Raw genomic sequence first — 57,671 nt, 5'->3', positions numbered from 1 at the left:
GCGCCTTGGCGACACGCTGCTTGTTGTCGGCCCCTGGAAAGCGGTGCGGCAGCTGCAAAGCCAGCCAAAGGATTTCCTGGTACTGAGCTTGCCTGCCGAGATCGACCAAGTGGCACCAGCCCGTACCCGGGCACCCTATGCCCTGATCAGCCTGGCGGTGATGGTCGGGCTGATGGTCAGCGGCGTGGTACCCAATGTGATCGCCGCGTTGATCGGCTGCCTGCTGATGGGGGCCGGGCGCTGCATCGACATGAACAGCGCCTACCGCGCCGTTCACTGGCCAAGCCTGATATTGATCGTCGGCATGCTGCCCTTCGCCCAGGCGCTGCAGCAGACCGGGGGTATCGACCTGGCAGTGGGCGGGCTGGTCAGCCTGCTGGGCGGCGCCGGGCCGATCGCCATGCTCGCCTGCCTGTTCACGGTCACAGCGGTGATCGGCCTGTTCATCTCCAACACCGCCACCGCCGTGCTGATGGCGCCCGTTGCCATCAGCACGGCAACACAGCTGGGCCTCTCGCCCTATCCGTTCGCCATGACTGTGGCCTTGGCGGCATCCGCGGCGTTCATGACCCCGGTTTCCTCACCGGTGAATACCTTGGTGCTCGGCCCGGGCCAGTACCGCTTTGCCGACTTCGTCAAGGTGGGCGTGCCCTTCACAGTGCTGGTGATGCTGGTGACGGTACTGATGGTGCCATGGTTCCACGGTTTATGACGCCAGAGGATATTGGCCATTATCCTGCGCGATCTCGGCAGATTGACATTGAGTGGCCTGCGCAAACAAACTGGGGTGTTATTGCCCCAGGTGCCCACAGCCGTTGTCCTGGATTTCGTCTCCGCTTGTCGGTCGAGCCTATGGTTTTTCCAGCCCAGTCGCGCTTGTTGCCCTATTTCGCCGTGTTCGGCCTGACCTTCGCCCTGACCCTGGGCGGCATCCTGGCACGGCCAATCGAATCCTTGTCCCTGTTCTGGCCCGTCAATGCAGTGCTGGCCGGTGTGCTGTTGCGCTACCCGCGCCACGCCACCCCGGTGAGTTTCACCCTGGCCTGGCTGGCCATGATCGCCGCCGACCTGGCATGCGGCAGCGCCTGGCGCTCGGCGCTGTGGCTCAACCTGTGCAACCTGAGCGTAGTGGTGACGGTGTGGCTCTTGCTGTCACGCTTACCGCGCCTGCACCGGCGCATGCGCAGCCCGCAGGGAGTGCTCAGCGTATTCGGTGCCTGCGCGGCCGGTGCCATGGTGGCGGCTTGCATGGCCTGCGTGGTGGCTGCCCCGTGGTTCGAGCAATCGCTGCGCACCACCTGGCTGGCGTGGTTCAGCGAGCAGTTCTCGACCGCAGTGCTGGTGCTGCCGGTGCTGCTGACGGCGCCATCGGCGCGCGCGCTGGTCCGCAGTGGAGCCCAGGCCGTAAGCCTGCCCCCCTTGCTGGTGCTGCTGGCCTCGCTGGTCTTCAGTATCGCCTTCGGCGGGCCGGGGGCCATTGCCTTCCCGATCGCAGCACTGCTGTGGTGCGCGTGGACCTACTCACCGTTTCTGGTTTCATTGCTGACACTGACTACCGGCAGTACGCTGATCGTTGCGGTGGCGCAGAACCTGATGCATTTCAGCGTGCCGCAAAGCGAGCTTGGGGTCACCACATTGATGTCGGCCCGCCTGGGCATCGCCATGCTGGTGCTCGGGCCGCTGGTGGTTTCTTGCGTCAGCCAGGCCAACCGTAGCCTGCTGGCGCGCCTGGCGCATCAGGCCACCATCGATCACCTGACCGGAGCACTGACCCGCAGCGCCTTCACCCGCCGCGCCAATGCCCTGCTCGACAGCCGCCAGCAACATGCCCAGGCATTGCCGCTGACCTTGATGATGCTCGACATCGACCATTTCAAGTCGATCAACGATCGCCATGGCCACGCCGTAGGCGACCAGGTGCTGCGCCAGTTCGCCCACACCCTGCAAGACCAGTTGCATGAAGGCGAGCTGCTGGCGCGCATGGGCGGTGAAGAGTTTGTAATCCTGCTGCCGGGCCTCGCGCCAGACCGGGCCAACTTCACCGCTGAGCGCTTGCGCAGAGCGGTCCAGGACCTACACCTGGCGCAGGGCGACGAGCGCCTGCAGATCACCGTCAGCATCGGCCTGGACGGCTGCGCCGGGCACGAGCCGGCGCCAGGTCTGGACGAGCTGTTGGCCCGTGCGGACCAGGCGCTGTACCGCGCCAAGGCCCACGGCCGCAACCGTGTCGAACTGGCAAAGGCACAGGGCGCCGGGTAATTTGACTCACCCCATCAGCAAGTCCCAGGACAGCTTGGCGATCAGCACACACAGCAAGACCAGGAACAGCCCGCGCACAAAGCCTGCGCCCTTGCGCACGGCCAGCCAGGTCCCGGTCAGCGCGCCAAGCACGTTGCATGCAGCCATGGGCAAGGCAATGGCGTACAGCACATTGCCCGATGGCACGAAGAACACCAGCGCCGCGAGGTTGGTGGCGATGTTGACCACTTTGGCTGAAGCCGAGGCGTGCAGGAAGTCCAACGCGAAAAAGCGAATGAACAGGAAGATCAGGAAGCTGCCGGTACCTGGCCCGAACAGGCCGTCATAGAAGCCGATGGCGCCGCCGATCAGTACCGCCAGGCATTGCTCCTTGCGGCCGATCTTCGCCGGCGCGTGCAAGGTGCCGAAATCCTTCTTGCAAAAGGTGTAGATCGCCATCAGCACGATCAGCACCAGCACTGCCGGGCGCATCACGCTGGACGGCACCAGCGACACCGTGGCCGCCCCTGCAAACGACATGATGAACGCACTGAGCGCCGCCGGCACGATCAACCCCCAGTCCAGGGTGACCTTGCGAATGAACGAGCGCGCCGCGAAAGCCGTGCCGCACACCGATGCCAGTTTGTTGCTGCCAAGCAAGGCCGCAGGTTGCGCCGTGGGCAATACGTTGAACAGCGCCGGGATCTGAATGAGCCCACCACCTCCTACCGCAGCATCGATCAGGCCGGCGGCAAAAGCGAACAGGGAGAGTACGGCGATATCCATCATGGCGCGGTTCCAGGCAGTGAAAGCAGACCGCAAGGCTAATCAAATCGGCGCGCCTGTGTTGAAATGCCATATTGCAAAAACTGCAACCAGGAGACCTTCATGGCATTGAACATGCTGCGCGAAATCCAGGCCTTCGTCAGCGTCGCGCACAAACGCAGCTTCGTCGCCGCCGCCCGCGCCCTGGGCCGCTCGCCCAGCGCCGTGACGCGGGCAGTACAGGCTTTGGAAGACAACAGCGGGTGCAAGCTGCTCAACCGCAATGCCAATGCGGTGACCCTCACCGAAGCTGGCGAGCGGTTACTGCCCCATGCCGAACGCTTGCTCGATGTGCAACGTGATGCCGCCGATGAATTGGCCGCACTCAGTGGCAGCGCACAGGGCTGGATCCGCTTCGGCGTGCCGCAATTGCTTGGCGAACATGTGCTGCCCGGTGTGCTGGCGGCGTTTTCCCGCCGCCACCCACAGGTAACGCTGGACGTCCACTACCGTGACGAGGCGCTTGACCCTTTGCTGGGCAAGCTCGATTTCGTGGTCCGCGGTGCGTTTCCACAATCAAGCGAGCTGATCGGTTACCCACTGTGGCGCTACCAGCGCCATCTGTACGCCAGCCCGGACTACCTGGCGCGCCATGGCATGCCCAAGCGGCCAGAGGACTTGGCTGACCATTCGCTGATCCTGCATACCGCCCCGCGCATTCTCAAGGCCTGGCACTTTTGCCAAGGTGACCGAATCACCAGCCTGCGCCCCCATCCAAGGCTGCGACTGAGCTCAGGCGATGCGGTCTACCACAGTACACTGGCCGGTGCCGGCATTGCCCGCCTGGCCGACTGGGTGGGCGAGGCACAAGTCAGTGCCGGCCGGCTGGTGCGTGTTTGCGCAGATTACCGGCTGACATCCAGTACCGGCCAAGACCCGCAAATGCACGCTGTATATCCTGCCGGCGAGTTGCCAGCGCGGGTCCGTGAGCTGCTGCTGGCCCTGCGCCAGGCGGGCAATGGGGGCAACCGGCAGGCTCGCTGACATCTGTTCAAATTCTGCTCAATTCAACAGAAGCCGCAAACGGCTTGGCTTACAGCATTTTATCCACAGACCTACCCACGTTTTTTGTGGACAGATTTCCCCGCGTAAAGAAGGACTTATCGCACGCGCAGTAGTGCTGCATTCGCCGCCTTGACCAGCTCGATCCACTCAACCGCACTGATCACGCCTGATTGCTCAAGCGCATCGGCACTGCGCAACGCCTGGTCGTATTCACTTTCTTCGAGAATGCCTGCGGTCAGGAAGCGGCTACGCCACTCCAGCAGCGCTGAAGGGTCCTTCTTGCATTCCATCTATATGTCGACTCCAAGGTAAAAGGCCGGCCCACTGCCGCGACTCATTATGACGCGAGCGGGAGAGTACACGAGGCCTTTTCACTTGAGAACGACTTGCAGCTACCGCCAGTCTAACGGTATACCAAGGACCATTGCCGCAACGGCACGACGCTGGCCCCCTGGCAAAAGAGGGGGGCCGGAGGGGGAAGTCGTCAGCCTGGGGGGATGGTGCCCAGTAGGCCTACCAAAAGGGTGAGCAGAAGAAAACCACCCAGAAATAGCGCGAGCTTGCCCATCAGAACCTCTTCAATGTGATAGCAGGGATGAAAAGCATTATCGGCGCAGCGCTGATACGGATACAGATTCAGGTTTGATGAAAAAAGGCGTATCAGATGCGAACGGCCACGCACCCAGCCAAGCGTGCTCATCATGTGGCAGTGGTCGTGGGAGGTCACAAGAGCGCGTTTGACTTGTCGACACCGGCATACAATTGCAACTTTAAGTTTCAGTGCATAGCTGGCCAGCCTGCCAGCAGCATGATGCCTCTTTCAACGGTCAGGTCATCACAGGCTCAGCAATTACGGGCATCAGACGCAAGCCTGATCTACACGAATAGAAACAGCCTCTAAGTTAATTTGTAGGAAGTTTTCCCCCTTACTGTAGGCCGCATCTTGGTGCCAAGTACCTGCTGTATGAAACCTCAGTTTCCGCAGCAATATCGAACTGCTAGGGTCCATTTTTCCTACAACGGCACGGAAGCCTTCAGCATGAGGGAAACATGGACCAGTTCAATACTTCTGGCCTGGGCCTGCAAAAATGCCTGCTCGCATTACGCAAAGAGCGGGATCTTCTGAAAGCACAGGGCAAAGATGAGGAGGCGCAACGGCTTACGCGAAAAATTGCGGGGATGGAGGCTACGCTGGCAGGGATGCCCCTGGAGATGAAGCCGCCGACGCTGCAGTAGCACGCCCTTCCCTGTGCCGATGTTCGCTCGTCAACCACTGCGGGCTGAATATCGATTTGGGGCCGCTTTGCGGCCCATCGCCGGCAAGCCAGCTCCCACAGGCACAGTGCAGACCTCAAGAACTGCATGGTATCTGTGTGGCCGGCTTGCCGGCGATTGGCTGCGTAGCAGCCCTGATAACGCTAACTGACAGGCATTACCCCTAGCGCTGCCTGCATCCAGAAATGCACTGCAATCGATCCTGATTATTAATTTGTGGCGTGTGCGGATCCTGCCTACCGTGTGTCATCACTCAGCCTGGGAAAAAGGCCCGACCATGAATGACCGCGAGTTCATCAATGCCATCGACGCCGATGGCCTGCCCCTGCACATTGCCGTAAAGAACGGGCGCATCACCCATATCGGCCCGCAGCGCGCCAGTGAGCCGGCCCGCGAAACCATCGACCTTGAAGGGCTGCTGGCGTTGCCTGGGTTCGTCGATGGCCACATTCACCTGGACAAGAGTTTCGTCGGCGACCGTTGGCGCCCGCACCAGAGCGTGGCCTCCCTGCGTGAACGGCTGGCGGTGGAAAAGCGCGAGCTCGCCAACGCCCCGCCTATTGTCGAACGCGCCGATGCCCTGATTCGTCAGGCCGCCGCCTTCGGCACCCTGGCCATGCGCTGCCATGTGGATGTGGACGCCACCACCGGCCTTGCCAATCTGCGCGCCATCCTCGAAGCCCGCGAGAAGTGGAAAGACCTGATCGACATCGAGCTGGTGGCTTTCCCCCAGGCCGGCGTGGTGACCTGCCCCGGCACTGCCGAAGTAATGGAGGCTGCCGTACGCGAAGGTGTGCAGGTGGTGGGCGGTATCGACCCGACCACCTTGGACGGTGACGCCGAAGCGCAGCTGGACATTGTTTTCGGCATCGCCGACCGGCACGGGGTGAAGGTAGATATCCACCTGCACGAGCCAGGTGACATCTGCATAGCCCAGCTCGAACGCATCGCCGCGCGGACCCAGGCACTGGGCATGCAAGGTTTGGTGGCGGTGAGCCATGCCTATGGCCTGGGTGATGTTGTCGACAGCGTGGTGGACCGCACTGCCGAAGTGCTGGCCGGTGCAGACGTGTCGATCATGACCAACGCCCCGGGCGAGCACGCTTTCCCGCCCGTGCTGCGCCTGCGCGCAGGCGGTGTGCGAGTGTTCACCGGCAACGACAACATCCAGGACGCCTGGTGGCCCTACGGCAATGGCGACATGCTGCAACGGGCCATGTTGGTCAGCTATCGCTCGGGCTTCAACACTGACGAGGAACTGCGGGTAGCGCTGCACATGGCGACCGAAGCCAGTGCCGGGGTGATGGGTAAAAAGGACTATGGGCTGAAGGTAGGCAACGAAGCGAGTTTTGTGCTGTTCAAAGCCCCGAACGCTGCCGCTGCGGTGGCGGCAGCGCTGCATGAACGGGTGATCGTGCGCCACGGCGCGTTCTGGGGCGGGCCTGCGCAGTTGCAACTCGAGGCGTCGCAGTTTGCTGCAGAACTTCGCCGCAGGTGATGTAGGTGATCCCAGGACTAGAACTCCACCTTGCCCCGACCCGCCTTGACATTGCTCCGCCTGGCTTTGCCTTCCAGGCGGCGGGTCTTCGAACCGAGGGTAGGCTTGGTGGGGCGGCGTTTCTTTTCGGTCTTGCCGGCTGTGGTGATCAACTCGGCAAGACGCGCCAGTGCGTCAGCACGGTTCTGCTCCTGGGTGCGGTACTGCTGGCCCTTGATGATCAATACGCCCTCGCCGGTGATGCGACTGTCGCGTAGCGCCAGCAGCCGCTCTTTATAGAACTCGGGCAACGATGAGGCAGGGATGTCGAAGCGCAGGTGCACGGCGCTGGACACCTTGTTGACATTCTGCCCACCCGCGCCCTGCGCGCGGATGTATGTCAGTTCGATTTCGGCATCCGGTAGATGCACGTTATTGGAGATGGTCAGCATGACATGGCCCTTGTAATTGCGCCCATTATCACAGGGTTCTCCGTTCTCCCATAGAAAACCCCGGTTTCTGGATAGGTGTCGGCCGTGCCGGCTTTCCGGCGATGTGGCCCATACTGATTACAGAGCATTGGATTGCTGCCCGCCATAGGCTGACATAGACCGATCAAAACACCCACATCTTGAGCGCTGGAAACACCAGGAAATCAGATTTTCCCTCGTCCTTGTAGCCCATTTCCCAAACATACTCGCACTGCGCTTTTTTCCGTCGCGGCCACTGTAGCTGCGCTCCAGTCTCGGCATGTCGTTGCTCATCAACGATACAGCTTTGACAGGCTGTGACGGTAAATCCCACAGACAGTCTCAGTTTTATGGTGGCTGTGCGTGTGGGCACGCTTGCGTGCGCCGGAGTTTTTCGTGATTTTACCGCCGGTCTGTCAACCCACGTACAGCTGCCCCCCCCCCCGCGACGCAGATGCCCTCAGGAGAAGCGTGAAGATCTCCCGCAGCGTGCGAACCGCTTCGAGGCGCCTCAACCTAAGTAAGTGGTTGTTGAAGAACAGCGGCTTGCCCTTAGCCTTACGCTTCTTGTTCAGCAGACTCGGGGCAGCGATGTCAGCAATGCGCACATTGGCGCAGTTCAGCATTACATCGCCTTGCAGGTACGCCATCACGCAGCCTCTCTTCCCCGAAACGAACGCCCTACGGCCTCCAGCTCGCCACATGCATCTCCCTGAGGTACCAATCGAATGTCCACCCGACGATTTTCTGCGCGACCATTCACGGTGTCGTTGCTGCTGACCGGTTGACTGGCCGCGACACCTTGGACAGCAAAGCAACTGTCCGGGATATCGCCCATACGCTGCATCCAGTCGCGAACAGCGGAAGCGCGGGCACGAGAAAGATCGAGATTCTTGGCTGCATCGCCTCGCGCATCCGCATGCCCGGAGATAACGATCAACCAGCCAGGCTGGGCCTTGATTCCAACCAGTGCATTGACCAGCAGCTTGGTTGAACCCGGCTTGAGTTCGGCACTGCCAGGATCGAACAGGTTCAAGCTGTCGAGTTGGATTGGATCGGACGTAGGGGGTTCTTTGGCTTGCCTGGATGACCACTCTTGCCAACCTAACCACCCCAAGCATGCAATAGTGACCATCAGCAGCAGCAACCACGGCAACACGACACGCTTCTGCGCCGGAGGCTCGACTACAAATGTGTAGGTCGAAGGGGCAGAAACGGCAGCAGCCATTTGAGGCGTGATGGATGGCTCAGCAATCGTCGCCCAGGATTGCAGAGGAAGCGGCATCGCCGCCACCCGGCCTCCTGGCATACGCTGCAGGAGGCTGGCCAGTTGGTTTCGGAAGACCTGCAGCGCAACCAAAGGTGCATGGCCAAGGCGTTCCAAGCGGTGCTCCAGGCGGTTCAACTCGACAATCAGTTCGCTCAACCCCGCCGAACTCGACCTGCCCCACGCCACCATGCGAACCAAGGGATGCAACTGAGTAAACAGCCATGCAATGAGATCGATGCGAGCTGACGCCTGCACTGGCCATAAGCGCGGCCACTCATCGCTCAGTGTAGCGAGCAGCGCCACACCCTCGGTCAAGCCCGTCACACCCGTGCGGTAGCTACGCGCCAGTACGAACGCCACCGCCGTCTGCAGCTCAATCCCGTTCAGCTCGAAGAGTCGCAAAGACAACCCCTCAACTTTTGCCCAGTCCACATCGGGACAGGCGGGGTGCGTGAGCTTGGCCAGCTCACCGTGCAACACCTTGAACTCATCGAAGTTGCCTGGATCCCCACCCAAGCGAACACGCATCCCAAAAAGTGCCGTCATCTGGCCCCCTGTCAGTTCCATTGCACGGGAAGGTAGCCTTCCTGCTTGAGGTGACGCACCACAACCCTGCCTTCGGCGCCGAGTGTGGTCCCAAAGGACGCCCTGCCGCCGCCCTTGATGACCACGTCAAGGGCATAGTCAAGATGGCCAGGGCGAGACTGAGGTATCAGCTGAACGCTCACCTGCGCCAGCCGGGGCTCATAGCGGCGCAACGTGCGGGCGATGTCGTTCATCAAGCCATGTGCTGAAGCCGGTAGCCCTTGCAGCACTGTGCCCATGTCCGGCAAGCCATAGTCGGGCAGATGCGAGAGTGATCCTGCACGGCTGTTGAGAATGCGCTGAATGTTGTCCAGCACCGAGAGGGTCAGCTGGTCATCTTCATTCACCTGGTCCAGCGCTAGCTCACCGCAAAAGTTCCGCAACAGGATTTCGTAAAGAGAAGGACTGGTTTCAGGCATGCAGTCAGCCCTCCACGCGCTGTCGGAGCGTCAATCGGTTATCACCCAGTTCGAGTACTCTGGCCTGATCCGGTTCGAGCTCGTCCCGCTGCAAGACAACGCGCCACGTATTTTCGATAACGTCTGGACTTCGGAACAGCGCAACCACAGCAACATACCGAGCGTCGCCTTGTAGAGGTGTACTCAGCTGCGCCGCCTCGCCGGGCTTTATCACCACCACGCGCTCATCGAGCAGATCATCGCGAAGCACTCGCTCACCTTGACTTACCAGTTCGTCATAGGTGGCGTTCTCCAACGCCTTGCTGTCCTTCAACTGGTAGACCCGCACCAGCACCGGCACCGACAATCCGCTCATCTCTTCGACATCGGTATTTATCGCTGACCGGCCGTTGAGATCCAGATGCAGCGTCTTTACTTGCTTGTAGAAGATCGCTTGGGCAGTAGACGCCGTACCGTCTGCAACCTTTTGTGCAAGGCCACACCCACTCAGTACTGCAACAAGTGTCGATGCCGTGAAGCATTTAAAAACGGTACGCCACATGCTGTACCTCCTTCCTGCAAGGGTTCGGCTGCAGACCTTGATATCGGCCCAGGTTAATCGTGATCGTGTCGTCTTGAGCCGAGGCGAGTACGCCCTCTGCCCGTTTCAACACAGCGGTCATGCCAAGCATCGACCGAGTGCGTCCTAGTACAGGAGCCGGCACCATCTCACGTGGAATTGAGAGCTGCAGCAGCGCTGTACAACGCCACCCCAGATACACTTCAAGCAACACGCGCAGATCGGCAATCAGCCGGCCACCAGGAAGCCACTCACGCGCTTCATCCTGGTCCTCGGTATACAGCCGCAGGCGCAGCTGGCTGTTCGCGTCGTGCCCGACAGCGCCCAACGGCATGCCCTGGCCCAAAGTCACCGGACGCTCTGGTGCAAGGCTGGCGGGCTGCTCAAGCACAACACTCTGCGGCCAATGCCCGGTCACGTGCGTATCCGTGTGTGGCGCCAGCAACTTCACCAACGCACCAATCCCCTCCACGTTGCGCGTGGGAAGACGCATGACGCTAAGCAGGGCCAGAAAACGTGACATCGGTGTGGCGATACGCTCTGCCGTACCGGGAATGCCCAACCCGATCAAGCCCAATAAACACTGTGAAGTGGCATCGCGCCCACCCGGTTCGAACGTTGCCGGGTAGGAGTACTTGCGCCAGATCCGATAGAACTGGGTGAATATTCGATGGTTGAAGATATCGAGGAAGTGCTCCACCGCCTCATGGCCTTCGCGTCGCAGGGCGATATCGTCCAGATAGGCCGTGGGCAAAGGAGAGTTGACGCCATACAAACCCAGCAGCCGGGTTCGCACTGTCAGCGGTCGGTGTGGAGCAGACTCGTCGATTTCAATGGCCTTCAACTCGCCTGCTGGAAATCCCATTCCAGGATCTGGCCGGAACCTGATTAGGTCATCGCCGGGATGTGCAGTGCTGCCCAACGGTGGTTGTTCAGCCAACACCTGCTCCAGCACCTGGCAGAAGCGGTAGACGTTAGCCGTCGACACCTGTTCAGCCAACACATGCACAATGCCCTCGGCCTTCAACCGGGAATACGCTGACTGTGATGTTCGCTCCATCGCAGGCACCTCCCCGTCGGCTGCAAAATCATCGTCAGTTGAGTGCACAAATGAATGTCCGCATACAGAGCGAAGAACCGGCTGAGCATTTCACCAAACAGGCAGATATCCCCCTCGCCTGAAAAGCCATTGCTATCGACCGTCACTTCGATATCCACACCTCGCAGCAAGAAGCCTTTTTCAAATCGCTGAATCAAGTGATGCTTGACGTCAACAATGGCCTCCAAGCGGCGGCGGTTCGTTTCGTTACCCGTCCACTCGTACAAGGCCAACGTGCCACGCAGTACTTCTGCACTGTTGAGCATCGGTAGAAAATTCGACCCCAGATGACTGAGCACGCGCCAGTGAAAACGATCGCGATTCGGCGGGTAGCACGGTAGGGTCGGCGCGGTCAGGTTGCGGACTCGCAAGCCTGCCTGTGTGGACTGCGCCGCAGCGTCGAGCAACGTACTGCGCAATGCTTTTCGCGGCAGCTGGCCATTGGTACCGGTCAGGCGCAACGACAGGCTTTTGCGATTGAGCAATACATCCTTGTCAAAGCCCTCCCCGCCAAGAATCAGCCAAGTGTCATGAAGACCATTGGCGCCGCGTCTCAGGCGGGTATGAAAATAGCGCTCGGGGGCCTCATCGCGAAGCATCCCCCCTTTGTGACGAAAGCTGCTGAACGGCACGTAATCCTGACGAACGCTGTCTTTCGCTCCAGAAACCTTGTCTACCGAGTAGATCTCTGTATGACCGTCCTGCAAGCGCATTGGGCGAAGCAAGTATTCATTCTGCAACGGGTCCAAGATGAGTGGATCGGCCTCTAGTGCAAATAAGTTGATCACGGGGACCGCGTGCAAACGAATGTGCTCTTGCGTCGGCGTAAACGTATGCGACCAGGGCTCACTGAGTACTACTTCAAGCTCGAACCACGGCGCGTGCGCAGGCAGCACGAGCGATTCCAGGCCGCAGAGCGTCACGAACATGAACTTCTCGCGGAACGTAAAGTACTCCAGCAACAACTGATAACCGCTGAAGGCGCTGTCGCCTTTAGGCCAAAGGCGATCATCGTCCGCAAACCCCTTTGGCTTGAATTGCCCCGCAAATGCCTTGCGCTGCGCCGCGCCTGGCAAGCGCACATGCAGCGCCTGCACGTTCAATGTCAGCGCCTGGTGCAACCCACTGGCAAGCGCCGCGTCGGCATTCAGATACAAGGGAATGTACGCAAGATCGAGTTGATCCCAGTCGGCCAGTGCTCCACGCGCGAAGCGTAGGCGTAGAACTGCACGTCCATCGGGCTCATGGTCAAGTCGCACGGTTTCCAGATTGAGCGGCCGTAGCGTCAAATCCTGCGTGGTGGAGTAGCGGCAGCGGGTACGGTGCTGCCCCACCGGCTGTGACAGCACCTGAAAGCCTCTTGCGACCTCCTCGCTGCCCTTCATCTGATTGACATCTGGCATCAGCTCGACGATGGCCAGCGATGGGATGGTACGCAGGTAATGCGGCCACAGCAGGCTGACCAGCCCCTCCGTCAGCTCAGGCAGGTCATCGTCCAATTTCTCACGCAGACGCCCCATCAAGAACGCAAAGCCTTCGAACAAGCGCTCCACATAGGGATCTTCAGCGCCGGGTTTATCCAGGTTGAGCTGCGCCGCCCGATCCGGGAAAGCTTGGGCAAACTCCTTACCTGCTTCCCGCAAGTAGCGCATTTCAGCGTCGAAGTAACGCAGGGTTAGGTTGTCCGTAGTCAAAACAGATTCCTGATCAAAGTGAATTAACTGCACAGGATTGCAGCGCGTACCGGGTCAATGGATACGAGTGCTGCCAACTGGTGTTCCATTTGCCGCGCCAGCGCAGGCCGGTCTGCGTCGTTGCGCTGGGCCTTCAAACGCAGCAGCTTGAGTAAACGCGCCTTGACCTCGAAGAGCAGGTCGGGCTCCCAGTCGGCAAATGTGTGGCGTTGCGCGGCAGCGTCCAGCTCAGTGAACAAATGAATGGCCAGCTCGGCCTTGCCGCACTGTTCGGCCACTCGCGCCATCAGCAAACGCAGTAACCAACGTTGCCGCCCGGTCTGCACGTCTGGACGGCTCGCCAGCCACGCCAGCGCGTGCTCCACGCCATTAGCATCCGCTTGCGCCAGTGCCTCGGGCTCCAAGGCGAATATTTCGCATGCAGCCGCCGACGATGCGGGGGCCGCTGTGGGCAGCCATTGTTCTGGGCGATTACCGCTGACCTGCTGGTTGATCCACTCACGCGTGGCTTCATCGGCGAATGGCGAGCCATCGCTCCAACACAGTAACTCCACGCCCGGCAGGCGTTGCAGCAGCATGCCCAGATCGTGTTTGACCACATCCGCCCAGCTCTTGGAGGGTTCAGCTGATTTGCTCAGGGCCTGATGGAGATACCATTGCAAATCCAACCAGAAGTGGTTGACGCCTTCGGCATACATTTGCTCGACCTGATCAATCAGCTCGTTCCAGCTTTGCTGCAAGTGCAAGCGCTTGAGCTGAGCGCGATACTCGCCGCGAGGCGGTGCCAGACGGGTAACCCCCGGCGCAGTTTGCGGCGGCAGTTGATGCACGGTGTCCCAACGCAAACTCTTCATCAGCCGATGCGCCGCCAACCACCCTTCTGGTTGATCACGTAGATAGCTGGCTAGCCCTCTACCACTGTCCAGCAGATCTCGGCCCGACTTTATGGGTGTTGGGCTCGGGCCTGCCGTCCTACTGTCTACGGGTGAATCACTGCCAGTCTGAGGGACGATTGCATCGACACCTCCCGACACAGCGAGTCGGGCAGTGAGGGCACCGTACAACGCGTCCAGTCCTGGCCGTTGGTCTTCAGGCCAATGGCTGAAGCCGTGCTCCAACCATACCAAAGCAGCCACCGTTCGCTCGGTTTCAGCCTTGACCACCTGTGGGTACAGCGACAGGCTTGCCAGGACCCTGCTGCCGGCAAGCCACTCCAAGGCCATCTTGCGGCTGTTGCCACGCACAGGCAGGATGCCGTCGGCATAACGTTCCATTAACGCTGCCAACAAGTTCAAGCCATCCGCCAAGCCTGCCTCACCGTCCCGGTGCAAGCGTGCCCAGAGGTAGTAAGTGGCAACGCGAAGGTCTTTACACGAGTGCTGGAGCAGCTTCTGCCCCAGTTGCGCCACCAGCTCCACATCCGCCCCGGAAAGCTTGTTGACCTCCTCGCGCATACGCTGGAAGTCGTCGTCATAAACCGGATCCTCGCCTACGGGCGCGTCATCACGGATGGGGGGCAACCAGGTTTTCCAGCACTCGCTGTGCTCGCGCGCCACGGCCAGTGGCTCGCAACCGGGTAAACAGCTTTCGATCAGGCTTTTCAGACTCATTCGATGCCCCCATTCTGCGCGTACTGCGGCGTGTTACGGCCATCGACCAGAAAGATCTCTCGCGGCAAGCTGAACCCTCGCAATTTGAGCAGCGCAAGCGGGCCTTCCCCCAACTCGGTGCGCAAGTGCCAAGTGAGGCGCAAACCATCTGGCGCATCCAACACGACCCGGAAGCGGCTATCGCCGTCGTCCAACGCCGTGACATTGGCCTGCTCCAGCAGACGAATCAGTCCCCAGGTGCCCTGGTAGTCCGCAAAGAGACGTTCGCCGGTGTAGACACTGCTCCACGTAAGGCTGATGCCGGGATGGTCACCCTGCCCGGGCCAGTGAAAGCGTTGCCAGCTTTCTCGCTGGTTGAAGTAATGGTGCTTTTCACCATTGAGCACGAACGTGGTCTGCACCACATCACGCACAGGTTTGCCTTGCAGCTCGAAGCTCAAGCCCATACCGCCATCGGTGTACAACACATCGGCCAGACGACTGAGCTGATTGATCGCTGTCAGAAAGTCCGGGTTGAAACGCAGCCCCTGGCTTTGCCGCGGGTCTGCCACCCAGCGGCTACCTTCTTTTCGTAGAAGCCCCGTGAGCTGCTGGGCCAGAAACTGTTCGATCCGCCCGGAGTCGGCGCGGATCATCTGCCCCAGCATGGGCAACGAGGCGCCACTGCTGGTGGCCGCGAAGGGATACCGGCCGCTGAAAGCACCCTGCCACTCGTCGACGATCGAGCGCTGCCACGCCCTGTTGAGGCCTGCCGACGACGGCTGCAGAATCTGTTGCCAGGCCTGATCCAGCGGCTGCACGAAGAGCGTATTGGCAGCCGCGCCCCAGTCGGCGCCCAGGCTGGCGGCGATCAGGTTGCCATAGGCCTGGGTATCGGTCAGGTCCACGCTTTTACCTTGGAATACCGTCTGCGCCAAGGCCTGGATCATTGCTTCAGGATCGGGCGCATTGACCACCTGCTGCAGCTTCAAGCGCACGCCGGTAACCCGCGTGAGGAAGGTTTGCAGGCTCAAACGGTCATCGCCCGATCGCCCTTCCGCCTCCTTTCCCAGCAACGCCATCAAGGGGCCAAAGGTGCTGTCGAGCGGGCCGTTTGGTGTTTGGGGAAGTTGATCGACTATCGGCGCTGCTTTTTGCCCCACCAACTTCTGTGCGGATTCAATCAGGGAATCGGCCAAGGCCTGGCCACGAACGCCTGCCTGGCCCTGGTAACTCAACGTGTTCATCAGGGCGATAAATGGCGACTGACGCACATCGCTCATCAGCGTCAACTGTGCAATCACATCGCTCAGGCCATGGCTCTGCTGCCAGCGCAGGCTGTTGAGGAAGCCCAGCCAGGCACTGCTGTAATCCTGGAAGTAGCGCGTGGTCAACCGCTCGCTGAGTTCGTCGGGGCTCAGCTCCTTTGCAATGTCGTTGGGGTTGTCGCTGAGCACCCAGTCGATCTCTTCGCGGCGCGTCTGCGCCGCCTCTTCAATGGCTGCACGTACCCGCCCTTCCCACGCTTGGCGGGTGAACACACCGGGGACTTGTGCAGCACTGGCGAACAAGGCGGTTGCATCGGTGTCGCCGACCATCTGTTGCAAGCCCAACGCCGGGTAGTGGTTCGCCGCGGTGTCGAGGACCTGCTGGTACAGGCTGTTTTCAGCGTTTCGCTGACCCAGTGCACACAGCAGCACCTGGCGCGTTTGGGCGATCAACCTGAGGTCGGCCTTGATCGCCCAATCCGGGTGATCGGGCAGATGCTGGCCGTAGAACGTCCACAGTGCCGGTTCGGCAGCGCCCAAGGTCTCGGCCAAGAAAGCCGCATCGGCTTTTTCCGGGCGCGCCAGCATCAGATAGGCTTTGAGGTAGTTGTACGTCAGCTGGGCCCGCTTGGCGCGCTGGGGACTCGCCGGAGGCAAGTTGACCAACGCTTTGAGCCGTTTTTCCAGTTCAGAGACGGCGGGGTCACGGAGCAGTTGGTTATTGGCCTGCGTATAGAGCGGCCACACCGCTTCGCGCAGATCGTGGGACCGGTTCAGGCCAAAACGCTGGTACCACGGTGCGCCGTGTTCTGATCGATAGTCCAGGCGGGAGAGTTCGCGTACAAGCTCGCCCAGTGCCTGTTGAGTGTCGGTGCCTGTTACAGGTTGCTGAAGCGCCCTGTACGCCACCGCTATCTGACCGACCTCGGCACGGTTGCTGGCAAACGACAACAGCAAGCCGATGCCCCAGATGGAAGCTAGGCCCAGCGCAGAAACGTAGGCGACTCTGCCTGGGTGCCAACCCAGTCGTCGGGCTCGGGCAGAGCGATCGCTGAGGATCCCTGACCATGCAGGGTCTTCTGGCCAGTGATGTTCAATTGCCGACTCCGGTTCTGGTCTCTGAACTGGCAAACTGAACCACACGCCACGGATCTGGATGCCACGTGTGCCCATTCCTGAGAGGGACTCAATCAGGCGATACCATTGTGCAGCACCGTCAATTTGCAAGTCGCGAGCAAGCCGAAGTAAGAAATCGTGGGCCATGTGGTTCTGCATCTGCGCCAAACCTTGTTCGCGTAGCGAGTGCTGCAGGGCGCCCAAATGCTCTTCCCAATGAACTGCGGCCCGCCGAGTGGGAAGCAAACAGCCAACCGCCTCGATGTCGCGCCCCGACTGGTCCCATTGGCTTTCACAGATTTGCCACACATGCACAGGCAATTGCCTGCCTAGATGACAGCTCATATCCTGCAGATGATGAATGCTCGCCCTCATGTAGGCAGCGTCGTCGACCATGCGGTCGCTCAGCGCCCAAACGACACCATCAATACCGCGCCAGCGAAACTGCCGTTGCCATTCGTCGAGCAGGACGGTGTTCAGACTGGAAATAAGACTGCCACCGTACAGAAGTATAACTGCCCGCCCTTCCAACCAATGCTCATCGATCAACCTTGGCGCAACAGAACTGACGGGAGGAGTTTCGCCAACCACCAAGAACAGACGCACCTTGAAACACCATGACCAACCATATTTATGACGGAGGCACTCTCGTATTAGGCTGATATTGTCTATCGACATGCCATGCGACGTACGCTTCACTTCTGACCTACTGTCTGCCTGGGGTTGATCTACAGAAGAGTGACGGCGATAAGTTGACCCACCAACGCGACGCCCTAATACCAGGAGAACTCCTCCAGACAATACCACCACAGCAGCAGTCAAAAAGAACAACCACGTCAACTCAACCACTCTATCAGATAACAAGTCTACCCCTCCAAGACAACCTCAGAACACCACCAACGCAAAGATCGTAACGACAGCAATGAAAGGAATTACCCCAAGCACCCACATTGCTATTGCGAGCATCTAAAGACTTAGACCGAATTTGGCGAAGCTGGTGTCACTGCGCAGTGGCAAAAGAGCGAATCATCAGAGCCACCAGTAATAACAAATTGCGCTCCCGCACTCAATTTAATACTCTCCGATGCGAGCGAAATCGCCAACCAAGGGGCTGCTTTACCTGCTGACCCAAGCAATGAATCTAAATCGTGAAATTTCTTTTTTTCGGCTCCAGCCCCGCTCAAGCTTGTTAACGCCATTGTCACCAGGCTATCGTGATATCGGTCAACTCCCGATCGCCAAACATGCTCAATCGAGCACGCATTTATAGGTACCCACTCCAGCGCCTGCTGCACAGATAAATCGACATCCGAATCAGGGGCACGCAAAAATTCCGGTCGATGCAGACAAGCTATTGGATGTAATGACGGTACCGGACTGCAGCTACCTAATAGCAGGCCCACCACTACTTCAGCTGTATCTCTCGGTTGTTCCGGAGCAAATTGAAATGCAACAATCAAGAGCAGCGAGTTATCCTCGACCCCTCGATCAAGCCATTGATTCACGGCCACTAATCCGGCATCGCTGATAATTTCCGTAGACTGACGAACCCCTGACTTGCACCATACGCTCCGCCATATACGGTGTAAAGTTGCCTCTGTTATTTGACTGTCACCCTCTACGAGCACCTTCAGAGGGATGTCATCAGCCAACCCCTCTAAGACCTGTGCAAGATCAGTCAACACTTGCTCGAACGCCTGCAGCAATATTTGCTCTGGATCGGCATTACCATCCCCGTCTATGCAGCTATGGCGTATTACATTCCCTCCAATCCTAAATGGCTGGCTTTTAATAGCTCTAACGCCCGCCAGAAGTTTACTGACCTGGCCTTCCGCACTTACACCTTGACGTCTTAAAGCCGTATAGGCGCTTGTGCCCCACACCTGTAATGAACGCCGACCAACTTTATATTTTTGTTCCAAGTCCTTCGTCCTAGCCTCATCCCACCCATCAGCAACCCGAACGTAACTCGCATAAATAATCACCCTAGTGGAAATTGCCATCACCCAAACCAGAACAGGGGTACCTAGGGCTACCTGCCAAATCCCTCCTGCATCTACAGGTGGCGCTTGACCGACAAACAATATTCCGCCCATCAACCCCAAGAGCATAAACAGCAGCAACATTCCAAGCCAAATCGACCATCTTGGGGGGCTCGGCCGTCGCGCCTCTTCATAAACTTTCTGATTTTTAACTGCCATATTCGGCCTTCGATGGGCACCGCTGTGGAGGCGATTGTGCGTAGGTCTCATCCCTGCGTTGTTCAGGTGTCACGCCACCCGCCGTATTTTTGTCTCCAACCCTGACAATCCCAATCACGAAATATTCCCCATACAGCGTACTTGAGCTCATCAATTTCCAGGCTCACCCTGTAAAAAGTCCGAGGCGCAGAAGGAGTCGCTGCACAATCTATAACGAGTAAGCGAAATGACTCGACCGAAGCTGTCGACCCGGCCGAACCACTCAATTGAAAAACCATACTCATCCCATTTCACTGATGAATAATCATTATCCTGCCGTTCCTGACCTGAGTTTTGGCTCGCTAGCGAGACCGAGTGCAGGCAGCTGCTTACTAATATACGACTACTCACCTTAGACGAAGATTCATATAACTGAAGCCAGACCTCATCTCCAGAACCACAGAACCCATCGGGCCGTACTGGGTTCGAGGCACTCACTTGGAATATAGACAGGTACTCTTTGTCACTTACACGATGCAGATTCCCATCAAAATAGACCCCTTTTACTCCTACGGGAACGCTTAGGACATATTCGCTTCCATTTTTGGCTCTCACCATCACCTGCCCATCCTTGGCATCAATCCAACGGACCTCGCTGGCGTACACTCCGGCAACCCAAAAGGTATTGAGAAAAAAACCAATCAAACTTAGCCATCGCTTATTTATCAAGAACGTGATCCGCATAACACACCCCACTGTACTGCCAGGGATGATCCTTGGTTTGGCCTTTCCCACCGTCCCGATACTTATCTTTATCCCTTTCCCGAAGCTCACTCTCAGTTCTTCCCTTATTCTTTTCTTTATCCATAGACCAACCAATATTTCCCGCATTTGAATCACAGAGAATACTTTTCTTTCTGACCCAGACCTCTGCAACACTATCCCACTGATGATAGGACCCACCATTCCAACGACTAAACACCTCATGCTGCAACTGATCATCCGTGTAAGCCCGCCCCTGCTGACCTAGATATTTTTTTGCCGCAAAGACCTTATCTTTGTATATGCCCGACCCGCCTAAAATGTTTTCCTTCCAACTCCAAGCCTGCTCATAAGTAGGCGCTGGATTCGTCATCTGTGTAATACCATAACCTTTATCAAAGGCGACAATTGGCTCCCCATCAAGATTAATGAAGTGCTTACTTCCCGTTTCCTGTTCCAACAGCTTCTCAAACCCATCCATGTCATCCAAATCGCCCACGTACGCAGCAACTGCTTCCTTGGACGGGTTCTTCCCCTTGATTATCACAGATCGTTTAATACTGTTCCCACCAGAGACCACCGTAACCGTCAACCTCCCTCCTAAAACCTCTCCATCCAACTCTGCAATCCAAATTTGACTATTGCTAGTGAACGATCCTGACTTCTTAAATTCCTGCAAGGAACTGGCTTTCCTTGCCCGTTCTTTTAGCCCACTAACTTTTGCATTCCATTCCACTTCCCACGACCAGCTCAAAGGCAAGGCACCTTGCACTCTCACCTCAAATGTAATCTCTGGAAACTCTGCTTGGTCTGAAATATAAAAACCGTCATTCTCACCTGGACTAACCCATGAGAGCCCATTCGCCGTCGAGATAACTTTCACAAGGCTTTCCGCACCTGAATTGCTGCTCACCGCCCCCTTGATTTCTTGCATACCACCACCCTAGATAATGCTGCCAGACTCAATTAAAAACCAACTCAACCCATACCCGACACTTCACTAACAAACCATTTATCCAGACTCGTACCCATCGCTCAGCAGAGGCCTTATTCATTCATCCAATAACACTACTCGCCAGCTTCCGACCGGTGTTCGAGCTCACGACCAAAAACCAACGACAACTTTTCTGCCTTGAGAGTTTTTACACGCTCGGTACGGCCCTGGCTGTCAGTTCTTCCCAGCCAAACCTTTCCAGATTCACTGGTGACCTTATACGGAACACCAATCATTGCGGACTGGCCATCCTCTTCAAAAATCTGGAACTGCTCGTCAAACTCTTGTAGAGCCCCTACTGACGCAGGTAACTTTAAGGAATCTACACCTTTAGAAATTGCATCCATATGCTCAAAACAGGCGGACTTAATGATATAGTCCCCCTCAGTGCCGGATTCAATACTGCACGCCTCTATCGCTATGTAACTCCCACCGGCATTGAGCGTAATCTTCTTTTTCGCAGTGATCCGGACTTCATCTTCAGTACTAGAAATGTCCAGACCATGCCGTGCAATTAGCGACAAGGTATCGTTCTGCGCCTGGATACTGACTGGCCCTTGGTTGGCAATGAGCTTGATGCCCAATTTGCGCACGAACAGACTGAGTCCCTGTCCTATTCCAACAAACAAGCGTTTGACCACGCTCATATCGGCCTCGCCGCCGGCGTTGAGCATCAGGTTCTTTTGCGCCGCCAGCTGAAGATGACCACCACTGGTAATCGAGATCCCTTGAGGCGCACTGAGCAACAGCACCGAGGATTTCAGCTTTTCCAGATCTTGCTTAAGCAGGTCCAACTGGGCTTGGACATCCGCAGGCTCCGCCTTACACGCCTGCGCATCTACCGACAGCCCTTCCAACTGCTCTTTGGCCTGGTCCAGTCGCTCTAGGGCCGCGGCCATTTCGAGCATGTTTCCCTTGGCCCCAGGCTGTGCATCGGCGCTGATGAAAATCCCGCTTCCACCGCGCATGGCGACATGCCCATCGGTGCGCAGCTCTGCCCCCCCACCTCGTGGGTTACGCTCAGCGTCGACCACGTGCCCCAGATTGAGCTGGCTCTTGCCACTATGCTCGGTACTGAGCTTGATGTGCTCTTGGCCGCGCGTATCGTCCATGCGCAACTTGTTGTTGGCCGGGGTCCGCAGCACATTGCGTTTGTAGTTGCGCAGCGTCACGTGGTCGGGATGTTCACTGTCGTGCAAGGCATAAGCGATGTAGGGGCGGTCCGGATCGCCTTGCTCAAACGCCACCGCCACTTCGGTACCGCAGATCAACGGCAAGTGCAGGCCATGGGTGTCACCCGCGTAAGGCCGTGCCAGTCGTAGCCAGACACTCTCCTCGCCTGCACGCCAGGTGTCCCGGTCAAACAGGAAATTGACCCGGTAACGTCCCTCCATATCGATATGGCCGTAGGAATCGTTCTTTTGAGTACTGGTAACTCGCGCCGGCACCGTACCGGCGATCTGTGGCTTGCCCAGCAATCTGGGCCGAAAGCCTATCGACTCCGAATAGGGAATCGCGTCGAACCTGGCTTCCAAGCTCCGGTCGCGTGCTGCCTCGACGGTCAAATGTGTAATGACCACCCCAGGCTCGAACACCTGTGGTGCCCCGTCAGAGACCGTCAGCACTTGCCCTGGGGCAAGCGTTACGCTGCTGCTGACGCCATTGCAACGCGTCTGGTCGTTGAGAAAGCGTTCATGATTCAGGCGCGCATAGAAGTAGCCACTTTCGCTGAGCAGGTCCTCATCTTGGTCAATGGCGTCACCCAGCGCGGCATAGGGTTCACCGTAGTGATAGCCTTCGCCGTAAGTAGTGGTGGCCCCCCGGCTGTGATCAACCTCACCATCCAGGAAAGCGGCCGCGTCCCGGTGGTGATAAGCCCGCACATTGATGTGCTGCTCCACCACCTGATGCTCAACTTGGAGCGCCCATACGCCCTCCTGCCCATTGCTGGTCAAACCCGACAGCGGGCGATGTGGCAGCGTGAGTCCAAACTGGTAATGGCGTTGATGGTCGTGAAACTCGACCACATCGATGGAAAGGTGATCATCGTGGGTAAAGCGATACCAAATGCCGACCTCCGCCAGCAGACGGCTGATGAAGGCCAGATCGCTCTCACCGTACTGCATGACCTGTTCACGCTTGGGATACTCGCGCGCCAGGTCAAACAAGAAGTGCTGCCCTTCGAACTGGTGGCGACTACGGAGAACACTTTCAACGATTTCCGGCACCGACTGATGCTGGTAGATCCGGTACTGCTTGCCACGCCCGAGCAATGCCAGGTGCGCTTCGAGTGTGACTTGGTAGCGGGCTTCGTCCCGGGAACCGGAGACACGCTTGAAACCGGTGATCACGCCATGCAGCGTACGTGAAGCAGCGTTGATCATTGAGAGCTGGACGGTGGGTTGAGACTTGCCCAGATAAAAGCTGGCATCCTTCCCGAGGATCTGCGCAGCCTCGATATCCTGCTCCGGGGAAGTGAATGCCACGGTGTACTTGAACGGTTTGCTCAGCCACTCTTCACCTTTGAACGACAGTACATCAAGCTCAACAGCAAGCTGGTTGACTTTAAGATGGTAGTGGTTATGGGTGAAACCCATTATTGGCTTCGACATCATCAAACCCCCTCGGCAGCCGCCACGGCTGCGTGGTGTTCATCTGCAAAGCTCAAGCTGATGCCGGCGTCTTCGCAGTATCCAAGCGTCACGGCTTGGGTTGGCTGTCCGAGCGCTTGGCGCTGGAGTAACTGCTGACTGAGCACCGGCAGGATCTGTTGATTGAGCAAGCTATCGATATTGCGAGCGCCGGTATCGGGCAAAAGGCAGGCGGCGACCAGCGCTTCGTAGAGCGAGTCATCAACCTCACATTGCAGGCCGTAATGACGCAGCAAGCGCTTGGCCACTTGATCGAGTTTGATGGCGACAATGCGCTTGAGTGCATCGGCCCCCAATGGGCGGAAGATCAATGTCTGGAAGCGAGCCAACAGTGCAGCATGGAAGTGCTCGCGTAACACGGGACGCAATAGTTCATGCAGTGCCGCTTCCTCAATGCCTGGCTGCCGCTCGATACTACCTTGCAGCAGGTCGCTTCCCAGGTTCGAAGTCATGAGGATGACCGTGTTGCGAAAATCGATCTCCCTTCCTTCTCCATCACGCATGAAGCCGCGGTCGAACACCTGATAGAACAGGTTGAGTACATCACGGTTGGCCTTTTCGACTTCGTCCAGCAACACCACGCTATAGGGACGCTGGCGGACGGCTTCGGTGAGTACGCCGCCCTGGCCGTAACCCACATAACCCGGCGGCGAACCCTTGAGTTGGCTGACGGTGTGCGCCTCTTGGTACTCCGACATGTTGAGGGTGATCAAGGACTTCTCGCCACCGAACAGACTGTGGGCCAGTGCATGCGCCGTCTGCGTCTTGCCGATGCCACTGGTACCGACCAGCAGGAAGACAACCATCGGTGCCTTGTCGTCAGTGAGGCCCGTTCGGGCGGCGCGCAACCGTTGGGCAAGTGCAACCAGCGCCGGGTCTTGACCAACAACACGCTCGGCCAACTGATCTTCCAGGTTCAACAAGCTGGCATGTTCGTCTTTCAGCAGACTACCGAGAGGCACGCCCGTCCAGTCTGCGATCACCTCAGCCACACTGCGTGCGCACACATCGAGGGACAGCAGTGGCCGACTCCCCTGCACGTAGCTGAGGTGTTCTTGCAGCTGAGCGCAGACAGTTGTATCAACCTGCTCGCTCTGGCGAGCATTGAGCAGCTGGTGGGTGAGGTCGAGTTCTTGTTGGTACTGCAGCTCCAACGCGGCTTGCTGACTCTCCAGCTGCACCAGCTGGGTAGTGATCTTCGCCAAGCGAGATTCATCCGTAATACCGGTAAGCTGCGCGTCCTCTTCCAGCGCCACCCTCTCTGCCGTGAAGGCCATTTTCTGCGACTTCAGCTGGACCAAGGCCTGAGGTTCGCAGTCCAAGCTCATGCGAACACGCGCGCAGGCGGTATCAATCAGATCCACAGCTTTGTCCGGTAAACGGCGCCCGGTCAAAAAACGGCGAGACAAGCTGACCGCCGCCTGCACCGCAGCATCTTGAACATGCACACCGTGGTAGCTGGCATAACGCGCTTTGAGCCCTCGCAGCATCACACAAGCATTGGCATCATCCGGCTCATCGACCTTGATCATCTGGAAGCGACGCTCTAACGCCGCATCGCGCTCGAAGTACTGCTTGTATTCACTCCAAGTGGTGGCAGCGATGGTGCGCAGCTCGCCACGCGCCAGAGCCGGTTTCAGCAGATTCGCCGCATCTGCGCCCCCTGCCTGATTGCCAGCACCGATCAAGGTGTGCGCTTCATCGATGAACAGCAGCACCGGCGTCTCTGACCGCTGGACGGCATCAATTACGTTCTTCAGCCGTTGCTCGAACTCGCCTTTGACCCCTGCGCCCGCCTGGAGCAACCCTAGGTCCAGAGTACGGATACACACCGGTTTCAAGCTATCGGGGACATCCCCGCTGGCGATGCGTAAAGCAAGCCCCTCGACCAGAGCGGTTTTTCCAACACCTGGATCGTCAACAAGGATAGGGTTGTTCTTGCGCCGACGGCTCAGCACATCGATCATTTGACGGATCTCATCGTCGCGGCCGAACACCGGGTCGATTTGCCCCGCTGCTGCCTGGGTAGTGACGTCATGGCTAAACTGATCGAGGACAGCGACTGATGCTTCGTCCCCCTTCAAGACGACTGCCGCCTTAGCCTCTCCTGACACTTCTGGCTTGAACAGTGATGTCTGCCCCGGTTGACGCTCTTGCGAGTCAAACTCAAGCAGCGTTTCCATTTGCTTGAACTGCGTCGGACCGACGCTCAATAGAGACCAGGCGGCGGAACATTTGAGCAAGTTAGGCGTTTCAAATAACGCCCCCAGCAAGTGAACGGATCGCAATTGCTCACAGTCACGATCCAGCGATGCCAACAACCAGGCATTGGTGATCAGCTGCTGCACCTCACCGCTCAACTGAGGTTTGCTGAGAACGCTGCGCGGCAATGTATGGAAGTGGTCAAGCAGCCCTTGCCAGATGGCATCCATATCCCACTCGTATCGGCGGGCGAGGACCACGAGATCGCCCTCGCCCTGCTCAAACAACTTCAACAGCCAATGTTCAACAGTGATATAGCTGTGCCCACGCGCCTGACAAAGTGAAGCCGCTGCCGTGAGTGCCTGGGTACAGTAGGCGTTGAGCCGGCGAAGCAGGCGGGTAGGATCGTGTGCCATACAGGGCATCCTTGTCGTCAATAATCAACATGCCGCCACAAGTGCGAGCGCATCTGAATAGCTGAGGTGTATTTGGCTGAACGCCCGCGCACGGACGCTCAACCCAAGACGCTGGAGGCTGTCAACCAACCTCGGTTGACAGCCAGGTTTCATCCAGCGGCAGCGGCGCTAGGGCGTTCATTCCAGGAGTCTGAATGGATGATGTTGCCATCCTTGAATGCCCAAGTAATTTTTTCGTAGCGCAGCTCGACTAGTTCCAAGTGATTGTGTTTTTCTTTCGCCGGATCTTTGACATCGTGCATCTTTGGCGCAACTTTCACGACCTTGACGTTTTCCAGTTTGGTGTTGAAATACTCCACCTCCTGCCCGGCATCATTAATCTTGTACCATTTAAACTCCGCCTCTTTAAGCGTCTGCCCAGTCGTCACGGCCTTGTAGAGATAAGGAGAGGAGGCGTCTATCTCCTTGGTAAAAACAAAAGGCGTATGGATACGCGTACCCGTTAATTTGCCGGTATTGTTATCGGTAGGGATATACAAATCATGATCTTGACCGACCACTTCAACACTACCCTCACGACCCTTTACATCCACCGAGCCTTTGATATCGGCTCCACCATCGTCTTTCAGCCACAGATAAACAGGAATAGCCATTTAGAAGCTCCTCATTTCAAGCTTTGGGAGTCGCAGAGTGCGACTTGGGTTGCAGTCCTGAGGCCGTAGCCGAGGGCTGACAAGCCCCCGCCTCCGGCACCAGGCGAATTTCAACTCGGCGATTAGCCGACCGTCCTTGTTCCGTGTCATTACTTGCAACGGGCTCGCTTGCACCCAAGCCTTGAACTGCGAAGCAGTTGCTGGGTATGTCACCCATGTGTTGTATCCAGTCATGAACCGCCGCCGCGCGTGTTCGCGACAAACGCAAATTCTGTTCGTCATTACCCGTCGCGTCCGTATGGCCCGTGATCACGATCAACCAGCCTGGCTGGGCCTTGATGTCTGCAAGTGCATTCACCAAAAACTTGGTCGATCCTGGCTTCAACTGCGCGCTACCACTGTTAAAGAGCGACAGGCTGTCCAGGCGAACCGTGCGTGGCTTGTCAGCCACTCCCTGAGGCATCGTCGGGATGTGATGGCCGTTGATTGCGGCCAACAACGAAGGACGCAGCCTTTCGCCCTGATAGAGCCCGATCCCGAACGACCACGGTTCCCCTTGGCGATAGTAGCGGTCCAGTCGCTGCGCCTCCTGGCGAAGCACCATCAGTGCCTCCTGGCGTTGCGATACTTTGTCCGAATCGGGGCTCAGCGAAGCCGTGCTGTAGCGTCGCAAATCATCGGTGACCTGACGGATCAAGAGCGTGTTCTGCCTCGCCGAACTAATCAGCGCAACGCAAGCCGTCAGTACGAACAACCAGACTCCAATCACCACAGCCCTGCTTCGCCGACTGTGTGGAGTACTGCCAGGCAACACATGGAGCAGTGCATCAGGAAAGGGTAACGACGCGTTTGTATGTTTAGGCCCACTACCTGCGAAGGCAAGGCCAGTCCGCTCCTGTAGCCAACGGTGCCAGAGGTTGCCATCACGCGCGCCCTCAGACTTGGGACAAAATGCAACCGCAACGGCGTCCGCTGTTACGATCCCCTCGCGGGAATTAGGTTTGCCAATTTCCGGCAAGCACGCTTGATCCAACCAACCCACAGCAGCGCTCAACTGCACCGTGGTTCGGAATCGATCAGCCTGGTTCTCAGGTTCTGTGCCCCTGCGCTCCCATTCGGACAGCGTCAGGCACTCACCCACCTCACGCGCTCGCACACTTGATGCTTCAGTTTCCCAGCTGAACCAGGGCGACACCCCAACTGCGCTCGGGAAGTAGCCCACAATCAGCAGCGGCAGCGGTCTACCTCGCTTGCGCAATATCGCAACCTGATGGCACAAGCTTTGTATCTGGTTCGCAAGCACTGCGCCGTCATTATGGGCACTGGGATTGACCAGCCACATGACACTGAGCTGCCCCTCCCACTCTGGCCGCTCCAGCAGCAGATCGGCCACGGTTGCGGACAACTTCAAGAGATCGGGCACTGGCACATAACACCCCTCCACTGTTACCCGTGGCGCCAACTGCTCAGCAGACGAGGCCCCAAACAGCTCAGCCAAGCAATCGCCGACCGCTAGAACGACAGGATGACGATACGAGCCAGCAGGCAGGCGGACACCGCCGCCCCACTGCAACGGTGTACGGTTCTTGGCAGCACGCTGAGTCCGGCGCCAGCCCAACACCAGCAAGGCAGTGACTACCAGAGTAGCGATGGCTTGAACCTCTACAGCCAGCGGCAACGTGGCAATCAACAACCAGGACAGCGCACCGGCCCATAGCCAAAGCCCCTGTTTGTGTACCTGCGCCATTGCGCTCATCTCTGCACCGGCAAGAGCGAGGCCACTGCCTCACCTAACGCGTGATCAAGCGCCCACCAAGCACCTACCAACAGAGCAGCTGCCATCACGATGTGAAGCAGAGGAGATCGCAACCAACCCCACATCGGCATCCGTGGGCCACTGCCTAACTGAACGACCAGCGACTGACTTGTATCCAGAGGCGGCACTTGCGCGGAGATGGCAGTCAACAACTGCTGCCGCTCCGGGTGGTTTGCCTCTCGGTAGCGCCCCAGGAATCCAAGCATCAGGACTCGATGAAATACTGTGAGTACGCAAGGGGACACAGAGGCTTCCTGCAGCGCAGAGCGCATATCTTCGTAGAGCGACTCCCCCGCCTGATGGCTGCTGAAAAACCTTGCCTGTAAGGTCTCCATCGCCCAATCCTCATGGGCACTGCCTTCGGCGCGGGCAAGTACTGTTTCGTCCAGAAGCGCACACTGCGCATGACTGATCAGATCGACGCTGCGGCGGTCCAGACCCTCCTGCTGAAGCATGGCTCGTACATGCTCGACATCAGCCACGCACCTTGACCACAGCTGCGGACTACTGTGCGCATCGGTACCGTGTCGCAACTCGACAACCAACAGATAGGTGTCCTGCAGCAACGCGTCGATGTCCACCTTGGCTGCGGTGTGCTTCTGCACTGTGCGACTCATGAGCGAAGCACCGCGAACAATTCGAGCTGGACACCCTGAAACACACTCGGGACATAGAGGGCACAGACCCCATCAGCCAGCATGGCGCGGCCCTTTGCATGGCTGAGATCGAGCGCGAAGTACTGATTCTCTAGCCGCAGCGGTATCGCGGCGGGCACATGGCTCAAAGGTTTCAGTGGAACGCCATCGAGTGCCGCATTGACGAGATGGTCCACATCATCGGGGGAACCGATCTTGCACAGCCGTGGGAATTGGCTTTGAACTTGTACGGCTGGCAGCCGGCAACGGACCGATAAATAGAAGTCAGCCCCTTCAGGCTCAAGCAGACGTGGATCGCTCAGAGAAACCTGCCAGCGGTTTGCGCTACGCGCCTCCAGGATCAGCGCCAGCACGCGGGACGGCAGGCTCGCCTCCAGCAATGTGGATAGGGTACACATCAAGGGCGGGAAAACCGCCTCAAGGTCCGCGTGCTGGTAGGCGGGTATGTCCTCTATGTGCTGGTCTAACGAGAAGGTCAGCAGGCCACCTGCAAACTTCACCAACTGTTGATATACCTGCTCCGGATGGCGAGCAGGCTGCGCTTTTATGTCTGCCAACACCGGCTGATAAGTGTTCAGTGCGTTGAGCAACCAGAACAACGTGACATCTGCAACAGCGAAATCCGCCATTCGCTGGTTGCTCTCCCGGCGCATTCCCATCAAACGCTCACGCTTGGCGGACAGCTGGGTGAGCAGGTTGTCGAGTTGAAGCAACAACCCAGCATGAGCATCAAACTTCAGCAACGGCGGGATGTAGGTATCATCAATGGCCCACCCATCCTTGCCATCACGCAGCAAACGCCCCACCGGGCAGGTCAGATAATCCGCATTATCGTCATCAGCCAGACGCAAGCTCAGTGCATGTTCGAGCACGCTGATTGACTGTATTTCACTGGTGTAGAGATCCTTGGTATCACGCCATACCTGGTGATATCTGACGGGCCGCTCAGCGCTGCCACCCTCAAACAGGCAGTTGTTACCATTGGCCTGTTCCAGTGGCAAAGCGATCACAACCGTTGCCGTCTGGATATCTCCGGGCACTACCCGAGAGAGTTCCAGGGCACTGGGTAGTCGATCCAGCCGATCGGTGTCGATCAAAGTACCGTCTGGTAGGCACAACTGAAGCCGAGTGGCCTTCAGCTTACCCAACCTCAGCGCATCTGCATCAAACGCCACATTTTGGATGCCCCAAGGGTGGACCAAGCCCAGTGAGGCAATACTCTGGTTGGTCCACGATTCAAAGCGGGCCTGCTGTTGAAACTGCTGCGCAGACAACACCACTCCGGACGCCCATAAAGGCCGGTCGATTTTCACGACATACACTCCTGCAACCGCAATCAAGATTTTGCTTTGGGCATCTGCGAAACCAATGAGAGGTTGATGTCCATACCTTCAACCTGGAAATGCGGCACAGCGAACAACTTGACCCTGAAGAAGCCCGGGTTGTCATCAATGTCCTCGACAACCACTTTTGCCTCTCTCAGCGGGTGGGAAGCTTGCAAGTCATCTCCCGGATCGGTCATCTCGGTGACCAGGCCACTGACCCACCTATTGAGCTCCAACTCCAACAGGCGACGGTCTTTAGTTGTACCGATATTCTCCCGCTGGATAACTTTCAAATAATGTGCAATGCGAGAAAGCAGGAACACATAGGGCAACCTCGAATTGATACGACTATTTGCCGTGGCCTCCGCCGTGTCATAGATTGCCGGCTTGTGCGCTGAGTTGGCCGAGAAGAAACATGCGTAGTCACGATTCTTGTAATACGAGAGCGGAATCAAGCCCAAATTGGCAAACTCAAACTCTCGGGTCTCCGGAATCATAACTTCCGAGGGGATCTTGACTTGACTACCCGTCCCCATGTCGTACAAATGAATCGGCAGGTCGGTAACCGCGCCACCCGACTGTGGCCCTCGAATCTGCACGCACCATCCATTGGCAATAAAGCTCTTGACCATGTTCGCCGCGAACGCGAATGTCGAGCTTACCCACAAATACTTGCTGTGATCCGGCCCCTTGACTCGCTCCACATAGTTGAAAGATCGCACAGGGTTCGTATCAGGCCCATAAGGCAAGCGCCCTAATGTGCGGGGTGTTATCCCGCCCGCATAACGAGCATCGTCAGTTTGCCTGAAGCCGTGCCACTTAATATACTCCGCACGATCCATGTAGTTACCGATATCCTTGATCGCAGACACTTCCTCCATGGTGTTTTTTCCGAAGAAGGCCGGACCAACCGAGTACAAAAACGGCATATGGGATGCAGCCGCCACTTTCGAAACATTGCGCAACAATGCGATATCTTGCGCACCTCGCCCAAACTCATAATTCGAAACTGCCGCCGCGATAGGCTCACCACCAGGCGTATCGTATTCCTGGGTATAGGTATGCAGATACAAACCGCTTTGCGCGATCTCCGGCGCGTCTTCAAAGTCCTGCGCCAGATGCTCCTTACTGATATCGAGCAGCTCAATTCGGACGTTTTGACGGAAATCCGTTTGGTCAATCAACGACTTCGCGCCGCGCCAGATTGATTCGACCCGTTGAAAATCCGGGTGATGCATGACCGCGTCCAGCTGGCTGCTGATCTGAGCGTCAATCGAGGCGATGTGCTCATCCAGCAGAGCCCTGTCCAGCTTCTCCACCTTCGGAGAGACTTGTTTGAGACGGTCCAGAAAAACGCTCACCGAAGCAGTAACGCGCTCATTAGCTGTCGCTTCTGACAACGCATCGATACTTTGGAACACCTCAATGCCACCCATCTGATCAAGCGGTTCAAGGTTTATTCTTTCAAACAGCGCGTGATAGACGCTCTGGTTTTCTTCCACCTGCACGGTGGCGCCACGCGATTGCGCAGAAGATTGTTCTTCGGACATTTATTAGCTTCCAGTCTGTCGAGATGATGGTTTTCTAGCGCTCGCTTGGCGGTGCAAGGGCAGCAAGTTCCTTACGCAACTCGTCACTCAGTGCTTCATCTTTAAGTATCCGCTCCAATTCAGCACGAAACGTTGCGTTATCCAGAAGATTGGCCTTCAATTCGCGCAGCAAATTTCGCATCGCCAACAGTGCACGCAACTGAGAAATCTGCAGAGCAACCTGTTCTGGCTCGAAGTCCTTCATGCGCTGAAAGCTCAGTTCGACCGGTGTTTCCCCACCCTCGCCCGACAGCGTATCGTCAACAATAACCTTGAGACTCGGAGAGAGATCGGACAGCACGCTGTCAAAATTATTCTTGTTGATATTTACCTTCGGCCGCTCTGATAGCTGGCGCTTTTCCTTCCCGTTGCTGTAGTCTCCCATCAGAATGAGTTTAAGGGGAAGTTCCACCTTGCGCTGGGCGCCACCTGTATGCAGATCAAGCTTGATATTGACACGTGCCTTCGGCACTTCATTCTGAAAGCTATTTGAAGCCATACCACCTCCTGCGAACCGGGATTTCTAGCGGGAGCCAACGCCCAAATGAGCGCCACCGAACCCCAACAAAATTAATCAAGGCCAGTCGAACCACTGCGTACGACTACTTGGGCGGAAGCGCTACCCGGAAGTGCCTCCCCGATAACCATGGCGCATCTTTTGGCGCCGCGCCACCCCCTTTCTAAAATAAGGAAGCGTCCTACAAGGCATACCTAAGATGACAACAAATGTTCGAAGCCGCACACTAGAGCGCCAACATTGATGCATTTAATAAGAGCAACCCGACCGCCATCGACGCATTGACCCAAATCAACAAAAACAACCTCAGACGAAATAATGATCAACATGCATAAAATGCAAGTTATTTCCACCAAGCCGCACCAGAACAGAAAATTCCTACAAGTTCAAAAGCGCCACCCCAAACCAAAGCCGCAAATAGCAAACATGTACTAGCGCCGTGAGCGGTTAGGGTTCCTCTGAAAAACACTTCCAAATTTGGCAAAATGCCTGACCGCCACCACCGTCGAGCCACCTGATGAAGCAGATGACTTTCGCCGATGCCGAATACGCCGGCAAGCGCAAACAAACCCGCAAAGAGCGCTTCCTGATAGAAATGGAGCAGGTGGTGCCATGGGCAGGCTTGGTCAAGCTGATCGAGCCTCACTACCCCAAAGGTGAAGGTGGCCGCCCGCCGTATCCATTGATGGCGATGCTGCGGGTTCATCTGATGCAGAACTGGTTCGGCTACAGCGATCCGGCGATGGAAGAATCGCTCTATGAAACAACGATCCTGCGCCAGTTCGCCGGCCTGCATCTGGATAGAATTCCGGACGAAACCACGATCCTCAACTTCCGCCGACTGCTGGAGAAGCATGACCTGGCCAGTGGGATTTTGCAGGTCATCAATGGCTATCTGGGCGACCGTGGTTTGTTGCTGCGCCAAGGCACCGTGGTCGATGCGACGATCATCCATGCGCCAAGTTCTACCAAGAACAAGGAGGGAGCGCGCGCGCCCGAAATGCATCAAACCAAGAAAGGAAATCAATACTTTTTCGGGATGAAATCGCACATCGGTGTCGATGCCGAATCGGGTTTGGTGCACAGCGTGGTGGGCACGGCGGCGAATGTGGCGGACGTGACTCAGGTCGATCAGTTGCTGCATGGCGAAGAGAGTTACGTGTGTGGCGATGCTGGCTACACCGGTGTGGAAAAGCGTCCCGAACATCAGAGACGCCAGATGATCTGGTCGATTGCCGCCCGGCCGAGCAGCGCTAAAAAGAAAGCGAAAACAGACCTGATCGGGCGTGTTCGTCGCAAGATCGAGTACGCAAAAGCGCAGGTTCGGGCCAAGGTTGAACACCCGTTCCGCGTGATCAAACGCCAGTTTGGTTACACAAAGGTGCGGTTCCGTGGTTTGGCGAAGAACACGGCTCAACAGGCCACGCTTTTTGCTCTGTCGAATCTCTGGATGACGCGAAAACGGTTGCTGGTGATGGGACAGGTGCGTCTGTAATGCGGGAAAACGCCTTGAAACGGTCTCGTTTGAAGGTGAAGCGATGAATTAAAAAAGGAAAAGGTCTGATTATCTGCCGGGACGAGTGTTTTTTGAGCCTCAAGCCAAGAGGGCATCAAAAGTTGATGCCTACTTCAGACCATCCCTAGTGCAGCATGCCATTGTGCCTGAGCACCTTTTCGCCCCCGTCTCGGATTGGCTTGCACAGGGATATTGTGCAGCGGAACAGCAGCGCGTAGGACATTGGCCTGCATTGATTGGGAAGCCGCCCCCTCCAAACGTATGGTCAAGGGTGCGCCAGCTGCCTGAGCATGTCCTTGCGCCCAGAGGTCCAATCGATTCGCCCAATCCTGCATCATGGCCCGCCGCTGCTCAACATACTCAGCATGGTTATACGAGGCGCTGACCTTATCGGGGTCGGCATGCGAAAGCTGCGCATCAATCCAGACTTTCGGATAACCGATCTCATTGAGCGCGGTCGAGATGGTGGCACGCATACCGTGCCCGGTGAGCCGATCAGCGAACCCCATGCGCCGCAGCGCACTGTTCAACGTGTTCTCGCTGATCCGTTTGCTCAAGTCACTCCGATGGGCAAGCAAATGCCGCTGCGCAGGCACCACACGATCGAGCAGCAGCCTTACCACCTCCACCGCCTGGATTGATAGAGGCACGATGTAGGACGGCACCTTGGAAGCTTGACTGCGGCTTTTACGCATCTTGAGCTGCAGCTGCTTGACCACCTCAGGGGGAATGACCCAGAGCCGGCGCTCCAGGTCGAATTGATCCGGCGTGGCCAAACGCAGCTCACCGGTGCGCACTCCGGTAAGCAACAAAAGCCAGATTCCCAACAGGGTCTGCTGCCCACCATGATAGCCGCGCAGCCTGTTCAGAAGCTGTGGCAGCTCGTCCATGCGCAGGAAAGGATTGTGCTCTACCGGTGGTTTAGGCATCGCCACTACGTCCAGGTCAGCCGCAGGATTATTCTCGAGCCCAGCAACGCGCACCAGCGCGTAGCGAAATAGCTGATTGAGCCAGGTGCGGCACTTTTCCGCCGTCGTGAACGCGCCGCGAGTCTCAATACGATCCAACACCGCCATAAGCACATGACGATTGATGTCATAGATTGAGCGGTCGCCGATGTGAGGCAAAATGTCTTTGGCAAAAATTCGCAAGATTTGCGACAGCGTACTCTGCCGGCCTTCTTTGAGACTGAGGCGGCGAAAGGCGACCCACTGGTTGAACACGACCTCGAAGGCATGATCGCTGGAGAGGCGAATGGCCAGGCGCTGCTGCTTACGCTGTTCGCTGGGATTGGTACCTTGAGCAATCAATGCCCGGGCTTCATCACGCTTCGTCCGCGCATCACGCAGACTGAGCTGCGGATAACTACCAAACGACATGCGTTTCTGCTTGCCGGCCCAGTAGTAACGGAAATGCCAGATCTTGCCGCCTTGCGCGGTGATGTGAAGAATTAGGCCATCGCTATCCGCGAGCGTGTATTCCTTGCCGGTGACCCGAGCGTGTCGGATCGCCATTTCCGAGAGTGCCATGGTGACCTCCTGAACCTGTCAGAGGCCAAATGCTCGTCTCGTGCTCCACCAATCTCTACCGGAAAAGCGAATTGGAGCATTTCCAATTCTGGCCTCAAATCTGGCCTTAAAATGGCCGGATACTGCCGGTTTTCGGTGGTTTCCCCTGGAACGAAAAAAGGGCCTTTCGGCCCTTTTTTCAACGACTTACAGACTTCCATGGAACTCTGTAGATCTATAACTGGAGCGGGAAACGAGACTCGAACTCGCGACCCCGACCTTGGCAAGGTCGTGCTCTACCAACTGAGCTATTCCCGCGTCGTGATGGGTGCCATTCTAGCGATATCTAAAACGGCGTCAACCCCTTGATTCAAAAAAGTTTTATTTTTGTTCCGAACCTTCACGCAGGTGCGGCCAGGCGGCCAACAGGTAATGGGCCATGGACCACAGCGTCAGCGCAGCGGCAACCAGCAGCAACCCGTAGCCCAGAATCACCCAGAAGGTCACCAGCGGCGGGTTGGCCAGCAAGATGATCAGCGCCAGCATTTGCGCTGCGGTTTTCCACTTGCCGAGGTTGGACACCGCCACATGCGCCCGCGCCCCCAGTTCAGCCATCCACTCGCGCAGGGCCGAAACGACGATTTCGCGGCCGATGATCACGGCGGCCGGCAGGGTCAGCCAGAAGTTGGCGTGCACCTGCACCAGCAGCACCAGGGCTACGGCGACCATCAGCTTGTCGGCCACAGGGTCGAGGAACGCGCCGAACGGCGTGCTCTGCTGCAGGCGACGGGCCAGGTAGCCGTCCAGCCAGTCGGTGGCGGCGGCGATGGCGAACACCGTGCTGGCGGCCATATAGCTCCAGTGATAGGGCATATAGAACAGCAAGATGAAGATCGGAATGAGCAGGACGCGTAGAACGGTGAGCAGGTTTGGAATATTCATCGGTACGACTGGCTGCGGGTTGAGCCCGCATTCTACTCGCTATGCAGGCTGGCATAAATCGACTCGGCAAGCTTTTTACTGATGCCGGGGGCTTTGGCGATTTCATCGATACTGGCGCGGTTGAGCTCCTGCAGGCCGCCGAAATGTTTCAGCAGGTCGCGGCGGCGCTTGGGCCCTACCCCGGCAACGTCTTCCAGGCTGGACACACGGCGGGCCTTGCCGCGGCGGGCGCGGTGGCCGGTGATGGCAAAACGGTGAGCTTCGTCGCGGATCTGCTGGATCAGGTGCAGCGCCGGGTTGTCGCCCTTGAGGGTGAACTCGTGCGCCACGTCATTGAGGTAAAGGGTCTCGAAACCGGCCTTGCGGGTCACGCCCTTGGCCACACCGAGCAGGGTCAGGTCGGTGAAGGCCAGCTCCTGCATCACTTCGCGGGCCATGTTCAGCTGGCCCTTGCCGCCGTCCACCAGCAGCACGTCAGGCAATTTGCCCTCGCCGTCCTTGATACGCCCGTAGCGGCGCGTCAGGGCCTGGTGCATAGCGGCGTAGTCGTCGCCGGCGGTCACGCCTTCGATATTGAAGCGACGGTAATCGGACTTGAGCGGGCCTTCGGGGCCGAATACCACGCAACTGGCTACCGTCGCCTCGCCGCTGGAGTGGCTGATGTCGTAGCACTCCAGGCGCTGGGGCACTTCGTCCAGGCCCAGCACCTCGGCCAGGGCCTCGAACCGCGAAGCCATGTGCTGGCGGTTGGCCAGGCGGGCATTGAGCGCCTGTTCGGCGTTGGTCACCGCCAGTTGCTGCCAACGGGCACGGGTGCCACGCACGCGGTGGCTGATGGTCAGCTCGCGGCCGCGCAGGGTTTGCAGTGCCTCGCTGATGGCAGCGAAGTCCTCGTGCACCACGTTGACGATCAACTCACCCGGCAATTCGCGCTCGGCATTGCCCAGGTAGTACTGGGACAGGAAGGCGGCCATCACTTCGGCCACCTCTTCTTCAATACCGACCTGCGGGAAGAAGTTCTTGCTGCCCAGCACCCGCCCACCGCGCACGCTGATCAGGTGCACGCAGGCGCCACCGGGGTTGACGAAGGCGGCGACCACATCCACATCACCAGACCCGCCTTCCATGTATTGCTGGTCCTGGACCCGGCGCAGCAAGGCGATCTGGTCGCGCAGCTCGGCTGCCTTCTCGAAGTTCAGGGCCATCGCGGCCTTTTCCATCTCGGCATTGAGCTCATTGCCCAACTGCTGGCTGCGGCCCTCGAGGAACATCACCGAATGGCGCACATCCTCGGCATATTCCTCTGCGTCGACCAGCCCCACACACGGCCCCTTGCAGCGCTTGATCTGGTACTGCAGGCATGGGCGGGTACGGTTGGCGTAGTAGCTGTCCTCGCATTGGCGTACCGAGAAGGCTTTTTGCAGCAGGCTGAGGCTTTCGCGGATGGCCCCGGCGCTGGGGTATGGACCAAAGTAGCGCCCCTTGGCTTTTTTCGCGCCACGGTGAATGCCCAGCCGTGGGAATTGGCCGTCGGACAGAAACACATACGGGTAGGATTTATCGTCGCGCAGCAGAATGTTGTACGGCGGCCGCCACTGCTTGATGAGGTTCTGCTCAAGCAGCAGCGCCTCGGTCTCATTGGCAGTGATGGTGGTTTCGACCTGGGCGATGCGCCCTACCAGCGCAGCGGTTTTAGGCGCCAGGCCGGTCTTGCGGAAATAGCTGGCCAGACGCTTCTTGAGGTTCTTGGCCTTGCCCACATAGAGCAGCCGAGTCTCGCTATCGAACATCCGGTAGACGCCCGGGCGAGCGCTACAGGTCGCCAGGAACGCGCTGGCATCAAAGACTTGGGACATGAGGTTCAGAGGCTTGCGTCGACCATACCGTGGCGAACGGCCAGCAAGGTCAGTTCGACGTCGCTGGTGACCGAGAGTTTTTCAAAGATCCGATACCGGTAAGTATTGACGGTCTTGGGCGACAGGCACAACTTGTCCGAGATGAGCTGAACCTTCTGGCAACCGACGATCATCAGGGCGATCTGGATTTCCCGCTCCGACAGGGCGTCGAACGGCGACCCTTGCGGTTGGAACGACTTGAGCGCCAGTTGCTGAGCAATCTGCGGGCTGATGTAACGCTGCCCGGCAAACGCCAGACGGATGGCCTGGACCATCTCGTCCAGCCCCGCGCCCTTGGTCAGGTAGCCGGCCGCCCCGGCCTGCATCAGGCGCGTGGGGAACGGGTCTTCTTCACACACGGTCACGGCCACCACCTTGGTGTCAGGGTGGCTACGCAACAATTTGCGGGTAGCCTCAAGGCCACCGATACCAGGCATCTTGACGTCCATCAGCACGACATCCGGCTTGAGCTCCCGGACCAGCTTGAGCGCCGACTCGCCCGAATCCGCCTCCCCCACTACCTGCAAGCCGTCGATATCGGCCAGCATGCGTGTAATACCGGTTCGCACCAGATCGTGGTCGTCGACCACTAGGACCCTAATCAAGCAGACACCTCGTCAACAGGGCGATTGGATCCCGCCACCTTAACAAAATTTTTCAAGACGGGCCTAGCGTAAAACTTCCTTCGGAAATGTCCTACGCTCACGCCACTGTGGCCGCATCGCTTCACTGCGGCCTGCATCGCCCATCAGGCGCTCAAGCAAATGCCTAAACACCGCTTTGTCGTCGGCCGCCAGGCGCCTGAACGCGGCCACTAAACCGGTTTCATCCGCCGTCAGGCTTTCCAGCGGCGCCGGGGTGCGCACACCGCTGAGCACATAGAGCGCGTCGACTCCTCTGGCCGTCAGGGCAGCCAGGTAATCGACCCTCGGTGTGCGCTCGCCACTTTCATATTTGCCCTGGGCATTGGGCTCGACGCCGCCGATATCACCAAACACCCGCTGGGTCATCCCCAGCCGTTCACGCTCTTCCCTAAGACGCGTACCGAGCCCATTCATACTGATGCTTCTCCTGCTTCCCTAGCCATCGTCGGATACTGCTCACAACCCTGTGGGCTCTTGCAGACTGCTCGGTCACTATGCCCATCGCACGGCGGGGTCGCAAGCCAGTACTGAGCCAGCACGTAGGGTCGCAAGCTCGATCTGCAAAGATCAGGCGACCACCTTCTGCATACGCACAAAACACTCATCCTCGCCCATTTCGACAAACCCCTGGCGCCGGTACAGCCGCCGCGCCGGGTTGCTCTTGAACACCATCAAGCGCAGCAACGGCAGCCTCTGCTGCGCCGCCTTGGCAGCCAGCGCTTGCAGCACCCAACTGCCAACCCCTTGCCCGCGATGCTCAGGCAGCAGGTGCAGCTCGCGAATGAACAATGCCTGACGGTCCTTGCTGAGGCTGCAGAAGCCCAGCACGCGGTCCCCGTCTACGACCAGCCACTGCTCGCGCCAATCCCAGGCCTGATCGAACGCTTCTTCGATCCACAACAGATCGAACTCCCGGTAGTACGCCAGCATGGCCCGACGCGTGAGGTCACGGGCGAAGGTGCGGTGGGCATCGGTGGCAGGTATCAGCTCAATGGGCATCACACACCGTCCAGGGTGCACAACCAACGGTGGCCGGGCAGCTCGCGCTTGCAGCGGGTCATGGGGCTCTCCTGCCGTTGTCAGCTCACCTGGCCATGGGCCTTGAACTTGAGCTTTTCGGTGTCCACACGGACGAACACCGAATCGGCGCAGACGGTCAGCACATCCCCCGCCCAGACCTCGCAGACTACCCGTGTCTTGCGTCCGACTTCACCTTCCACACGCGCTTTGAGCAGCAGCTCCACACCCATGGGTGTGGGCTTGAGGTAGTTCAGGCCCAGGCTGCCGGTGACACAGTCGATACGCGGCAGGCTGCCGGGGGTACGTCCTTCGGCCCGGTAGTGGTAAGCCATGGCAGCCCAGTTGGAGTGGCAATCGACCAGCATCGCCAGCAGGCCGCCGTAGACGAGCCCCGGCCAGCCGGTGAAGGTGGTGTCGGGCGTGTGACGGCACAGCAGATGGATACCGTCGGCGTCCCATTGGCTCTGCACATGCAGGCCGCTGGGGTGGGCAACGCCGCAGCCGTAGCAAATGCCGTCGGGTGCGGCCAGTGCCTGCAGGGAGAGAGCTTGTTCGGTCATACGCTTCCTGTGCTTTTTGGAATGGGAAGGGATGCAAGCTGCATGGTAGCGCCGCGTTGGGCATGGGCCAATGAAAATGCGGGGCGCAAAGCGCCCCGCAAGGGTCAGGCAGGCTGCGCCACCGCCCTGGCACGCCGCTGGGTCAGCGAAACCAGCAGGATGAACAAGGTCACCCCGGCCGTCATCAGCGTCTCGTAACGGTACGCATCACTGAACAGCATGTAGCCCAGTACCATCACGATGGTGCCGATCACCAGCCAGGTCAGCCAGGGGAACAACCACATCTTCAACTCCAGCGGCCGCCCCTCTCGATCAGCCCGGGCCCGCATGCGTAGCTGCGAGACGGCAATCACCAGGTACACCAGCAAGGCAATCGCACCGGTGGTCGATAGCAGGAAGCCGAACACCTTGCCGGGGAATACGTAGTTGACGAAGCAGCCGGCAAAGCCTGCCAGGGTCGAGAGGATAACCGCCACCGTCGGCACGCCGGCACCGGAGATACGCTTGGTCATGCTCAGTGCCTGGCCGCGGGCACCCAGGGAATACAGCATCCGCGAAGCGGTATAGAGGCCGGAGTTCATGCAACTGGTGACCGCCACCAGCACCACCAGGTCGACCAGCAGTTTCGCCCCGGGCACATTCAGCACCTCAAGTACCCGCTGAAACGAGCCCACGGCCTTGAGTTGCGGATCGTTCCAGGCCACCAGCGACACCACCAGGAAGATCGAGGCCAGGTAGAAGATCGCGATGCGGTACACCACCAGGTTGGTGGCGCGGCGGATCTTGTCTTTCGGGTTGGCGGTCTCGTCAGCGGCAATGGTGACGATCTCCGCGCCGAAGAACGAGAAGATGGTGATCAGCACGCCACCGAGCACCGTACCGAAGCCATTGGGCATGAACCCGCCGCTGTCCCAGAGCCGGCTCACCCCTGAGACCTCGGCCAGCGGCCAGATGCCGAACACAGCCAGGCTGCAGACCACGATGAAGGCAATGATCGCGATCACCTTGACCAGGGCAAACCAGTACTCGAACGCACCGAAGTTCTTCACGCTGACCAGGTTGGTGCCCGACAGCAAGAACATGATCAGGAAGGCGAACAGCCAGGACGGTACCGCCGGGAAGTAGGCATGCAGGATGTCAGCCCCGGCGATGGCTTCGACCGGGATGATCAGCACCCAGAACCACCAGTACAGCCAGCCGATGGTGAACCCTGCCCAGGGGCCGATGGCCTCGGAGGCGTACGTGGAGAAGGAGCCGCTGTTGGGGTTGGCGATGGCCATTTCGCCAAGCATGCGCATCACCAGCAACACCAGCAGGCCAGTCATGGCGTAGGAGATGAGAATGGCCGGGCCAGCGGTGGCAATGGCGTTGGAGGAACCGATGAACAGGCCGGCGCCAATGATGCCGGCAATGGAGATCATCGACACCTGACGGGAGGTCAGGCCGTGCTGCAGGGAACGCTGTTTCTTGTTTTCTAGCGAAGCCATGGAGAACCCTCGAATGGGTCGGCCGCCGCAGGGACGGCTGAAAAAGTTGGAGCAGAATTCTTGTAAGTGGTGATGTTCTTTTTTCTTGTTTTGAAGTCGCCGGCGGTGCACTTGCCTCCTCTTCGCAGTACCGGTTGTAATCGTTGATCCAGGTCAGTATTAATCTATAGGGCGAGGTCAACAAACGACCTTTTCGAAGCACATGATTCCAATATGGAATGAACTCCTTCCTTTTTTGCTCGGTACGCGCCTGCCATGTCCAAACGCCTGATGCCCTCGACTACCGCCCTGCAGTGCTTCGAAGCGGCCGCCCGCCACCTGAGCTTCACCCGGGCGGCACAGGAACTTCACCTGACCCAGAGCGCCGTCAGCAAGCAGGTCGCGCAACTTGAAGAAATGCTGGCGCACTCGCTGTTCCAGCGCATTCGCCGGCGCCTGCACCTGACGCCGGCGGGCGCCCTGTACCTGACCGAAGTGAACAAGATCCTTAACCAGATCGACATTTCCAGCCGCTACATCCTCAGCTATGGCGACGAAACCGAAGTGCTGCGCATCGCCACCCAGCCCACCTTCGGTGCGCGCTGGCTGGTGCCCAGGCTCAAAGGCTTCGGTGACCGCTACCCGCGCATCCACCTGGACATCCGCAACGAACTGGAGCCGTTCGACCTGGTGCAGGCCAAGGCCGACATCGCCTTCTTTTTCGGCCAGGGCACCTGGCCAGGGGCGACCTGCATCGAACTGTTCAGCGAAGAGGTGGTGCCGGTGTGTACCCCGCAGCTACAGGCCAGGCACCGCTTCGACAGTGCCCAAGCCCTCACCGAACACCGCTTGCTGCAATGCGCATCACGCCCGGAGGCCTGGCACGAATGGTTTCTGGGGCTGGGCCTGCACAGCCAGAACAGCTACCACGGGCCGCGCTTCGACACGTTCTACCTGTGCATCCGTGCGGCCATCGCCGGTTGCGGCATCGCCCTGATCCCGCGCTATCTGGTGGCCGAGGAGTTGAGCGAAGGCAAGCTGGTAGTGGCGTGGGACCACCCGGTGGCGAGCAATGGCCGGCACTTCATCGCCCATGCCGAGCATGCGGCAGAGGTGCCGAAGATCAGGGCCTTCGTGCAGTGGATTGGTGAACGCGTGGCAGAGGGAGATTGACCAAGTTCGCGAATCCAGGGAATGAACGCAATCGAATAATTCGTTTGCGGAACGACACTTCGGCGCGCTTCGATATTAAGAAACTCGAACAAGGTCCGCGTGCCCATGAATCTGGAAAGTATCAGCCAATCCATTGCCATCGTTCATCCGATTACACTTTCCCATGGCCGTAATGCCGAAGTCTGGGATACCGACGGCAAACGTTACATCGACTTCGTCGGCGGCATCGGCGTGCTCAACCTGGGCCACTGCAACCCGGCCGTGGTCGCGGCCATCCAGGCCCAGGCCACGCGCCTGACCCACTATGCTTTCAACGCGGCGCCTCACGGCCCTTACCTGGAGCTCATGGAGCGCCTGCGCGCGTTCGTGCCGGTCAGCTACCCGCTGGCCGGCATGCTTACCAACAGCGGCGCAGAAGCGGCGGAAAACGCCCTCAAAGTCGCCCGCGGTGCCACCGGCAAGCGCGCCATCATCGCTTTCGATGGCGGCTTTCATGGCCGCACCCTGGCAACCCTGAACCTCAACGGCAAGGTCGCCCCCTACAAACAACGCGTAGGTGAACTGCCGGGGCCGGTGTACCACCTGCCCTACCCCAGCGCCGATACCGGCGTCACTTGCGAGCAGGCGCTCAAGGCCATGGACCGCCTGTTCAGCGTCGAGCTGGCAGTAGAGGACGTGGCGGCGTTCATCCTGGAGCCCGTGCAAGGTGAAGGTGGCTTCCTCGCCCTGGACCCGGCCTTTGCTCAGGCGCTGCGCCGTTTCTGCGACGAGCGCGGGATCCTGATCATCATCGACGAGATCCAGTCGGGTTTCGGCCGCACCGGCCAGCGCTTCGCCTTCCCGCGGCTGGGCATCGAGCCAGACCTGCTGCTGTTGGCCAAAAGTATCGCCGGCGGCATGCCGCTGGGGGCGGTGGTCGGGCGCCAGGCGTTGATGGCGGCGCTGCCCAAGGGCGGCCTCGGCGGGACCTATTCGGGCAATCCGATTGCCTGTGCGGCGGCGCTGGCGAGCCTGGCGCAGATGACCGATGAGAACGTCGCCACATGGGGCGAGCGCCAGGAGCAGGCCATCGTCAGCCGGGTTGAACGCTGGCAGCAACGCTTCCCGTTCATCGGGCGCCTGACAGGCGTCGGCGCAATGCGCGGGATCGAGTTCGTCAATGCAGACGGCAGCCCTGCCCCCGCTCAGCTGGCCAAGGTCATGGATGCAGCAAGGGCAAAAGGCCTGTTGCTGATGCCCAGCGGCAAGGCGCGACACATCATTCGCCTGCTGGCGCCACTGACCATCGAAGCCGAGGTGCTCGAAGAAGGGTTGAACATCTTCGAGCAGTGCCTGGCCGAGTTGAACTGAGGCTTACAGGCCCAGCTCTTCCGGGGTGAGCATGTCGGATTCGAAAGCGATCCAGCCGCCTTCGAGTTCGGCGTGGCCGTTGACGATCGGGCCGTAGTAGGTCAGGCCGTTCTCCAGCGTCACGCAGATATGCGTGGCCGGCTTTTCCGGAGCCGCGAGCGTGCCGACGAAATGCACCTTCTTCAGGGTTTCGGTCACGGCTTCCAGGCCAACACGCATGCTGGGGTTTTCCGAGGCCTCGATATCGCCCCCACGGTCTTCGGCGCTGATGGTGACGGTGGCGGTGTACGGGAACTGGGTGCTCAAGCGGGGTTACCTCGGTGTTGGATGCAGGCTTGCGGGCGCGTAGAGTACGGCAGCTGTGCGCAGTTGTCTCTAATGGCCTCCCCCGCCCTGATCTGTTAGGGTGCCCGCCGATGCACGCCACACCACACGAGGACACCGAGTGAGCGCCGAAGAACCCCTGATCGCCGACCTGTTCGAGGTCGACAAACGCCTGACCCTCAAGCCCGTCGTGGATTTCAACGCTTACCTGCGCAACGCCTTCGGCGAAGGCCCGTGCCGCTGCCACCGCTGCACTGAAGGTGGCGACGAAAGCACCTATACCCACGCCCACAGCTTCACCCTCGATGGTCGCCAATGGCACCGCCGTTTCGCCACCACAGCCGGCAGCGACGTGGCGCAGGTACTGAAAAAAGCCTGGCTGTCGTACACCAAGGCAGACCTGAACCCGGTCGGTGCCCTGGACCTGGCCACCCTCAAGACCTTCACCGAAGCGGCTCTGCACGAGCGCCTGCTGGCCCTGCTGCCCGCCAGCGGCGTTGCCCGCGAAGTGGACGGCCAGTGGCTGCTGCAAGCCCAGGCCGACTGACGGCCCGGCGGTAAAGCAGGATTCTCCCGCTCTGCTACCTTGGGAGAATCCGCTCATCCGCAGGTAGTCCGTCATGGCCCGCACAACGCCCATCGAGCTGTACCGCAACATTGGTATCGTCGCCCACGTGGATGCCGGCAAGACCACGACCACCGAGCGCATCCTGTTCTACACCGGGGTCAACCACAAGATGGGCGAGGTGCACGATGGCGCCGCGACCATGGACTGGATGGCGCAGGAACAGGAACGCGGCATCACCATCACCTCGGCGGCGACCACGGCCTTCTGGCAGGGCTCGACCAAGCAGTTCGCCGACAAGTACCGTTTCAACATCATCGATACCCCAGGCCACGTCGACTTCACCATCGAGGTGGAACGTTCGCTGCGCGTGCTCGATGGCGCCGTGGTGGTGTTCAGCGGTGCCGACGGGGTAGAGCCGCAGTCCGAGACGGTGTGGCGCCAGGCCAACAAGTATCACGTCCCGCGCCTGGCCTATATCAACAAGATGGACCGCCAAGGCGCAGACTTCCTGCGCGTGGTCAAACAGATCGACAAGCGCCTGGGGCATCACCCGGTACCCATCCAGCTGGCCATCGGCAGCGAAGAGAACTTCATCGGCCAGATCGACCTGGTGAAGATGAAGGCGATCTACTGGAACGACGCCGACCATGGCACCACCTACCGCGAAGAAGAAATCCCGGACGAACTCAAGGCACTGGCCGACGAATGGCGTGCGCACATGGTCGAAGCGGCGGCCGAGGCCAATGATGAGTTGACCACCAAGTTTCTCGATGGCGAGGAGCTGAGCATCGACGAGATCAAGGCCGCCCTGCGCCAGCGCACCATTGCCAACGAAATCGTGCCGACCATCCTTGGCTCCTCGTTCAAGAACAAAGGCGTGCCGCTGATGCTCGATGCGGTGATCGACTACCTGCCCGCGCCCTCCGAAATCCCGGCAATCAAGGGCACCGACCCGGACGACGAAGAGAAACACCTGGAGCGCCACGCCGACGACAACGAACCGTTTTCGGCCCTGGCGTTCAAGATCGCGACCGACCCGTTCGTCGGCACGCTCACGTTTGCCCGGGTGTACTCCGGGGTGCTCAGTTCCGGCAACGCAGTGCTCAACTCGGTCAAAGGCAAGAAGGAGCGCATCGGCCGAATGGTGCAGATGCACGCCAACCAACGTGCAGAAATCAAGGATGTATGCGCCGGCGACATCGCCGCCCTGATCGGCATGAAGGACGTGACGACCGGCGACACGCTTTGCGACATGGACAAACCGATCATCCTCGAGCGCATGGACTTCCCGGACCCGGTGATCTCCGTGGCCGTAGAGCCCAAAACCAAAGCCGACCAGGAGAAAATGGGCATCGCCCTGGGCAAGCTGGCCCAGGAAGACCCCTCGTTCCGCGTGCGCACTGATGAGGAGACCGGCCAGACCATCATTTCAGGCATGGGCGAACTGCACCTGGACATCATCGTCGACCGCATGCGGCGTGAGTTCAACGTCGAGGCCAATATCGGCAAGCCCCAAGTGGCCTACCGCGAGAAGATCCGCAACACCTGCGAGATCGAGGGCCGCTTCGTTCGCCAGTCCGGCGGGCGCGGCCAGTATGGGCACTGCTGGATCCGCTTTGCACCGGGCGATGAAGGCAAGGAAGGCCTGGAGTTCATCAACGAGATCGTTGGCGGCGTGGTACCCCGCGAGTACATCCCGGCGATCCAGAAAGGCATCGAGGAGCAGATGAAGAACGGCGTGCTTGCCGGCTACCCTCTGATCAGCCTCAAGGCTGCGGTGTTCGACGGCTCCTATCACGACGTCGACTCCAACGAGATGGCCTACAAGATCGCTGCCTCCATGGCCACCAAGCAGCTGTCGCAAAAAGGCGGAGCGGTGTTGCTGGAGCCGGTGATGAAGGTCGAAGTGGTCACGCCCGAGGAATACCAAGGCGACATCATGGGCGACCTGAGCCGGCGCCGCGGCATGATCCAGGATGGCGACGAGACCCCCGCCGGCAAGGTGATCCGTGCCGAGGTGCCGCTGGGAGAAATGTTCGGCTACGCCACCTCGATGCGCTCGATGACCCAAGGGCGGGCCAGCTACACGATGGAGTTCACCCGTTATGCCGAGGCGCCGGCGAGCATTGCTGACGGGATTGTGAAGAAGAATCGCGGGGAGTGAAGCCGCGAGGGCTACGCCGGCGATAGGGCCAGCACAGCCCCCGCAAAAACTCAGTGCTGCTCGCCTGCGCGCTTCAACAGTTTCTTGCAGCGCTCGGACAGATGCACCACCCGCAGCTGCTTGCCCGCCTTGGCATACCGCTCGCGCAAGGTCTTCAATGCAGCAATTGCCGAATAATCGACGAAGCTCACGTGTTGGCAGTCCAAGGTAACCTTGGCCGGGTCACCCGCCGGGTCGAACTGGTTGAGAAAGGGCGTGACCGAGGCGAAGAACAGCGTGCCATGCACCTGGTAATGCTTGACCCCCTCGGCGTCTTCATGGCTGTCGGCATACAGCTCCCGCGCATGCTGCCAGGCAAAGTTCACCGCCGCGATGACGATGCCGAACAGTACGGCCGTGGCCAGGTCGGTGAAGACCGTGACCACCGTCACGGCAATGATCGCCAGCACATCGCTCACCGGCACTTTGTGCAGCACGCGCAAGGACGCCCACGCGAATGTCTGCTGGGCGACCACGAACATTACCCCGACCAGCGCCGCCAACGGGATACGCTCGATCAGCGGCGACAGGAACAGCACGAACAGCAGGATCATCACCCCCGCCACCACGCCGGACAGCCGGCCGCGGCCATTGGAGCTGAGGTTGATCACCGTCTGGCCGATCATCGCGCAGCCGCCCATGCCACCGCACAAGCCGGAAACCATGTTGGCCGCACCCAAGGCCACGCACTCGCGGTCCGGGTAGCCGCGGCTCTCGGTGATCTCGTCGGTGAGGTTAAGGGTCAGCAGGGTCTCCAGCAAGCCGACCATGGCCATCAGCACCGCGTAAGGGGCGATGATCTTCAGCGTTTCAAGGTTCCAGGGCACATCCGGCAGGGCCAGCGCCGGCAACCCACCGGCGATGTGCGCCATGTCGCCAAGGGTGCGGGTTGGCAGGTCGAGCAGGTACACCAAAAGGCCAACGCCGAGGATCGCCACCAGCGCTGGCGGCACGGCGCGGGTCAGCTTTGGCAGCACGTATACCACCAGCATGGTCAGTGCCACCAGGCCGATCATCAGCCAAAGGGGCGTGCCGCTGAGCCACTGCTCACCCGTCTTGAAATGCTCCAGCTGGGCCATGGCGATGACGATCGCCAGGCCGTTGACGAAGCCAAGCATCACCGGATACGGCACCAGGCGCACCAGCTTGCCCAGGCGCAACAGGCCGAACAAGATCATCACCACACCGCCCAACAGCACGGTGGCCAGCAGATACTGCGCACCGTGTTGCACCACCAGGGCGACGATCACCACCGCCATCGAGCCGGCAGCACCGGAGATCATGCCCGGGCGACCACCGAACAGCGCGGTGAGGGTACAGATGATGAAGGCGCCGTACAGGCCCATCAGCGGGTTGAGGTGCGCCACCAGGGCGAAAGCGATGCACTCGGGCACCAGAGCGAATGAAGTGGTCAGGCCGGCGAGCAGGTCGGCGCGAAGTCGGGCGGGTTTCATGGGTGTCCTGTGATGCAGGGCCAGGCGGCCGGTACTGAAAACAATCGAAGGGCGGGATGTTACGGAATTTGTCTGGCAGTGACCACCGCGAGCGGGCCAGCCCTAGCCGCGCGCCAGCCACTCGGCCATTGCTACATCCTCCAGCGCGTACTCGCCGCGATTGGCCTTCCACACCAGCTCCTTTTCGCGCAGGGCATCCAGGGCTTTTTGCACATTGGGTGTAGTGGCGTTGGCTTCGGCAGCAGCCTGTTCCAGCTTGCGATTGACGTCGATGAAGGTCTGTTCGGTGAAGGGCGAGAACGGCTGCCGGGCCCGCGTGCGCTCGGCCATCACTGCCAGCACCGCTTGTTGCAAGGCAGACAGCTCGTTCCAGGCGCTTTCGTAGTCACTCCACACCCCGGCCTGATGGTTCAGCGCACCGGTGCGCAGCAGCTCGCCAAGGTTGCCTGCCTCGCCCAGCCCGATACTCACCTCGGTGAGCAACTTGCCGAGCATCTCCGGGCGCCGGCCAACACGCTCAAAGGCATACTCCAGATCCTCGGCCTTGAACTGGTTGCTGGCCGCCAGACGGCCATTCCAGACACCGGTCACGAAGTCGACGAAGTCCCGCCCCAACAGCGGAAACGCAGTGATGCTGGCGCCATAGAATGGCTGCTTGCTCTTGAGCACCAGATTGGCCAGCTTGTCCCGGCTGGACCCGGTAAACACCAGGCGCAGGCCATCGGGGCGGTCACCCCGGTTGAGGTGGTCGCGCGCCGCCTTGAGCGCGAACATGGCGTTCAGCCCACCCTCGCTGTTAAGGGCATGCTGCGCCTCATCCACTACCAGCACCACCATTTGCCCACACACCTGATGCAGCACCGCAAGTGCCTGTGCCAGCGTGGTACCGGCGGGCAGTTGCGGGCGGGTGAAATCCCAGCTGAGCGTACGCAGCAGGTTGATCTTGTCGATACCCGCCTTCTTCGCGGTTTTGGCCAAGGTACTTTCAAAACGCGCCAGAGCGCTGCCGATGGCACCGCTGATCAACTCGGCAGGGTCGGCATCACGGTCAGACCACAGGTCGACATACACCGGCAGCCAGCCGCGCTCCAGGCAGGCTGGAATGAAGTCGTTGTTCAGGAAGGTGCTCTTACCCGTGCGCCTTGGCGCAGCGAGGAACATACCCGAGCTGTAGTCGACGAACGATTCGCCGGCCAGGTCCCGTACCAGGGCTTGAGCCAACTGTTCGCGGCGGAAGATCGGGCGGGCAAGGCTCATGGCAATATCCTGAATTATCCAGATGACTATAATTTATATCTTATAGAATAAAAGCAGGATAAAAGACACCTTGTGATGGACAACCGGCACGAGTCGCACAATTTTGCCATCATGTTGATTCCACCTGCGGAGATCATGGACATGGCGCTACGCCCCTTTCTAACTTCCCTGCTGCTGGCCGCCAGCCTGGCCGCCCAAGCCGCCACCGAAGTGCTGCCGCTGCAGCACCGCAGCAGCGCCGAACTGCTGCCCGCCGCCCAGTCGTTCATTGGCAAGGACGGTAGCGTCAGCGCCTTCGAGAACAAGTTGATCGTCACTGCCAGCCCCGAACGCGTAGACGACCTGCGCGCCCTGCTGCAACAGCTGGACACCGCGCCCAAGCGCCTGATGATCAGCGTCGACAACAACGACAGCAACTATCAGGACAACCGTGGCAATGCGCGCATCATCCATTACGGCACCAGCAACCGGGATGGTGGCCTGCAACAGGTCCAGGCCAGCGAAGGCCAACCGGCGCTGATCCAGGTCGGCCAGAGCATCCCGGTCACCAGTACCAGCACCGACGGCTATGGGCGCATCCAGAGCAACACCGAATACCGTAATGTGACCCAGGGTTTCTACGTGACCCCAAGCCTCATCGGCGAAACCGTTCGCCTGCAAATAAGCACCAATAATGACCGAATGAGCCATGAACGTGCTGATGTAGTGAAAGTACAAAGTACCGACACGACGGTCACCGGCAAGCTCGGCGAGTGGATTACCCTGGCTGGGTTCAACCAGCAGAGCCAGGCCGATCTCAGCGCGTCAAGCCGCACTTACAGCACCCAACGGGGTGAAAACATGACTTTACGTGTCAAAGTCGACCTTCTCGACTGATCCCAGGCAAATCAAGGCCTCGACCAAAGGCCTTGAAGCTGACCAGCAAGTCGCATTAGACCAAAGATGTAGTAAGCCTAAAAAAGCACTACAAAACATTTGACAGGCTCTTTTTCCCAAGGGCATGATGGCCTCGCTCCCGCTAATCAGGGGCCCTGGCAAGGGCCTTCGAGGCGCCCTCCTCCCACCCTTGGAGGCACCTCGTGTCTATACGGCCCACAAGGCGGTTCGACGGGATTGCGACTGCAACGAAGAAGTTGTCCCGAGGGACGGAAGCGCATCACCGCAGTTCTGGCAATCGCGTAGCACCGCAGCAAGGCATCCACGAGCCGACCTGCCGGCGCATGCCCTCGCCCAGGCTGCAACTCCTTCCCCCTTCGAGCCTTCGCGTTCGCCGCCGCACTCCCCCGAACAGGACAGCCGCCACACCCCTGATTCGCTTCGTGAGCATCAGCACAATTACCCCAAGATCGATGCGACGAGGTTTATTTCCATGGCACTGACACGCGAACAGCAAATTGCAGCCCTCGAGAAAGACTGGGCCGAAAACCCGCGCTGGAAAGGCGTGACCCGTACCTACACCGCCGCCGATGTCGTTCGCCTGCGTGGCTCCCTGCAGCCGGAGCACACCCTGGCCCGCCTGGGTGCAGAAAAACTGTGGAAGCTGGTCACCGAGGGTGCCCACCCGTCCTTCCGCCCAGAAAAAGATTTCGTCAACTGCATGGGCGCCCTGACCGGCGGCCAGGCAGTGCAGCAGGTCAAGGCCGGCATCCAGGCCATCTACCTGTCTGGCTGGCAGGTGGCCGCCGACAACAACTCGGCCGAGTCCATGTACCCTGACCAGTCGCTGTACCCGGTCGACTCCGTACCGACAGTGGTCAAGCGCATCAACAACTCGTTCCGCCGCGCCGACCAGATCCAGTGGAAAGCCGGCAAGAACCCGGGCGACGAAGGCTACATCGACTACTTCGCGCCAATCGTGGCAGACGCTGAGGCCGGTTTCGGCGGCGTGTTGAACGCCTACGAACTGATGAAGAACATGATCGAAGCGGGCGCCGCCGGCGTGCACTTCGAAGACCAGCTGGCCTCGGTGAAAAAGTGTGGCCACATGGGCGGCAAGGTTCTGGTACCTACCCAGGAAGCCGTGCAGAAGCTGGTTGCAGCGCGCCTGGCCGCTGACGTATCGGGCGTACCGACCATCATCCTGGCCCGTACCGACGCCAACGCCGCCGACCTGCTGACCAGCGACTGCGACCCGTACGACCAGCCGTTCGTGATCGGTGAGCGTACCCGTGAAGGCTTCTACAAGGTCCGCGCCGGCCTCGACCAGGCCATCGCCCGCGGCCTTGCCTACGCGCCGTACGCCGACCTGATCTGGTGCGAAACCGCCAAGCCAGACCTGGACGAAGCCCGCCGCTTCGCCGAAGCGATCAAGAAGGAATACCCGGACCAACTGCTGTCGTACAACTGCTCGCCTTCCTTCAACTGGAAGAAGAACCTGGACGACGCCACCATCGCCAAATTCCAGCGCGAGCTGTCGGCCATGGGCTACAAACACCAGTTCATCACCCTGGCTGGTATCCACAACATGTGGCACGGCATGTTCAACCTGGCGCACGACTACGCCCGCAACGACATGACCGCCTACGTGAAGCTGCAGGAGCAGGAATTCGCCGACGCCAGCAAAGGCTACACCTTCGTGGCGCACCAGCAGGAAGTGGGCACCGGCTACTTCGACGACATGACCACCGTGATTCAGGGTGGCGCATCGTCGGTGACGGCACTGACCGGTTCGACCGAAGAAGAGCAGTTCCACTGATAGTGATTTGCTGCTGAAGAAAGGGCCCGGGGCTTGTGAAAGCCCCAGGCTTTTTAGTTCAGCCTGGTTGTTTTCAGAAAATCGGTTTTCCCCGGCTCGAATGAGCCCACACAGGCCTTTCATGCCAGAGAGGTTTTGGCACTGCGCTGCAGCAGCGCCAAGAGCGATGACAGGTGCAGCAGGCGTTATGGGAGTGACGCCCGTCACATCGCACTGACTTTTCTTTCACTCAATTTTCACGGCACTAGGCAGAGACTAAAGCTATCCCTACGTGATAGACGCTCCTTTGCCCGCCCCTCCCGGCGGGCTTTCTTTTGCTCACGATTTGCAGTGGCTTGTCTCATCGCCCATTGCACCGTCCATTTCAAAAGCGCTACCCATCGGCGCACCGCAATAACTGACAGATAGCCAAACCGGGCCAAAAATTTTTCAAATCTCTTTGCCAGCCGGGTCACACTGGCTGCCACTGAACCTTCGTGGCTTTCCGGGCTCAGTTGTGCAGACAACGCTTGCGCCATCTAGAAAGGGATTTGTAATGGGACATGCTCCAGCCGCCGCCCTCCCAAGGGTTCGCATCGAACGTGAGCTGAGCCTGCGGGCTGTGCTCACCGGCGCGATGCTGGGCGTTGTGCTCACGCCTTCGAATGTCTATGCCGGGCTCAAGATCGGCTGGTCATTCAACATGTCGATCATCGCTTTGCTGGTCGGCTTCGCCCTGTGGCAGGGTATCGCGGGCCGCAAGAAGGAGCGGCCCGTTTGGACGCTGCACGAAAGCAACATCAACCAGACCGTGGCTTCGGCCGCCGCTTCCATCATTTCCGGCGGGCTGGTGGCACCGATCCCGGCCTATACGCTGCTCACCGGCCACCAACTGGACCCGGTGCCGATGATGGCCTGGGTTTTCTCCGTAAGCTTCCTGGGCATCTGGATCGCCTGGTATCTGCGCCCCGCCTTGCTCAACGACCATGATCTGAAGTTCCCCGAAGGCATGGCGACCCTGGAAACGCTGCAGCAGATCTACCATCATGGGCGCGAAGCCATGTCTCGCATCAAGGTTCTGTGCAGTGCCGCGCTGCTGTCAGGGCTGGTGAAGTGGATTGACGGCTTCGTCTGGGCGATACCACGCTGGGCACCCACGCCTGCGCTCGAGCGCCTGACCTTTACTGTCGATCCTTCGCTGTTGCTCATCGGCTTTGGCGGCATCATCGGCATTCGAGTTGGCCTGACGTTGCTGTTCGGCGCCGCGCTGGCCTGGGGCGGGCTAGCGCCGTGGCTGATCGACCACGCATTGGTAGTGATCGCCCCGAACGCCAGCGGCCCCCAGTTCGCCGCGCTGGTGGAGTGGCTGTTGTGGCCGGGCGTTAGCCTGATGGTCTGTGCGACCTTGACTTCATTGGCAGTTCGTCTGTTCCGAGTGTCACGGCGGTTGCCTGCAAATGCGCTTGCACATCGGGCGCCGCGCGCCAGGATACGGTTTTCGCCAGGGCCTGCATCCGGCCTGCTGCTATCCGTCGCTCTGGTCGTCGCCCTGCAGGCGCTGCTGTTCGGGATCGACTGGTGGATGGCGTTGTTGAGCATTCCTTTGGCGATTTGCCTTGCCGTCGTCGCCGCGCGCGTCGTGGGGGCCACCGGCATCGCACCGATTGGCGCCATTGGCAAACTGTCGCAGCTCGGCTTCGGCTTGATCGCTCCCGGCCAGGTGGCCATCAACCTGATGAGCGCCAACACGGCGGGGGGCGCGGCCGGGCAATCCACAGACCTGATGAACGACTTCAAGGTTGGCTTGGCGATCGGCGCGACCCCGCACAAGCAACTCGTTGCCCAATGCATCGGTATTTTCATCGGCAGCGTGGTCGGCGTGCTGGTTTACCTGATGCTGATACCGGATCCGCAGGCCATGCTGCTTACCGAGGAGTGGCCTGCGCCGGCTGTCGCGACCTGGAAAGCGGTGGCCCAGACGCTGACAGTTGGGCTGGGAGCGCTGTCGTCGGAGATTCGCTGGGCGATTTTGGCTGGCAGCGCTGTAGGCGTGCTGTTGGGCACGCTGGACAGCCTGCTACCGCAACGGGTGGCCCGCTGGCTGCCGAGTACCGCCGCACTGGGGCTGGCATTCATATTGCCGGCGTCGATCGCGATGATGATGGGTTTTGGCGCAGTACTTACCTGGCTGGTCAACTGCCGATGGCCGAGCGTCACGGAGCGCTTTGCGATCACAGCGGCAGCTGGGTTGATTGCAGGTGAAAGTATCACGGGCGTAGGGGCATCGTTCTGGGAGATGCTACGGACGCTGTAGCCGTACGAAACAGCGTCGCGAACACGGCATGAGGCAGCGCTTGTACCTTTGGCTGCCCTGAGTAAAGGTCAGTTCTGGGTCCGGCTGGTTTCTGTTTGTGTTCGGAAATCAGATTTTTTCCCTTTCTTGTAGTCCATTTCCCAAACATACTTCAGCCGCCTGTTTTCCGTTGCGGTCGCCCTGCTGGCGCTCTAGTCTCGGCCTGTTGCTGCACATCAGCGACATGGCTTTGACAGGCCGCGACGGTATTTGGCATACAGCTATCTTTATGGCGGCTGTACGTGTGGGCACGCTTGCGTGCGCCGGAACTTGCCAATTCCACCGGTCTGTCAACCCACGTACCGCTGCCACCCTTCTGTTTGACAGCAGAGAGGTCGCCGCACTTACAAGGAATTGGATAATGTTAAAGATAGTCCCCGATCCACCCCATGCCCTCCACGCTCTCGAAGACACTCTCATCCAGGCCGCAGACTTCGCTAACTGCGCGCTAGCCGTTACGCATCAGGCGATACTGGTTCAGCCGCGGTCGCCTGCGTCGGCCCTGATGATGGCGTCAACACATGAACTCGAGTCGCTGCGTGTGCTGCTCGAGGCGGCATTGATTCAGGTCCAGATGCCGACTGAGCCGCGAACGCTGCACTAAATCGACAAACCTGTGTTGCCTGGGCTGGCTCTATCGCCGGCAAGCCGGCTGCCACAGGTGCGCGGCATTGAGTGAGGCCGGTGTCGCGACAAAGGGCGCAGCTTACCCGCGAAGGTGCCCGCCCAGGCCCTGGATGCTTGGGAGAGATAAATGACTAGCGATGAGCCGAACGTAAAAACCACCGTGGGCAAGACCACGTTCTTTCAAGGTGAGAACCAGACCCATCCACTGTTTCGCATCGAAGCCGGCATTCCCTGCCAGGATGCCCGGGAGCAAGCTTCGGAACTGATGGGTTATGTGCGGGAATTGACGGTCATCGGTGTGATGGATGAGAAACCGATGATGGTCTGGGCAGCGCATTACCTGAGTGCGTTGGCCAAGGCGCTGATGGATGATGCCGAGTTGGGGATGATGCGCTGATATCCTGACGTGCCAGGCGGTACGCCAAAGGCGTCCGCCTCCGCAATGAAATGGCTGTATTGGCAGCCTCAAGCTCTGTAAATGAGCGTAACTGTAGATGCCAATGGATACCAGGCGCGATACCGGTTTGTCTTTGTGTCAGAAAATCAGATTTTTTCCCTTTCTTGTAGTCCATTTCCCAAACATACTTCAGGCGCCTATTTTCCGTTGCGGTCGCCCTGCTGGCGCTCTAGTCTCGGCCTGTTGCTGCACATCAGCGACACGGCTTTGACAGGCCGTAACGGTTTAAGCACATGGCTTTCCTTCTATGGTGGCTGTGCGTGGGGCACGCTTGCGTGCGCCGGAACTTTGCTTATTCCGCCGGTCTGTCAACCCACGTACAGCTGCCACCCTTCTGTTTGACAGCGGCGAGGTGACGGCATCCATAGAGGTAATAAGCGATGTTGAAGATGGTTCCCGATCCACCCCACGCCCTTCACTCTCTAGAAGATACGCTCATCCAGGCCGCAGACTTCGCTAACTGCGCGCTAGCTGTTACGCATCAGGCGATACTGGTTCAGCCGCGGTCGCCTGCGTCGGCCCTGCTGATGGCGTCGACACATGAACTCGACTCGCTGCGTGTGCTGCTCGAGGCGGCATTGATTCAGGTCCAGATGCCGACTGAGCCGCGAACGCTGCACTAAGTCGACAACCCTGTGTTGCCTGGGCTGGCCCTATCGCCGGCAAGCCGGCTGCCACGGGTGCGCGGCATTGAGTGAGGCCGGTGTCGCGACAAAGGGCGCAGCTTACCCGCGAAGGTGCCCGCCCAGGCCCTGGATGCTTGGGAGAGATCAATGACTAGCGATGAGCCGAACGTAAAAACCACTGTAGGCAAAACCACGTTCTTTCAAGGTGAAAACCAGACCCATCCACTGTTTCGCATCGAAGCCGGCATTCCCTGCCAGGATGCGCGTGAGCAAGCTTCGGAACTGATGGGCTATGTGCGGGAATTGACGGTCATCGGTGTGATGGATGAGAAACCGATGATGGTCTGGGCAGCGCATTACCTGAGTGCGTTGGCCAAGGCGCTGATGGATGATGCCGAGTTGGG

At 59.1% G+C, this 57,671-nt stretch carries 49 protein-coding genes, 1 tRNA gene and 1 pseudogene (1 of these 51 running past the window's edge); 17 read left to right on the top strand and 34 right to left on the bottom strand.

The features are described from left to right. Positions 1-712 carry the 3' portion of an SLC13 family permease gene (locus EGJ09_RS12615; protein ID WP_125923964.1) on the top strand. 1,118 nt of this gene lie to the left of the window's left edge, so only the last 712 of its 1,830 coding nucleotides appear in the window; its start codon lies beyond the left edge, outside the window; it ends in the stop codon at positions 710-712. A gap of 125 nt (positions 713-837) precedes the next feature. Next, a complete protein-coding gene (locus tag EGJ09_RS12610) occupies positions 838-2,259 on the top strand; it encodes a GGDEF domain-containing protein (protein ID WP_125923962.1) in 1,422 nt (473 codons plus the stop codon). A 6-nt stretch (positions 2,260-2,265) separates the two neighbouring features. Here EGJ09_RS12610 and EGJ09_RS12605 read toward each other — a convergent pair whose 3' ends face one another. Next, positions 2,266-3,027, bottom strand: coding sequence for a TSUP family transporter (locus EGJ09_RS12605; protein ID WP_125923961.1), 762 nt, complete (start codon positions 3,025-3,027; stop codon positions 2,266-2,268). 99 nt (positions 3,028-3,126) lie between these two features. Here EGJ09_RS12605 and EGJ09_RS12600 point away from each other — a divergent pair, with 99 nt between their 5' ends. Next, positions 3,127-4,047: a LysR family transcriptional regulator gene (locus EGJ09_RS12600; protein ID WP_125923960.1), complete on the top strand. Its 921-nt coding sequence runs from the start codon at positions 3,127-3,129 to the stop codon at positions 4,045-4,047. Positions 4,048-4,163: 116 nt separating this feature from the next. On the opposite strand, the gene EGJ09_RS12595 is transcribed toward EGJ09_RS12600, so the two are convergent. Together EGJ09_RS12595 and EGJ09_RS12590 are read right to left on the bottom strand one after the other, a co-directional pair. Beyond that, the gene (locus EGJ09_RS12595; protein WP_046785710.1) at positions 4,164-4,358 is read right to left on the bottom strand and encodes a hypothetical protein; all 195 of its coding nucleotides are present in this window, start codon (positions 4,356-4,358) and stop codon (positions 4,164-4,166) included. A 194-nt stretch (positions 4,359-4,552) separates the two neighbouring features. After that, positions 4,553-4,771 carry a hypothetical protein gene (locus tag EGJ09_RS12590; protein ID WP_177433155.1) on the bottom strand — a complete coding sequence of 73 codons (219 nt, stop codon included), beginning with the start codon at positions 4,769-4,771 and terminating at the stop codon, positions 4,553-4,555. 347 nt (positions 4,772-5,118) lie between these two features. Here EGJ09_RS12590 and EGJ09_RS12585 point away from each other — a divergent pair, with 347 nt between their 5' ends. Together EGJ09_RS12585 and EGJ09_RS12580 are read left to right on the top strand one after the other, a co-directional pair. Then, positions 5,119-5,304: a hypothetical protein gene (locus tag EGJ09_RS12585; RefSeq protein WP_046785709.1), complete on the top strand. Its 186-nt coding sequence runs from the start codon at positions 5,119-5,121 to the stop codon at positions 5,302-5,304. A 316-nt stretch (positions 5,305-5,620) separates the two neighbouring features. Continuing rightward, positions 5,621-6,841, top strand: a complete 1,221-nt coding sequence (locus EGJ09_RS12580) for an amidohydrolase family protein (RefSeq protein WP_125923959.1) — start codon at positions 5,621-5,623, stop codon at positions 6,839-6,841. A 17-nt stretch (positions 6,842-6,858) separates the two neighbouring features. On the opposite strand, the gene arfB is transcribed toward EGJ09_RS12580, so the two are convergent. From arfB to tssB, 19 genes are all read right to left on the bottom strand, one after another. After that, a complete protein-coding gene (gene arfB, locus EGJ09_RS12575) occupies positions 6,859-7,272 on the bottom strand; it encodes an alternative ribosome rescue aminoacyl-tRNA hydrolase ArfB (protein ID WP_046785705.1) in 414 nt (137 codons plus the stop codon). Between the two features lie 434 nt (positions 7,273-7,706). Then, on the bottom strand, positions 7,707-7,940 hold the full coding sequence (locus tag EGJ09_RS12570; protein WP_125923958.1) for a hypothetical protein: 234 nt from the start codon (positions 7,938-7,940) through the stop codon (positions 7,707-7,709). Continuing rightward, positions 7,940-9,106: an OmpA family protein gene (locus tag EGJ09_RS12565; protein ID WP_125923957.1), complete on the bottom strand. Its 1,167-nt coding sequence runs from the start codon at positions 9,104-9,106 to the stop codon at positions 7,940-7,942. The genes EGJ09_RS12570 and EGJ09_RS12565 overlap by 1 nt, the downstream gene beginning before the upstream one ends. Positions 9,107-9,117: 11 nt before the next feature. Beyond that, on the bottom strand, positions 9,118-9,564 hold the full coding sequence (gene tssE / locus EGJ09_RS12560) for a type VI secretion system baseplate subunit TssE (RefSeq protein WP_115274377.1): 447 nt from the start codon (positions 9,562-9,564) through the stop codon (positions 9,118-9,120). Positions 9,565-9,568: 4 nt separating this feature from the next. Continuing rightward, the gene (gene tssJ / locus EGJ09_RS12555; protein ID WP_115274376.1) at positions 9,569-10,105 is read right to left on the bottom strand and encodes a type VI secretion system lipoprotein TssJ; all 537 of its coding nucleotides are present in this window, start codon (positions 10,103-10,105) and stop codon (positions 9,569-9,571) included. After that, positions 10,086-11,183 carry a type VI secretion system baseplate subunit TssG gene (tssG, locus tag EGJ09_RS12550; protein ID WP_125923956.1) on the bottom strand — a complete coding sequence of 366 codons (1,098 nt, stop codon included), beginning with the start codon at positions 11,181-11,183 and terminating at the stop codon, positions 10,086-10,088. Before tssG ends, tssJ begins: the two co-directional genes overlap by 20 nt. Continuing rightward, the gene (gene tssF / locus EGJ09_RS12545; RefSeq protein ID WP_125923955.1) at positions 11,147-12,916 is read right to left on the bottom strand and encodes a type VI secretion system baseplate subunit TssF; all 1,770 of its coding nucleotides are present in this window, start codon (positions 12,914-12,916) and stop codon (positions 11,147-11,149) included. The genes tssG and tssF overlap by 37 nt, the downstream gene beginning before the upstream one ends. Positions 12,917-12,939: 23 nt before the next feature. Continuing rightward, positions 12,940-14,526: a type VI secretion system protein TssA gene (gene tssA, locus EGJ09_RS12540; RefSeq protein ID WP_125923954.1), complete on the bottom strand. Its 1,587-nt coding sequence runs from the start codon at positions 14,524-14,526 to the stop codon at positions 12,940-12,942. Beyond that, on the bottom strand, positions 14,523-17,567 hold the full coding sequence (locus EGJ09_RS12535; RefSeq protein ID WP_256658434.1) for an ImcF-related family protein: 3,045 nt from the start codon (positions 17,565-17,567) through the stop codon (positions 14,523-14,525). The genes tssA and EGJ09_RS12535 overlap by 4 nt, the downstream gene beginning before the upstream one ends. Before the next feature lie 296 nt (positions 17,568-17,863). After that, positions 17,864-19,090, bottom strand: coding sequence for a hypothetical protein (locus tag EGJ09_RS12530; protein WP_125923952.1), 1,227 nt, complete (start codon positions 19,088-19,090; stop codon positions 17,864-17,866). Positions 19,091-19,787: 697 nt separating this feature from the next. Further along, positions 19,788-20,765, bottom strand: coding sequence for a hypothetical protein (locus EGJ09_RS12525; protein ID WP_125923951.1), 978 nt, complete (start codon positions 20,763-20,765; stop codon positions 19,788-19,790). Between the two features lie 134 nt (positions 20,766-20,899). Next, on the bottom strand, positions 20,900-23,422 hold the full coding sequence (locus EGJ09_RS12520) for a type VI secretion system Vgr family protein (RefSeq protein WP_256658431.1): 2,523 nt from the start codon (positions 23,420-23,422) through the stop codon (positions 20,900-20,902). Between the two features lie 17 nt (positions 23,423-23,439). Continuing rightward, positions 23,440-26,094, bottom strand: coding sequence for a type VI secretion system ATPase TssH (gene tssH / locus EGJ09_RS12515; protein WP_125923949.1), 2,655 nt, complete (start codon positions 26,092-26,094; stop codon positions 23,440-23,442). A 149-nt stretch (positions 26,095-26,243) separates the two neighbouring features. Continuing rightward, complete coding sequence (locus tag EGJ09_RS12510) at positions 26,244-26,747, bottom strand: Hcp family type VI secretion system effector (RefSeq protein ID WP_012315100.1); 504 nt, start codon at positions 26,745-26,747, stop codon at positions 26,244-26,246. A gap of 16 nt (positions 26,748-26,763) precedes the next feature. Further along, the gene (locus EGJ09_RS12505; protein ID WP_125923948.1) at positions 26,764-28,503 is read right to left on the bottom strand and encodes an OmpA family protein; all 1,740 of its coding nucleotides are present in this window, start codon (positions 28,501-28,503) and stop codon (positions 26,764-26,766) included. After that, positions 28,500-29,180, bottom strand: a complete 681-nt coding sequence (tssL, locus tag EGJ09_RS12500; RefSeq protein WP_177433156.1) for a type VI secretion system protein TssL, short form — start codon at positions 29,178-29,180, stop codon at positions 28,500-28,502. Before tssL ends, EGJ09_RS12505 begins: the two co-directional genes overlap by 4 nt. Further along, on the bottom strand, positions 29,177-30,532 hold the full coding sequence (gene tssK / locus EGJ09_RS12495) for a type VI secretion system baseplate subunit TssK (RefSeq protein ID WP_125923946.1): 1,356 nt from the start codon (positions 30,530-30,532) through the stop codon (positions 29,177-29,179). Before tssK ends, tssL begins: the two co-directional genes overlap by 4 nt. Positions 30,533-30,555: 23 nt before the next feature. After that, positions 30,556-32,094 carry a type VI secretion system contractile sheath large subunit gene (gene tssC, locus EGJ09_RS12490; protein ID WP_115274363.1) on the bottom strand — a complete coding sequence of 513 codons (1,539 nt, stop codon included), beginning with the start codon at positions 32,092-32,094 and terminating at the stop codon, positions 30,556-30,558. Positions 32,095-32,128: 34 nt separating this feature from the next. Continuing rightward, complete coding sequence (gene tssB / locus EGJ09_RS12485; protein WP_125923945.1) at positions 32,129-32,632, bottom strand: type VI secretion system contractile sheath small subunit; 504 nt, start codon at positions 32,630-32,632, stop codon at positions 32,129-32,131. A gap of 535 nt (positions 32,633-33,167) precedes the next feature. On the opposite strand from tssB, the gene EGJ09_RS12475 reads away from it, so the two are divergent. Then, positions 33,168-34,145: an IS5 family transposase gene (locus EGJ09_RS12475; protein WP_125923943.1), complete on the top strand. Its 978-nt coding sequence runs from the start codon at positions 33,168-33,170 to the stop codon at positions 34,143-34,145. Between the two features lie 203 nt (positions 34,146-34,348). Here the strand turns inward: EGJ09_RS12475 and EGJ09_RS12470 are convergent. The 9 genes and pseudogenes from EGJ09_RS12470 to EGJ09_RS12430 all read right to left on the bottom strand — a co-directional run. Next, positions 34,349-35,695, bottom strand: a pseudogene (locus EGJ09_RS12470) (tyrosine-type recombinase/integrase); the annotation flags it as partial. Positions 35,696-35,916: 221 nt separating this feature from the next. Further along, positions 35,917-35,992: transfer RNA gene (locus tag EGJ09_RS12465), tRNA-Gly, on the bottom strand. A 63-nt stretch (positions 35,993-36,055) separates the two neighbouring features. Beyond that, on the bottom strand, positions 36,056-36,616 hold the full coding sequence (gene pgsA, locus EGJ09_RS12460) for a CDP-diacylglycerol--glycerol-3-phosphate 3-phosphatidyltransferase (protein WP_046785681.1): 561 nt from the start codon (positions 36,614-36,616) through the stop codon (positions 36,056-36,058). Positions 36,617-36,648: 32 nt separating this feature from the next. Beyond that, positions 36,649-38,472, bottom strand: a complete 1,824-nt coding sequence (gene uvrC, locus EGJ09_RS12455) for an excinuclease ABC subunit UvrC (RefSeq protein ID WP_115274360.1) — start codon at positions 38,470-38,472, stop codon at positions 36,649-36,651. A gap of 5 nt (positions 38,473-38,477) precedes the next feature. Further along, positions 38,478-39,116 carry a UvrY/SirA/GacA family response regulator transcription factor gene (uvrY, locus tag EGJ09_RS12450; RefSeq protein ID WP_012315215.1) on the bottom strand — a complete coding sequence of 213 codons (639 nt, stop codon included), beginning with the start codon at positions 39,114-39,116 and terminating at the stop codon, positions 38,478-38,480. A gap of 63 nt (positions 39,117-39,179) precedes the next feature. Further along, positions 39,180-39,569, bottom strand: a complete 390-nt coding sequence (locus EGJ09_RS12445) for a helix-turn-helix domain-containing protein (RefSeq protein WP_046785679.1) — start codon at positions 39,567-39,569, stop codon at positions 39,180-39,182. 153 nt (positions 39,570-39,722) lie between these two features. Continuing rightward, positions 39,723-40,154, bottom strand: coding sequence for a GNAT family N-acetyltransferase (locus tag EGJ09_RS12440; RefSeq protein ID WP_115274358.1), 432 nt, complete (start codon positions 40,152-40,154; stop codon positions 39,723-39,725). Positions 40,155-40,234: 80 nt separating this feature from the next. Continuing rightward, positions 40,235-40,735: a PaaI family thioesterase gene (locus tag EGJ09_RS12435; RefSeq protein ID WP_125923942.1), complete on the bottom strand. Its 501-nt coding sequence runs from the start codon at positions 40,733-40,735 to the stop codon at positions 40,235-40,237. Positions 40,736-40,839: 104 nt separating this feature from the next. Continuing rightward, positions 40,840-42,222: an amino acid permease gene (locus EGJ09_RS12430; protein ID WP_125923941.1), complete on the bottom strand. Its 1,383-nt coding sequence runs from the start codon at positions 42,220-42,222 to the stop codon at positions 40,840-40,842. Positions 42,223-42,477: 255 nt separating this feature from the next. Between EGJ09_RS12430 and EGJ09_RS12425 the strand changes: the two genes are divergently transcribed. Together EGJ09_RS12425 and EGJ09_RS12420 are read left to right on the top strand one after the other, a co-directional pair. Beyond that, positions 42,478-43,374, top strand: coding sequence for a LysR substrate-binding domain-containing protein (locus EGJ09_RS12425; protein ID WP_125923940.1), 897 nt, complete (start codon positions 42,478-42,480; stop codon positions 43,372-43,374). Between the two features lie 105 nt (positions 43,375-43,479). Continuing rightward, positions 43,480-44,724, top strand: coding sequence for an aspartate aminotransferase family protein (locus EGJ09_RS12420; RefSeq protein ID WP_125923939.1), 1,245 nt, complete (start codon positions 43,480-43,482; stop codon positions 44,722-44,724). A gap of 3 nt (positions 44,725-44,727) precedes the next feature. On the opposite strand, the gene EGJ09_RS12415 is transcribed toward EGJ09_RS12420, so the two are convergent. Next, positions 44,728-45,030 (bottom strand): hypothetical protein, encoded by a 303-nt coding sequence (locus EGJ09_RS12415; RefSeq protein ID WP_012315223.1) that lies wholly within the window; start codon positions 45,028-45,030, stop codon positions 44,728-44,730. Positions 45,031-45,169: 139 nt separating this feature from the next. On the opposite strand from EGJ09_RS12415, the gene EGJ09_RS12410 reads away from it, so the two are divergent. Together EGJ09_RS12410 and fusA are read left to right on the top strand one after the other, a co-directional pair. Continuing rightward, entirely contained in the window at positions 45,170-45,595 is a 426-nt protein-coding gene (locus tag EGJ09_RS12410) for a hypothetical protein (RefSeq protein ID WP_125923938.1), read from the top strand. Positions 45,596-45,668: 73 nt separating this feature from the next. Further along, the gene (gene fusA / locus EGJ09_RS12405; RefSeq protein WP_046785674.1) at positions 45,669-47,780 is read left to right on the top strand and encodes an elongation factor G; all 2,112 of its coding nucleotides are present in this window, start codon (positions 45,669-45,671) and stop codon (positions 47,778-47,780) included. A gap of 50 nt (positions 47,781-47,830) precedes the next feature. Here fusA and EGJ09_RS12400 read toward each other — a convergent pair whose 3' ends face one another. Further along, positions 47,831-49,273: a SulP family inorganic anion transporter gene (locus EGJ09_RS12400; RefSeq protein WP_125923937.1), complete on the bottom strand. Its 1,443-nt coding sequence runs from the start codon at positions 49,271-49,273 to the stop codon at positions 47,831-47,833. 102 nt (positions 49,274-49,375) lie between these two features. Then, positions 49,376-50,530 (bottom strand): hypothetical protein, encoded by a 1,155-nt coding sequence (locus EGJ09_RS12395; RefSeq protein ID WP_046785672.1) that lies wholly within the window; start codon positions 50,528-50,530, stop codon positions 49,376-49,378. 141 nt (positions 50,531-50,671) lie between these two features. On the opposite strand from EGJ09_RS12395, the gene EGJ09_RS12390 reads away from it, so the two are divergent. The 7 genes from EGJ09_RS12390 to EGJ09_RS12360 form a co-directional block, all read left to right on the top strand. Continuing rightward, complete coding sequence (locus EGJ09_RS12390) at positions 50,672-51,406, top strand: secretin N-terminal domain-containing protein (protein ID WP_012315228.1); 735 nt, start codon at positions 50,672-50,674, stop codon at positions 51,404-51,406. Positions 51,407-51,899: 493 nt separating this feature from the next. After that, on the top strand, positions 51,900-53,225 hold the full coding sequence (gene aceA / locus EGJ09_RS12385) for an isocitrate lyase (protein WP_012315229.1): 1,326 nt from the start codon (positions 51,900-51,902) through the stop codon (positions 53,223-53,225). Between the two features lie 535 nt (positions 53,226-53,760). Beyond that, positions 53,761-55,518, top strand: coding sequence for an OPT family oligopeptide transporter (locus EGJ09_RS12380; RefSeq protein WP_125924080.1), 1,758 nt, complete (start codon positions 53,761-53,763; stop codon positions 55,516-55,518). 400 nt (positions 55,519-55,918) lie between these two features. After that, positions 55,919-56,161: a hypothetical protein gene (locus tag EGJ09_RS26750; RefSeq protein WP_046788353.1), complete on the top strand. Its 243-nt coding sequence runs from the start codon at positions 55,919-55,921 to the stop codon at positions 56,159-56,161. A 150-nt stretch (positions 56,162-56,311) separates the two neighbouring features. After that, positions 56,312-56,581: a DUF3077 domain-containing protein gene (locus EGJ09_RS12370; RefSeq protein WP_012315232.1), complete on the top strand. Its 270-nt coding sequence runs from the start codon at positions 56,312-56,314 to the stop codon at positions 56,579-56,581. 440 nt (positions 56,582-57,021) lie between these two features. Then, positions 57,022-57,264: a hypothetical protein gene (locus tag EGJ09_RS12365; protein WP_125923936.1), complete on the top strand. Its 243-nt coding sequence runs from the start codon at positions 57,022-57,024 to the stop codon at positions 57,262-57,264. A gap of 150 nt (positions 57,265-57,414) precedes the next feature. Next, on the top strand, positions 57,415-57,671 hold a 257-nt coding region (locus tag EGJ09_RS12360; protein ID WP_125924078.1), incomplete at its 3' end, for a DUF3077 domain-containing protein.

This window comes from Pseudomonas sp. p106, assembly GCF_003936645.1.
In the GTDB taxonomy this organism is placed as follows: domain Bacteria; phylum Pseudomonadota; class Gammaproteobacteria; order Pseudomonadales; family Pseudomonadaceae; genus Aquipseudomonas; species Aquipseudomonas putida_E.
This window is presented reverse-complemented; position numbering and strand designations above follow the sequence as displayed.

Bases quoted from the DNA above. Each gene is read 5' to 3' on its own strand.
- EGJ09_RS12505 (WP_125923948.1), bottom strand. From the start codon at position 28,503: ATGAGCGCAATGGCGCAGGTACACAAACAGGGGCTTTGGCTATGGGCC.
- EGJ09_RS12605 (WP_125923961.1), bottom strand. From the start codon at position 3,027: ATGATGGATATCGCCGTACTCTCCCTGTTCGCTTTTGCCGCCGGCCTG.
- EGJ09_RS12365 (WP_125923936.1), top strand. From the start codon at position 57,022: ATGTTGAAGATGGTTCCCGATCCACCCCACGCCCTTCACTCTCTAGAA.
- EGJ09_RS12440 (WP_115274358.1), bottom strand. From the start codon at position 40,154: ATGCCCATTGAGCTGATACCTGCCACCGATGCCCACCGCACCTTCGCC.
- EGJ09_RS26750 (WP_046788353.1), top strand. From the start codon at position 55,919: ATGTTAAAGATAGTCCCCGATCCACCCCATGCCCTCCACGCTCTCGAA.
- uvrC (WP_115274360.1), bottom strand. From the start codon at position 38,472: ATGTCCCAAGTCTTTGATGCCAGCGCGTTCCTGGCGACCTGTAGCGCT.
- EGJ09_RS12420 (WP_125923939.1), top strand. From the start codon at position 43,480: ATGAATCTGGAAAGTATCAGCCAATCCATTGCCATCGTTCATCCGATT.
- EGJ09_RS12590 (WP_177433155.1), bottom strand. From the start codon at position 4,771: ATGATGAGCACGCTTGGCTGGGTGCGTGGCCGTTCGCATCTGATACGC.
- EGJ09_RS12565 (WP_125923957.1), bottom strand. From the start codon at position 9,106: ATGACGGCACTTTTTGGGATGCGTGTTCGCTTGGGTGGGGATCCAGGC.
- EGJ09_RS12380 (WP_125924080.1), top strand. From the start codon at position 53,761: ATGGGACATGCTCCAGCCGCCGCCCTCCCAAGGGTTCGCATCGAACGT.
- EGJ09_RS12395 (WP_046785672.1), bottom strand. From the start codon at position 50,530: ATGAGCCTTGCCCGCCCGATCTTCCGCCGCGAACAGTTGGCTCAAGCC.
- EGJ09_RS12530 (WP_125923952.1), bottom strand. From the start codon at position 19,090: ATGGCAGTTAAAAATCAGAAAGTTTATGAAGAGGCGCGACGGCCGAGC.
- tssL (WP_177433156.1), bottom strand. From the start codon at position 29,180: ATGAGTCGCACAGTGCAGAAGCACACCGCAGCCAAGGTGGACATCGAC.
- fusA (WP_046785674.1), top strand. From the start codon at position 45,669: ATGGCCCGCACAACGCCCATCGAGCTGTACCGCAACATTGGTATCGTC.
- EGJ09_RS12430 (WP_125923941.1), bottom strand. From the start codon at position 42,222: ATGGCTTCGCTAGAAAACAAGAAACAGCGTTCCCTGCAGCACGGCCTG.
- EGJ09_RS12390 (WP_012315228.1), top strand. From the start codon at position 50,672: ATGGCGCTACGCCCCTTTCTAACTTCCCTGCTGCTGGCCGCCAGCCTG.
- tssA (WP_125923954.1), bottom strand. From the start codon at position 14,526: ATGAGTCTGAAAAGCCTGATCGAAAGCTGTTTACCCGGTTGCGAGCCA.
- EGJ09_RS12600 (WP_125923960.1), top strand. From the start codon at position 3,127: ATGGCATTGAACATGCTGCGCGAAATCCAGGCCTTCGTCAGCGTCGCG.
- aceA (WP_012315229.1), top strand. From the start codon at position 51,900: ATGGCACTGACACGCGAACAGCAAATTGCAGCCCTCGAGAAAGACTGG.
- EGJ09_RS12475 (WP_125923943.1), top strand. From the start codon at position 33,168: ATGAAGCAGATGACTTTCGCCGATGCCGAATACGCCGGCAAGCGCAAA.
- EGJ09_RS12425 (WP_125923940.1), top strand. From the start codon at position 42,478: ATGTCCAAACGCCTGATGCCCTCGACTACCGCCCTGCAGTGCTTCGAA.
- tssC (WP_115274363.1), bottom strand. From the start codon at position 32,094: ATGTCCGAAGAACAATCTTCTGCGCAATCGCGTGGCGCCACCGTGCAG.
- EGJ09_RS12525 (WP_125923951.1), bottom strand. From the start codon at position 20,765: ATGCAAGAAATCAAGGGGGCGGTGAGCAGCAATTCAGGTGCGGAAAGC.
- tssJ (WP_115274376.1), bottom strand. From the start codon at position 10,105: ATGTGGCGTACCGTTTTTAAATGCTTCACGGCATCGACACTTGTTGCA.
- EGJ09_RS12370 (WP_012315232.1), top strand. From the start codon at position 56,312: ATGACTAGCGATGAGCCGAACGTAAAAACCACCGTGGGCAAGACCACG.
- EGJ09_RS12520 (WP_256658431.1), bottom strand. From the start codon at position 23,422: ATGGGTTTCACCCATAACCACTACCATCTTAAAGTCAACCAGCTTGCT.
- EGJ09_RS12570 (WP_125923958.1), bottom strand. From the start codon at position 7,940: ATGGCGTACCTGCAAGGCGATGTAATGCTGAACTGCGCCAATGTGCGC.
- pgsA (WP_046785681.1), bottom strand. From the start codon at position 36,616: ATGAATATTCCAAACCTGCTCACCGTTCTACGCGTCCTGCTCATTCCG.
- EGJ09_RS12435 (WP_125923942.1), bottom strand. From the start codon at position 40,735: ATGACCGAACAAGCTCTCTCCCTGCAGGCACTGGCCGCACCCGACGGC.
- arfB (WP_046785705.1), bottom strand. From the start codon at position 7,272: ATGCTGACCATCTCCAATAACGTGCATCTACCGGATGCCGAAATCGAA.
- EGJ09_RS12595 (WP_046785710.1), bottom strand. From the start codon at position 4,358: ATGGAATGCAAGAAGGACCCTTCAGCGCTGCTGGAGTGGCGTAGCCGC.
- EGJ09_RS12445 (WP_046785679.1), bottom strand. From the start codon at position 39,569: ATGAATGGGCTCGGTACGCGTCTTAGGGAAGAGCGTGAACGGCTGGGG.
- tssH (WP_125923949.1), bottom strand. From the start codon at position 26,094: ATGGCACACGATCCTACCCGCCTGCTTCGCCGGCTCAACGCCTACTGT.
- EGJ09_RS12585 (WP_046785709.1), top strand. From the start codon at position 5,119: ATGGACCAGTTCAATACTTCTGGCCTGGGCCTGCAAAAATGCCTGCTC.
- EGJ09_RS12400 (WP_125923937.1), bottom strand. From the start codon at position 49,273: ATGAAACCCGCCCGACTTCGCGCCGACCTGCTCGCCGGCCTGACCACT.
- EGJ09_RS12580 (WP_125923959.1), top strand. From the start codon at position 5,621: ATGAATGACCGCGAGTTCATCAATGCCATCGACGCCGATGGCCTGCCC.
- tssG (WP_125923956.1), bottom strand. From the start codon at position 11,183: ATGGAGCGAACATCACAGTCAGCGTATTCCCGGTTGAAGGCCGAGGGC.
- tssE (WP_115274377.1), bottom strand. From the start codon at position 9,564: ATGCCTGAAACCAGTCCTTCTCTTTACGAAATCCTGTTGCGGAACTTT.
- EGJ09_RS12510 (WP_012315100.1), bottom strand. From the start codon at position 26,747: ATGGCTATTCCTGTTTATCTGTGGCTGAAAGACGATGGTGGAGCCGAT.
- EGJ09_RS12535 (WP_256658434.1), bottom strand. From the start codon at position 17,567: ATGTCGATAGACAATATCAGCCTAATACGAGAGTGCCTCCGTCATAAA.
- tssB (WP_125923945.1), bottom strand. From the start codon at position 32,632: ATGGCTTCAAATAGCTTTCAGAATGAAGTGCCGAAGGCACGTGTCAAT.